Genomic DNA, 57,671 nt, shown 5'->3' on the forward strand with positions numbered 1-57,671 from the left:
AGCCGGAATCGGTCGGTGCCATACAGCCAAGTGGTCGCGTGGTCGGAGGTGCCGCGCAGTACCTGGATACGTTCCTTCTCGTGGTGCACCTGGTCGAGCAGCAGTTGCTCATCGATGGGAAATACCGCGATGTCGTGGCCGCGGGCTCCCATGCACTGGGTGACCGCTTCGTTGACCGCACCGGCCCGCCAACCGTCGAACGGCGGTGAAAGCGGCTGGGATTCACCCACACTCGGGCCGACCTCGGCGACCGGTGCGGGAATGTAGAACAGCAGATGGCTTTCCTTGCGGCCGTAGTTGTCGTGTGCCACTCCCCGCGGAATGCGAGAGAACTCGCCTGGCCGATGTTCGATGACACCCAGTTCGGTCATCAGCGTGCGCTCACCGGCGATCTGATACGAGATTTCGTCGACGTCGCAGTTGCGGTGGTAGAACGGCTGCCGATTGTCCATCGTCTGCCACTCGACCCGGATGTGCTCACTTTCGTAGACTCCGCGCGGCGGCGCGAACGGCTGGGCGCGGAACTGCTGGGGGAAATGCACCACGTTCAGCGGCGGCTGGTCACGCCACAGCTTGATCGGCGCCTTGCTGGGGTGTGGTGACGCGAGCAGTTGCTCCTCGTCGCGTTCGATGCTGCGCAACGGGCTGTCGGTTCCCATGACCACGACGTCCTCGATGACTTTCATGGCCACCTCCTTCTCTGGTGAATGCGGTCAGGCTGTGGGCAGCGCACTGTAGTAGCGCTGCGCCCCGGGATGGAGCGGGATCGGAGCGCGGCCCATGGTGACCGGGTCCAGTGGATAGGTGATCGGGCTGCGATCAGGCGGGATGTGCCGGTACTGCTGCTCGATGATGTGGCGGGTCTCGCCCAGAATCCACGCGATCGCGTAGGCGATGTCTTCGGCCAGTTCGGTGGTGGTGAGCACGAGGAAGTCGGAGAAGTCCAGGGTGCGAAATGCGCTGCGGCCGGGGAAGTAGTGGTCGGCGACGGTCGCAGCGGGCCACCCGAAATCGGTGTCGAGCTGCTCCAGCACCTCGGATTCGACTTCCAGGAAGTGGAAGTCGCCGCCGAACTGCTGCCAGTGCGGCAGCATGACCGCTTCATGAACGATCGCGGTGGCGCGCCCGGCCAGCACATGATCGAACGATTCGAACGGGCGCTCGTCTTCGAGGAATCGCCCACCCCATCGGAGGACGTCGATCCCGGCGCGTTCGAGCAGCGCGTGCGCGGCCAGCCCGACGTGGTTGATCCCGTCATTGATCGATGTCGCCAGTGTGAGTGCGGGTTCGGCCGCGCGCAGCTCAGCGAACGTGGTCACCCCCAGCGCTCGGTGCACCGCCATCACCAGCCGGTCTCGCTGCGGCACTACGCCCAGTGCCCGCAGGTGCGGGAACGACTCGTCCTGGTAGACGCCACGACCGTCGAGTGCGGCGACCGCGAACGCGGCCGGAGTGGTCAGGGCGAGATCGACCTCACCGCGTCCGACGGCACGGACCGCATCGGCGAAGCCGCGGCTGTTCCAGATCGCGACGCGGGTGTCCGGGCCGGCGCGATCGGTGAGTTCTTGGGAGATCCAGCCGCAGACGCGGTGCAGGTTGGCCGTTCCCCAGTCACCGCGCAGGTGCAGGGTGAGGGAGCGGGCGATGGCCGGTGCTTCCGGCCTGGGGGCGTTCATGCGCGACTCTCGGTGGTACGGACGGTGTTTCGGATGGCGCCGACTCCGTCGATTTCGACGCTGATGGTGTCGCCGTCGGTGAGGAACACTTGGGGGTCGCGGCGGTAGCCGACCCCGCCCGGCGTGCCGGTGAGGATGAGGTCGCCGGGCGCCAGTGCGGTGAACGTGGAAATGGTCGCGATCAGACGCGGAATGGAGAAGATCAGCATCGACAGGTCCGACTCCTGGACTTTCGCACCGTTGAGCACCGTCCGGATACCGGCTTCGGCGAGGTCGACGGTGTCGGGCGGGACGAGGTAGGGGCCGACCGGGGTGGAGGCGTCCCAGGCTTTGCCCTGCATCCACTGGTGTGTCTTGTACTGGTAGTCGCGCATCGTGACATCGTTAGCCACGCTATAGCCAAGGACGTGGTCGAGGGCATCTTCCTCGGGAATCCGGCGTCCCGACCGGCCGATGACCACCACGAGTTCGCCTTCGTAGTCGACTTGCGCCGACTCCGGGGGCAGGACGATATCGTCGAAGCCACCCAGCAGACTGTCGGCGAATTTGGGGAACAGCACCGGGTATGTGGGCAGTTCACGGCGGGATTCGGTGACATGTTCGCGGTAGTTGAGGCCGACGCAGAACACTTTGCCGGGACGCGGGACGACGGGCAGAATCCGCGCCTCGGTGACCGATACCGCCGCCGTGGTATCGCGGACAGCCGCACGGAGCAGTTCCGGGGTGGTGCCGGCGCCGAGTTCGGTCATCCCGGCCAGCGGAACCAACGATGATCCGCGCAGTTCGCCGACGTGTCGCCGGCCGTCGTGTTCATAGGTCGCGTAGGTCATCGGTTCATTCCTTCGCTGGTCTTGCGCCAACCGGCGAGCTGGCCGCCCCACAAATTCACGGTGTGCGGTACCGGTTTCCATCGGCGGGGCACGTAGGTGGCGCGGTCGTCGTGGAATTGCTCCATCTCCGCCGACAGTTCGATGTGGTTGCCGGCGGGGTCGTCGAAGAAGACGAACAGGTTGTTGCCCGGGCCGTGCCGGCCGGGCCCCCAGGTGACATCGACGTTGTCGTCGGTGAGCCGGTCACACCACGCCTTGAAGTCCTCCCATCGCGACAGGTCGTAGGAGTAGTGGTCGATATCGCCGCCCCGCTCGATGTCGACCACCGCCAGCGTGTGGTGGTCGCGGTCGCTGCGCAGCCACGCGAATCTGCCGTCGTCCAATTGGTCGGAGATCCGGAACCCGACCTGGTCGACGAAGAAGGCGACCATGGCCTCGACGTTGTCGGTACCGAGTGTGATGTGCTGATATTTGATCGGCCGTCGTCCGGTGTCGGCGGTGGATTCGCCGTGCCGCCGCACCGTGGTGTGGAAATGGATCGGGGTGCCGTGCGGGTCGGCGACCGCGATGCCGTGCGGAGTGCCGACGGCGGCGTCGAGATAGTCCGCGTCGAGGGATTCGACGCTGTGCCCGGCGGCAGTCAGGCGGGTGGCCAGAGCCGCTACCCCGCCGAGGTCCCGGACTTCGAATCCATAGTGGCGCAGCGCCTTCGGTCCTTCGACCAGTTCGATGACATGGTGTCCGCTGCCCCAGCCCAGTCGCACTCTGCCGTCGGAGCGTTCCTCCTGGAGCACAAGTCCCAGGACACGACTGTAGAACTGGACGGTTGCGGCGAGATCGGGAACGGAGAACCCGATGTGCGAGACCGCGGTGCGGGTCAATGTTCCTGCGGCGTCGTGCTCTTCGAGGACGACACGTTGCGGCTTATCCATGGGTCAGGGCCCTTTCTGGAGAGGTGATCGACGCGGTTCCGGCAGGGGTCCAGGAGCGGACCCGCTCGACCAGGTCGGCGGAAGCGCGGGGTGGCCAGGCGGCGGCCACGACACGATCGGGACGGATCAGGGCGAAACGCCCTGTGTAGGGGGCGAATTCACGCAGCAGGCCGCCGTCGACGTCCAGCACGACCCGGTGATCGGTGCGCGGCATGTGCTCGGTGGTCGAGACCTGGATCGAGACAGCGTCGAGTTGTTCGAGCACCGCGGCGACGGCTGTCCAGTCGGTCCGCCCGACGTCGATCCCCAGCAGCGCCCAGCCGTTGCCCAGCACACTGTCGAGCCGACGCAGACGGTGGGTAACGGTGTCGAAGACCAGCGGCTGTCCGATCGGGATCCCGACCAGTTCGGGCCGGTCTCCGGCGGAAAGCAGCCCACTGTCGTATCGGGCGGACGGGCGGTAGCGCATCTCCTCGAGGAACGCGCGCCCTTGCCCGGTGGCGAGGGCGCGTTCGATGTGCTGATCGCGGCGGCGAGCGAACCGCGGTGAAGTCGTCATCACCACACGCCCGAGCCGTTCCGAGAGCCGGACGGTGGCCAGCGCGTGCGGATATCGTTCCCGCTGATATGTGTCCAAAATCGACGGGTCCAGCCGTCCGGCGAGCACATCGGCGATCTTCCAGGCCAGGTTGGACGCGTCACGCAGGCCGGAGTTCAGCCCCTGGCCGGCGAATGGCGGCATCATGTGCGCCGCGTCGCCGAGCAGAAACGATCGCCCGATCATCCATCGGTCGGCGACCACGGCATTGAACCGATAGTTGATCGCGCGTTCGATCTGGCGCGGGCTGATCCGCCGGTACGGCGCCACCAACCGCTCGATCAAGGCGAAATCAGGTTTCTGGTCCGGGGTTCCCTCGCCGTCGAAGAGCCGGAATTCGTAGCGGCAGCGACCGTTCAGACCCGGCACGATCACATGCGGGCGGACGGGGTCGCCGTGATGCATCGCGAAGCGTTGCGTGTGCGGATCCTCGAGGGTGTCGACCACCAGCCAGACATCCGGATAACTGCGGCCGGTCATATCGATGTTCTGCAACAACCGGGTCGCCGAACGGCCACCGTCGCAGCCCAGCACGTACCGCGCGCGAACCACCGATCGACCGGTGGCCGTTACCGCGTGGACAGACACATGCTCGGGATGCTGGTCGAATCCGACGACGCGAGCGCCGAAACGCATTTCGACATTGCCGGTCTCAGCCAGCGCTTCCGCGAGTACGCGTTCGAGATCCGGTTGCGCGAAGGGGTTCTTGAACGGATATCCCAGCCGGAACGGGCGCGGTCCCCGGGCGTGGAACAACTCCTCACCGTGCCGGTCGTAGTAGCGCGTTCCGGTGCCCGGTACCACCACCGGCATAACCCGGTCCACAATGCCCGCGGCCTGGTAGACGCGCAGCGACTCATCGTCGATGCTGATGGCTTTGGGTTCGTCGCTGGTACCGGAATTCTGTTCCAGTACAACGACATCGACGCCTCGCGCCGCGAGCAACGCGGCCGCCGTCAGGCCGACCGGCCCAGCGCCACACACCACGACATCGGCTGTGCTTGTCGGCATCTTCGCCGCCATCGGCCCACCTGCTTCCTGTCTTCGAGCGCGGTAGGCACACGCTAAATCGCGAGTCCTGTATTTCGAAAGCAACGTCCTGATTTACAGGACATGGAGTGATGGATATCGTGAGCCGCATGGCAACCAACGCGGACCCACCCCGTACCTATCGCGAACGCAATTCCACCGCGGACCGCGCCCTGGACATCTTGCTGCTGTTCAGCGCCGACAAACCGGTCTGGTCAGGCATAGAGATATCGGCCCGCTTGGGCGTCGCGCGTTCGACCACCTATCGCTACCTGCAGAGTCTGACCGGGTCGGGATTCATCGAGGAAGCGGCCGGTGGGTTCCGGCTCGGGCCGCGGATCTTCCAGCTGGCCCGGCTGGCCCGTGCCGGCCTGGGCCTGTCCGATGTCGCGCTGCCCGCCATGCGGGCGCTCGCGGCACAGGTGAACGAGACCGTCCTGCTGACCCGGCGGTCGGGTCGCTCGGTGGTGTGCCTGGATCTGGTCGAGGCACAGCACGCCGTGCGCCTGTCCTACGAACGCGGGCACGTGTTGCCGATCAACGCCGGCGCGGCCGCAGAAGTGCTGCTCGCGTGGGCCGATCCGGACGAGGTCACCGCGATCCTCGAACAGGGACCGCTGGAACGCTTCACCGCGAAAACTCTGACCGACCCCGAAGCGCTGCGTACCCGCTTGGCGCACATCAGGAAACGCGGTGCCGCGTTATCGCAGGGAGAATTGGACGACCACATCCTCGGTGTCGCCGCGCCGATTCGCGACGCATCCGGTGCGGTATGCGCGGCGATCAGTATCGCCGCCCTCGCGTCCCGAGTTCCGCGCTCGGAACTGAAGACCGTCGAAGCGCAAGTCAAAGCCGCAGCCGCCACGGTGTCGCGGCAACTCGAACTGCGAGACGCCTGAACTCGATCCCGCGCGGCGATCCGGGTTCGGCACGGTCTGCATCGATCGCCCCGAAAAGGCTGATCAACCGTTTCAGGTCCTGTTATACAGGACAGCACTGTTGCGATCCAGGACACGTTCCTACCATCGCTGTGATCCAGAACTCAGCAGTCACAGAGGGTAGGTTTCAGATGCGGATCGCAAATTCCGACAACCGGGCGACTATGGTCCTCGGCCCACCGGGCGATGAACGCCTGCTCGATATCGCGACCGCTTCCTCCGGGCGATTCGGTCCGGAATTGCCCGCGCTCTATCAGGATTGGGCCGCGTTCACCGCCTGGGCGGCCGAACACGGATCTGATATCGACAGCGCCGCCACCACGGCCCTCGACCGGACCGCGCTCGGCGCCCCCTCCCCCATGCCGCGCCAGGTTTTCGCCGTCGGCCTGAACTACCGGGCCCACGCCGGCGAATCCGGTTTCGAAGCACCCACCGGGCTCCCGCCGGTATTCACCAAATACGTCTCGAGTTTCACCGGTCCGGATACCGAGGTGACACTGCCCGACGGCGGAAACGTCGACTGGGAGATCGAACTCGTGGTCGTCATCGGACAGACCGGCCACCAGATCGACATCGCCAGCGCCTGGACATACGTCGCCGGATTGACCGCAGGGCAGGATATTTCCGAACGCGTCTCCCAGTTACGCGGGCCCGCACCACAATTCGGACTCGGGAAGTCATTTCCAGGATTCTCCCCGCAGGGCCCGTGGCTGGTGACACCGGAGGAGTTCGACAACCCCGACGATCTCGAGCTGGGATGCGGTCTCGACGGTGAAGAGCTACAGAAAGGCCGCACCGGCGAGCTCATCTTCAGCGTGCCCGCCTTGATCGCCGCGCTGTCGCGCACGGTGACCCTCTACCCCGGTGATGTCATCTTCACCGGCACACCCGCCGGAGTCGGCGTCGGGCGGGACCCGCAACGGTTCGTTCAGCCCGGACAGCGATTGGACAGCTGGATCGAAGGCATCGGCGAACTGCACCAGCGGTTCCGGGCCGCGGCGGACAGGAAGTAGGTCAGGTCATGGCACTGCATGGACTCGCTTCGGTCGCGGTGGGCGTCCCGAACGTCACCGAAACCATCGCCTACTACACCGAATTCGGTCTCGAACACCGCGGCGAGGGGTTGTTCGCGACCCGCGATGGTGGCGAGCAACTGCGCATCGCTTACGCGCCGACCCGCCGCTTGCTCGAATTGGCCGTCGCCGCAGCGGATTCCGACGACATCGCCGCCATCGCGGCTCGGCTGGGCGCCCACGACGTCGAACACCATCACACGGCCGATTCGGTACGCGCGATCGAGCCGGTCACCGGCACCCCGGTCGTCGTCACCGTTCGACCGCGAATCACCATCGATCCGCCCGTTCTCGCCACGCCTTACAACGGGCCCGACCGCATCGACCGATGGGGGCGCGCGCCGTTCATCGCTCGCACCGAGCCGGTACGCCCGCGAAAACTCGGCCATGTCGTCATCGGCAGCACAGACCTGGACACCACGCGCCGGTTCTTCACCGACGGACTCGGTTTCAAGATCAGCGACTACATGGGTGCCAAAGCCGCCTTTCTACGCTGCTCCGTCGAACACCACAACGTGCTGGTCATGGCGGCGCCGGTCAACTTCATGCACCACACCAGCTGGCAGGTCGACGACATCGACGACGTCGGTCGCGCAGCACACCGCATGCTCGAAGGCCACCCCGAACGCCACACCTGGGGATTGGGTCGACACTTCGCCGGCGCCAACTTCTTCTGGTACCTCAAAGATCCAGCAGGAAACTTCTCCGAGTACTACTCCGATATGGACACCATCCCCGAGGACGAGCTGTGGTCACCCCAGGTGCTCGAGGGACTGCAGGGTCTCTACGCGTGGGGACCGCCACCGCCACCGTCGTTCCTCGAACCGGACGACTTGGCCGCACTGATGACCGGTGCGCATTCCACCAACCGCTGAACAAGTGAACAAGTTTCCGGGGCGGTCCGGTCCCGGGAAACTCCCGCGCCAGGAGCACCGATGAACAACACGATCAACCACGTCCCCGTCCTGGTCGCCGGAGGCGGTCCCGTGGGACTGGCAACCGCTCTGGAACTCTCGCACCACGGGGTCGCCGTGCTGGTGGTCGAGCCGCGGGAAACCGTCTCGCCCTTGCGTCCACGCGCGAAAACGACCTCCGCGCGAACGATGGAACTGTTTCGCAGGTGGGGTCTGTCCGACCGCATCCGTGCCCGGGCGGCGCTACCGGTCAGCTGGTCGGATGAAGCGATCTTCACCACCAGCCTGCTGGGACGCGAAATCACCCGCTTCTCAGGCTGTTTCGGTCTGGACCTCACCGGTGCCGACATCGCCGCTGAAGCCGGCCAGCAGATACCACAACCTGTCATCGAAGAGGTTCTGCGCGAAGCCGTCGACTCCGCACCACATGCGACACTGCTGACCGGATGGACCGTGACCGGCCTGTCGCAGACCACCGACCAGGTCACCGCGCGGATCGAACACAGCGACGGCACCACCCGATCCGTGTGCGCCGACTTCGTGGTCGGCGCGGACGGCGCCTGGAGTGCGGTGCGCGACAGCATCGGCGCACGCTATGCAGGCAGTGCCGACGAGCGGCCCAACTTCAACATCGTCTTCCGGGCCCCGGGACTCGCCGACAAGGTGCCGCACGGCCCCGCCGTGCACTACTGGGTGCTGCATCCCCGCCGGCCCGGTGTGCTCGGCCGACTCGATCTCGAGGACATGTGGTGGTGCATCGCGCAAGGCGTCACCGAGGAGCACGGCGCCGCGGACACCCTGGGCATCGTGCGCGAACTGGTGGGTGCCGATATCGAGGCCGACATTGTCGCGACCGACCCCTGGAAAGCCAAACTCCTGCTGGCAGATCACTACCGGGCGGGCCGAGTCTTCCTCGCCGGTGACGCCGCGCACCTGAATCCGCCGTGGGGAGGCCACGGATTCAACACCGGAATCGGTGACGCGGTGAACCTGGGCTGGAAGCTCGCCGCGGTAGTCAACGGCTGGGCCCCGGCCGGGTTGCTGGACAGCTACGAGGCCGAACGCAAACCGATTGCCGCGCATACCATCGCCGCGGCGGCCCGCAACATGGCGACTCTCGCACCCGAACTCAGCGACGAACGTCTACTCGGCCCACCCGCGCAGTTCGACGCGGCCCGCCCCGCGGTCGCCCAAGCCGTCCAGCAGGCCAAAGACAGCGAATTCCACAGCCTCGATCTGGTACTGGGCTACACCTACCAGAACTCACCGGTGGTATCGGACCGAGCCGGAGCTCGCCTCACCCACCGCTGGCTCGCCCCCGGCGATTCCCTCTATGACCACCTCGGCCCCGAGTTCACCCTGCTCGGCGACCTGGCGGATCCCCTGGTCGCCGAATTCGCGGACGCCGCACGCGCGCAGGACGTGCCGCTGACCCTCTTCGACGACCCCACCTGTGCCCTGGTTCTGGTGCGGCCCGACCAGCACCTGGCCTGGACCGCCGAAGACCCCGGCAGCCCAGCCGAGATCCTCCGGCGCGCGATCGGACACGACAACTGACGACAGACCAGCCGTACCTGCTCGGTGCTGCCGGACCCACGCCACGTCAAAGGAGACGACCATGGCAATCACCACGACATCCACGACACCAGCGAAGAAGCACCGGGCCGGGATTCTCCTGCTCGGGTGTCTGGTCCTGTTCGTCGACGGCTACGACCTGTTCACCCTGGGCACGATCGGCCCCAGTCTGCTCCACGACCGCTCCTGGGGCGCATCGGTCACCACGCTGGGCACCCTCGGTAGCCTGACGGCTCTGGGTATGCCGCTGGGCTCGATCCTGGCCGGCTGGGCCGCTGACCGCTGGAGCCGCAGAACACCGCTGATCGTTGCCGTGTGCTGGATCTCGGCATCGATGCTGGCCGCGGCGGCCGCACGAGATCTCACCCAACTCGGCGCGGCACGAATCGGCACCGGAATCGGGGTCGGTGCGCTCGCGCCGTTGGTCGCCGCGCTGGTCTCCGACCATGCCCCTCGCAACCGCCGGACCCTGCATCTGGCCATCGCCATGGGCTCCATCGGAATCGGCGGCACCGCCTCAGCCCTGCTCGGGCGAGTCCTCCTGTCCGAGGTGCACTTCCAGACCCTGTTTCTCATCGGCGCGTTCCCGGTGGTCCTGGTGCCGCTGATCCTCTGGATCGTCCCCTCGACCACTGCCCACCCCGGTACCACCGAGAAGGTCCGCTACGTCGCCGAACTGTTCACGCCCGCAACACGTCTCGCTACAGTCCTGTTCTGGATCGCGGCCTTCGCCAGCATGACCCTGGTGTACAGCACCACGGCCTGGCTGCCGACGGTCATGATGCGCAACGGATACAGCCTCAACTCCTCGCTCGAATTCATGATCGCCTTCACCGCGGGGGCCGCCTGCGGCGGAGTGCTGATGGCGATCGTGGCCGACCGTGGTTATCTGAAACTCGTTACCGCCGTGACCTTTTCCCTCGCCGCCGTGGCTCTGCTGGTGCTGAGCACCAATCAGCCACGCCCCCTGCTGCTGGCGATCTCGGCCCTGGCCGGACTCGGATCCCTGGGCTGCCAGAACCTCATCATCGCCTACATCAGCGCCTACTACCCGCCCCGGCTCCGCGCCACCGCACTGGGATTGGGCCTGGGCGTCGGCCGCCTCGGCGCCATCGCCGGCCCGTCCTACCTCTCCGCCGCCACCACGTTCTTCACCTCACCCCGGGCCGGCTTCTTCGCCTTCATGGCCCCCGCCCTGCTCGGCGCCATCACCGTCGCGCTGCTTCCCGCGCCCGACACCGACAGCGGCCCGGACACCACGGCACCGCAGCCGCTGGAAGCCGGTGACAGACTTTCTCGCGAAGGAACCCGGTAGCCCGCCGCCGCATCATCCCGCCAAGGTGTCGAGACATTGCGAACCGCGAGTCCGTGCGGCGGCGCGGCCGCGATGTGACCGGATCAGCAGCGCCGCCCGCAAATGGCACAAACCCGTGAGGTCCGTCGGGTCGAAGCCGGTGATCTCCGCGATCCGTTTCAGTCGGTAGTCGACGGTGTTGGCGTGCACATGCAACCTGCGAGCAGTCCGGTTGCGCTGCATATTCGTCGCCATATGCACTTCGAGGGTCAGTAGCAGATCCGGATGGGCTTCCAGCGAGTCGAGCACCGAACTCAGATAGTCGCGGGCCGGGCCCGGCCGAGTCAGCTGGTACTCGAACGCCAACTCATTCGGGCGATATACCCGGCTTTCGCCGCCGAGGCGATGAACGATATCGACGAGCTCGTGGACCTGCTCGGCCACCTTCGGGATGTCCGCGGGCACGGCGGCCATGGCCACCGCCCGGACCGGCACCTGGGCCGCGGCCGACAGCTGAACGATCAGTTCGTCCAGATCCGAATCGGAGAACCGCGGAGCGGGCAGCAGCAGCGTGCCCCCATCGACGCTCAACAGCGACAACACTTTTCCGCCGCACCGGTTGGCCAGCTCCGCCTGGACTCGCCGAAGCTTGCGCCGGGCCACCACATTCGCATCCAGCCTGGAATCGAACTCGTCCGGATGTCGTGGAAGTTCCAGCCCCACAACGTGATACTGGTCGGCTACCTCGATGCCGCATTCCCGCGCCATCGTCGACGTGCTCTGGCCGCCCAGTAGCGCCGAGGTCAGCGTGTGCACGGCGGTGTGATGCTCACTGATCACCGAACGCAATTCGCGCACATAGGCGACCGATACCGCCGAGGTGATCATGTTCAGGGCCTCCATCAACCGCAGCGCGACCCCCGCGATGGTTGCGTGGTCCCGGGTGGTGCCATGGGCCAGAATGAGGTCGAAGCCGAGTTTGAATCCTTCGTGGATGGCGTGGTGGATCGTATCGATCGGGATTCCCTCGCGCGCCCATCCGGCGGCCGCTGCCTGCACTCGTTCGGTGCGGCCGGGCAGATCCTGTCCGTCGAGCATGCTCCTGGTCAATTCCAGACACACTCGCGTTATGGTCGTTACATCACCGTGCAGTGCTTCGCCGGGCAAGGTCGCGCACGGCACGACGTTCTCGATGAAATGGCCGACCATTTGGCGAGAAAGAGTCCGCACATCCTTCAACGGGCTGGACACCGGCCGGCCCGAGGAGGTCAGGAACGGTTCGGAGGAGGTTGCGACAGACATCGTAATTCCTTTCCTGCACACGACTTTGGGCAGGAACCCAACGTTACCGGCGAGTAGGACTTCGTGGCCCACCTCGCCGGTTGTGACAAAGGCGAACGAACGCGTCGCGCGTTTGGAGATGTTGACAACCCCGGCACCGAACTGATCCACAGCACAGGGACTGGGTGTGCCCCCGTCAGACACACCCAGCCCTGGCACCGATCCGCTTGTCGGCCAGCTTTATTCGACGCCCCGAACTCCGACCGACCGCAGGTCGGCAGGACCCTGAGCCGCCTGAAGACGTCTCCTCAGGCGGTCGGCCGGCGGCCGTTCGGGGCGAGGTCAGCTCGAGACCGAGTGGGCGGCGGTGGACCCATCAGAGCAGAGACTGCCGAGCCATCTCACTACTCGATGCGACTTCCGGCTCACTCACGGCTATTTCCGAGCACATCCGGAGAAGTACACAATTTACTTACCGTGATACCGGCCATAATCTCCTCGGCTTTGCGTATCCGATAGTGAACGGTGTTCTCGGAAGCTCGCTAGCGAAGATCCTGACCCCGGGTAGCGTCTTGTTCCCGGGCCCGGGTCGCGGACAGCGCGCCCAGCAGGGCGAGCGCGTGGGCGCTGGCCGAACCGGGTTCGGCGTGGTAGACGATCAATTCCTGCCCCGGCACCGCTTTCACGTCGAAAGCGTGCATGCTCAACGTCATTCGACCTACTTCAGGATGCGCGAACCGCTTGGTCTCGAGCCGCTTGCCTCGAGCGTCGTGACGCTCCCACAAGTCGGAGAATGCCGCGCTGTGCATCCGTGTGGTGGCCAGGACCTCGTTGATCCGGCGATCCGCTGGAAACATTCCGTGCAGTACACGGAAGCCGGCGACCGTGTTGGCTGCCACGATTTCCCAATCGGGGTAGAAACTCGCCGCGGCCGGATCGAGGAAGACCTTCGTCAACAGGTTCGGCCCGTACTCGAAACCATCGAACAGCGCGTAAGCCAAAGGGTTTCCAGCGAGCACGTCATAGGCCCGGCCCAGGACCAGCGCGGGGTTGTCCGGCCACATCCGCATCAGCCGCAGTAACTGCGCGTCGACGTGTTCGGGCGCTGCGCTCAACTGGTTGCGCGGGCCCAGCCCCGCGATCCGGAACAGATGCAATCGCGCGTCGTCGTCGAGTCGCAGGACTCGGCTGAGGGCCTCGAGAACTTGCGCTGACGGGTTGCGTTCCCGGCCCTGCTCGAGGCGGACGTAATAGTCGGCGCTGAGCCCGCTCATCGTCGCGACTTCTTCGCGCCGAAGCCCCGGCACCCGACGGTTGTTCTGGGCGGGTAGCCCCAACGATCGAGGGCTGACCTGTGCCCGTCGTGCGCGTAGGAAATCCCCCAGCGGATTCTGCGACATGACCCCAGATTAATGGCGGCGGCGTAGGGCAGCCTGGGTGCGGCACTCCCAGGTGGGCCGGTGCCTTCCTCGGGCAGACCGGCCGATCCAGGCTGGAGTCATGACATCAGCAATCTCCTTCGACTCCGCCGCCGCACGCAAAGTTGTGCTGGTCACCGGAGCAAGCAGCGGAATCGGCGCCGCGACGGCGCGAGAATTGGCCGAACAAGGTCACCGGGTCATCTTGACCGCGCGTCGGACCGATCACCTGAAAGCCATCGTGGCCGAGCTCGAGGCAGCGGGGCTCGACGCGCAGGCGCAGGCACTCGACGTGACCGATCGCGCCGCGTTCAGCGCGGTAGTCGACGATATCGTCACCACTCATGGGCGCTTGGACGTCCTCGTCGCCAACGCCGGCGTCATGCTGCTTTCGCGACTCGACTCCCTACTGGTCGACCAGTGGGACCAGATGTTCGAGGTGAATGTCCGCGGTCTGTACAACGGCATCGCCGCGGTGCTGCCGCACTTCACCGCGCGCGAACAGGGACATGTCGTGACGATCGCGTCGATCGGCGCACACGAGGTCGTGTCGACCTCGGCGATCTACTCGGCGACCAAGTACGCCGCCTGGGCCCTCACCGAGGGCCTGCGGCAAGAATCGAGCCCGGGAATCCGGGTGACCACGATTTCGCCCGGTGTCGTCGAATCCGAACTCGCCACCCACATCACCGACCCGTACGCGGCCGACCTCATGGTCGCCTACCGCGCCAACGCGATCTCCCCGGACAGCATCGGGCGCGCCGTGAGCTTCGCCATCGCCCAACCCGCCGATGTCGATATCAACGAAATCATCATCCGCCCGGTCGGGCAGCGATGACGAGCCATCTCGTTCGACCCCGCCCGCCGAGGTTACGCATGGTTCTCATCGCGAAACCTCGAGTCCCGGATCCAGAGCGATCTCCTCGAGCTGAGTCAACGGCAATAGCTCGGCGGGGGCGTCGGCGAAGGAAACCCAGATCCGTGTCCCGGACGGGCGGGTGACGGTGACAGCGCGATCATTTCGCGGCGGGGAGGCCAGCGCCGCGCTCGGCTCTTCGTGGGTTTCGACCACGGTCCCGTCCGGCAGCCGCCGCGTCGCACTGTCGTAGGAGGAGTCCTGCGGGAGGGGCTGCCCGGTTCTGATCGTGATGCTCAATCGCGATTGCCGGCCGGGGGTATTGACTCGAACCACTTGGCACACGCCGCCCCACTGCTCTGGCAGTAGCGCCCCCAGGGGCCGGTCGAGGGTCACACCGTCGAGCGGAATCCGCGCCAGCACCGCATCCCATCGACGCGCCTGAGCCTGGTCGATGGCAGGAGAACGTGCCGCGTAGATACCGCAGGACTCGACCGGTCCCGGCGTGCCGGGCGGAACCGGCGCACTGACACGTAGCCCGGGGTCGGTCACCAACGCGACCAGTTCGTCGATGGCCAAGGTGACGGCTCCGGTACGGCCGTTGACGTCGGCGGCGTCATCGGTGGCATAGGCGTGAACGACGGAACCGTCAGGCAGATAACCGGTCGCGCCGCGCGAGAGAGTGCGCGCCCCATTCATCTCATACCAGGTGTCTTGGATGTCGACGATCGTGCCGTCGGGTAGGTGGCGCCGCTCGTCGAGAGCGCCGGCGACGCACGCTGGAATCGGTGTATCGGACCGGCGCACGGTCACCGCCAGACTGCCCGCTCGGTCACCACGCAGCAGCGTGGCCCGCGCCTCGCTGTACCCGCCGAATTCCTTGTTCTTCGTGGAATCGCCGAGGATCGGCTGGAATACCAGCGAGCGCGATACCGGGGCGAAGGCGATCTCGGCAGCACCGGGGAGCCGAGCGCGCAGCGCCCGCGTCATCGCGGCGGCCTTGGGACCGGAAAACCACGGATAGGAAGGATTGTCGTATTCGTCCGTCACGGAGTACAGCACGCCGGACAATCGCGCTTCCCGCGGCGGTTCCACGACATCACACCCCGGGATCTGTACCGGATAGGCGACCGGCGGAGTGACATACGAATTCTTGGCTCGAGCCGCAGGCTCCGGCTCGAGCACCAGCCAGGCGATCAGGTAGGCGGCCGCGACGACCGCGACGCAGGTCGAACCCACCGCCCAGTTGTTCACAGCTGGGACGGGACGGGGCGCGGCCTTGTCATCACCGTTTTCCATGTCCCGCATTATGTCTGCCGGTACCGACACTCGTCGGCGGACACCATCCCGGTCCGCCCCGCTTCCGCGCGGCTCAATCGACCAAGGCACCACATGTCAGATTGAGGACCGCACCGGTCATGGCGCCGGCTCCCGCCGAAGCGGCGAAGACCGCCGCCTCGGCTACCTCGGCCAACCGGGGAAGACGACCCAGGCGGGTGTCACGGAGCAGTGGCTGAAGTTGCGGATCGTCCTCGCGCAGACCGGGAATGGTCTCCGGTGTGAAGTTGGGGCGGATGCACACCACCCGCACCCCCTCGCGACCGACCTCGCCCGCGAGACTGCGATTGAGGGCTTCGATGCCCGCGCAGGCGATGTTGAAACCTCCCATGCGGTGGCGGGATTCGTCGGCGGCCGAAGCGGAAAGCAACACGATGACGCCGGAGCCCTGTGCCGCCATCCGGCGGGCAGCCGCTGTCGTGGTGATGAAGTGCGAACGCGCCGAATCCAGGATCGGCGTCATGAAGTCTTCCAGCTTCAGATCCACCAGCGGCACATCTTGGACCGCGCTCATGCCCACCGCGTTGAAGGACACGTCCAGGCTGCCGGCCTGCTCGACCACCCGATCCGCATGAGCCTCCACCGCGTCTTGATCGAACACGTCGATCCGAGCGGCCGTAGCGCGGCCGCCCAACTCTGTGATCTCCTCCGCTACCGCTTCGAGCGTCGACTGGGTCCGGCCGACCAGGTGCACATAGGCTCCCTCGCGCGCGAAGGCCCGCGCCACCGCACCACCCATTTTGCCGGCCGCGCCGTACACCACCGCATTCTTACCGTTCAATCGCATACCGGTATCGACGGCCCGAGCCGCCGAAATTCATCGCAACAACACAGGTTTCCGCACGCTCGGAGACGGCGTTCCTCGTCGTCGTGGTGCGTCGGAAGTGGTTGCGCCTAGCTTCTCTAAGATCGTGCGGCCAAGGGCTTTCGGGTGACAGTGAGGAATCGAGTGAGTAGAACGACGCCGTGGACCGTCAGCGACATCCCCGACCTACGGGGACGCACCGCGGTCGTCACCGGCGCCAATGCGGGGCTCGGGCTGGCCACCGCGCGGATGCTCGCCGAGCACGGCGCCCGGGTGGTACTGGCCTGCCGCGACATCGAGAAGGCTACCGCCGCCGCACAACTCATCCACCGGAGCGCACCAGCCGCCGAATTGCCGATCGTGGCATTGGATCTGGCCGCACAGAAATCGGTGCGCACCGCGGCAGCGAAAGTCCGCACCGAATGCGACCACATCGATCTGCTGATCAACAACGCCGGCACCCTGATCCGGCAACGCACCCGCACCGAAGACAGATTCGAAACCACCTTCGCCACCAACCATCTCGGGCCATTCGCCTTCACCGGGCTGCTGCTGGATCTGCTGCTCGCGGCTCCGGCCGGGCGCGTAGTCACCGTCAGCAGCGGCGCAGCGAGGTTCGCATTCCTCGATCTCGACGATCTGCTCTACCAGCGTCGCAAATACCGGCCGCTGCGTGCGTACGGGGCCTCGAAGCTGGCGAACCTGTTGTTCACCTTCGAACTTCAGCGTCGCCTCGACGGCACCGACACCACGCTGCGGTCGATGGCCGCACAACCAGGCATGGCGCGCACCGACTTCGGCTACAACATGGGCGCGGTGCTGCGGTTTCTCAACCAACCCCGCAATCGGTGGATGACCGACTGGACGATGCAATCCCCCGACATGGGCGCCCTGTCCACCTTGCGTGCCGCCGTCGACCCGACCGCACGCGGCGGCGACTTCTACGGCCCTCCCGCCGGCAGACTCCGCGGCCACCCCACCCACAACCAGCCCCCCAGCACCGCCGCCGACCCCGACCTCGCCGCGGCTCTATGGGCGACCTCCCAACAACTGACAGGCGTCACCTACACCTTCGATTGAGCAGCACCGAGATCCGCACTCCTTCAAGCGATCCGCGTGGCCTGGCCGAAGCGAGACAACCTGGTACGCGGCATCGGCGAACGCGCGGGCCGCGGTCGTTCAATCGCTCGTAAGCAGCACTAATCTCGCAGGCGTGAACGAGGACGTGGTGAACTGGCTCCGTCAGCCAGGAGTGGGAAAGTACGCCCAGCTCGAAAGGGAAAGGCGATTCCTGCTTTCCGGGATGCCGGCCCGAGCCACAGCGCCCCGGCTCATCGAGGACCGCTACATCGTCGGGACCCGGCTCCGATTGCGGCGGGTCGAGGTCGACTCGCAGGTCGTCTACAAGCTCTGCCAGAAAGTCCGTCCCGAGGAAAGCGTCCCCTCGACCGTCGCGATCACCAACATCTACCTCGACCAGGCCGAGTACGAACAGCTTGGCCAGTTGCCCGCCGCGACGCTGCGAAAAACGCGCCGCCGATGGCAGATCGGCGATGACACCTTCGTCGTCGACGAGTTTCATGGCGATCTCGCCGGGCTGCTGCTGGCCGAGATCGAGCTGTCCGACCTTTCCCGCGATCTTTCCCTACCGGCACCGATCGGCAAGGAGGTCACCGCAGATGAGCGATTCAGTGGTGGGTACCTGGCCCACGCGTCCGCCGATCAGAAAGCGCGACTGCTCAGTCTGTAACTCTCACCGCTCATCGAGGATGGCTGTGCGTCATCGGCGAGCGTGAGCGCCCGAGGTGGCGGTGAAGGATACACTCACGGCAATGGTCGTCCCTCGGGTAGAAGGACATGACCGCGGCGATCTGCAGGAGAGAGGGGGTGGTGGGCATGACCGGCAGGCCCCGCCGCACCCCAGCAGCCAGCTTGGTACACGCGGTCGCACCCGACCCTGCCCGGCTCGAAGCCGCCACCGGTGCGTTCCGGATGCTCGCAGACCCCACTCGGCTCCACATCCTGTGGATCCTGACCAACGGCGAAGCCGATGTCAGCGCGTTGACCGAGGCGTGTGGAGCGTCGCGCACCGCGGTCAGCCAGCACTTGGCCAAGTTGCGGTTCACCGGGATGGTCGACACCCGCCGCGAGGGCCGGCGCATCGTCTACCGCATCCACGACGGGCACCTGGCCCGGCTCATCCGCGAGGGACTCAATCTCGCTGATCACCTGGTGACCGGCGAACCATCCCACGAATGAGCACGGCTCAGACCGTAGCCGCGACCGCCGACGCGCGGGTGGAAGGTTCGCGGGCCGGCCAAGCTTTCACCGCCAATCCGGTTGCTGCGGTTGCCAATACCGCGAGCAGCAGCGCGGCCGCCCCTTGACCGGCCAGGACCCCGAGCCATCCCGCGAGGGGATAGGTCGCCAGAAAACACGCGTGCGACAGCGAGAACTGCGCGGTGAACACCGCCGTGCGGTTGCCTGGATCGGATTGTCTACGCAGCAGCCGCGCGGAGAGGGTGTTGATCAAGGAAGTCCCCGCTCCTAGTACAATCCAGGTCGATGCCAGCAGCATCCAGCCCACACCCGTCGCCGGTTCGGCCAGCGCTATCACCGCGGCCGAGACCAGACCGAAGGGCAGCACGCCGGCGCCGATGAGCATGAGGCTTCGGTCAGGGACGCAAGTCAGCAGCGCAGGTATCAGCAACGCGACCACCATCGATCCGCCGCCGTAGCAACCCAGCGCCAGCGCTACCGAGGTGTTGGAGCCATCCAGTAAATCTCGCACGTAGACAACGGTATTCACGACCACCAGCGCGGTGGCTGCCGCGACCGCGAGGTTGAGGGCGAGCAGGCCACGAAGGACGGGACGGCCGAGCATCATTCGCGCGCCGGCGGTGATCCGGCGGAGCAACGGCGTCGCTCGGTCGGCGGCGACCAGTCGAGGGAGTGCGGTGGCGCGCACCAGAAGCGCCGAGATGACGAATCCGGCGGCAGTACCGACGAACAGGCTGTGATAGCTGATGGCGGTGAGCAATACGGCGGCCAGGATCGGGCTGGCCAGCGATTCGAGATCGTAGGCCAGCCGCGACAGCGACAGTCCGTGGGTGTAGTCGCGTTCGGCTTCGAGCACCGACGGAATCACCGACTGGAACGCCGGGGTGAACGTCGCCGAGGCGGCTTGCAGGACAAAGATCAGCACATAGATCTGCCACACCTGCCCGACCAGCGGCAACAGCAGCGCGATCGCGACGCGCACGGCGTCGGCGGTAACCAACAGGGTCCGGCGCGGTACATGGTCGGTCAAGGCCGAAACCACAGGCGCCACAGCGACATAGGCCACCATCTTGATCGCCAAGGCGGTACCGAGTATCGCACCGGCAGCGTCACCAGCCAGGTCGTAGGCCAGCAGGCCGAGTGCCACGGTGAGCAACCCGGTGCCCACCAGGGCCACGACCTGGGCGGTGAACAAGCGGCGGAAGCTGCGATTTCGCAGCACTTCGAGCATGACGAACCCATCGATGGAGGACTGGTACTTCACCACGATAAGCCAATAGGTGCGCAGATGCGCACTTGATGCCAGATGCAGAACCGCTGATTCTCCGCGTTATGGACTCGACCGAGGCGTTAGCGAAGTGCGCTCTGGTCGCTTGGGCGAGCCGTCCCACCACTTCGATTACATGCCGGGACAGCGACAAAGGCGCCGGATCTGGCGCTGTTCTATACCGGCGGCCCGATCCCGGCGCACGCCTTCACCTCGGTCGATGACGTCCGCGGGCATCGGCGATCACGAGGCCATGTGTCTGAGCTCAGGCAGTGTGAGGGCGGTGTGGGCTGGGCGACCAGTGGCCGGGGGCGACGTGGTGAGGTCGCGGAGTCTTTGGTTGCGGGCTTGCAAGGCTTCGGCCGTGGTGGGAAAGAGTGCCGCCGCGCCGGTGGCGATCTGCGATTGGTTGAGTTCGATGAATGGGCGGCTGGCGCGTTCGTAGTCGGTGAACGCGGTGGTGTGGTCGTCGTGTGCGGCCAGGGATTCGGCGAGCATGTAGGCGCCGACGAGCGCGAGGCTCGATCCCTGCCCGGTCAGGAACGACGGGGCGTAGGCGGCATCGCCGACGAGGGCCACCCGCCCAGTGGACCATTGCGGCAGGTGGATCTGACCAACGGTGTCGAAGAATGCATCCGGGGAACCGCACGTGGCGTCGACGATTGCCGGCACCTTCCATCCGTCGTCGCCGAAGTGCGTGGATATCAGTGCACGTCGGGTCTCGGTGTCGCGGAAAACTTCGTGCGCTGGTTCGGAGTGAGCGAAGGTCAGGAGGGCGTGTACATCGTCGCTGTCGCCGACGGCGTAGAGAGCGGCGGCTCGTCCGGGGGTGTTCCAGATGACTGCTTCGTGTGCGAGTCCGAATGTATTGGGCATGGTGCAGATCGAGAAGCAGTAGCCGAGATAGCGGAAGTAGTTCTGTTCGGGGCCGAAGGCGAGAGTCCTGGTGTGGGAGTGCAATCCGTCGGCGCCGACCACAAGGTCGAAACTGCGTTGGGCCCCGCTGCGGAAGGTGACGTCCACCCTGTGCTCGTGTTCGGTGAGCGATTCGACGGAATCGTCGAAGACGAACTCCACGTCGTCGCGGACTGCTGTGTAGAGGATGTTTGTCAGCGTCCCTCTCGGGACCTCGAGGTCATGTCCGTCGACTCCCCCGGCCACGACCTGCGGATGCACGACGGCGTCCAGGCTGCCGTCGGCATCGAGGAAAGTGACTCGCCGCGTGTCGATATGGGCTCGCTGTAGCTGCGGCAGAATGCCCATCCGGTGCGCGACTTCGACGGCGGTGCCACGCACGTCGATCGGGTATCCGCCGCCGCGTACTCCGGGAGACTTCTCGACCACCGTCACCTCGAATCCGTACCTGTGCAACCAGAACGCCAACGCGGGACCCGCGATGCTCGCGCCGGAAATCAGCACGGTTCCTCTGGGTTTCATGTCAACTCCTTTGTGTCTGAGGGAAATTCACGCGTGCGTTTCGACAGCCTGGGGCGCGGGCATCTGATGCCGCGGGCGTGTGGTTCGCACCAGAACGACGACCACGACCGCTGCGATCGCGAAGGCCGCGGTGGCAATCGCGATATAGCTGAATACGCCGGTGACCGAGTTCACCGTCTCGCCGTCCGCGACGACGGTGGTCGATGCGAGAACAGCCGCGCCGACGAAGTTGAACACCACGGCCCCGGTCGAGACCATCACCATGACCAGGCTGGACACGATGCCCTGCCGCTGCGCCGACGCCAAGTTGCCCGCCATGTTGAAACCCGACGCACCCAACGCCGCGACCGTGACACCGAGCAGAAACGCGAAGCACAGCGCCGCGATCAGCTGGGACGCACCGAGAAACATTCCGATAGTGGCCGCGGTTCCGAGCATGACCGCCCCGGCCAAGGTCCGCGCGGGCCCGATGCGCGTACCCAACCAGCCGGCCACCGGACCGCCGAGCATGACGCCGACGGCGGGTGCCGCGAGCAGCAGCGCTACCGACCCGTGACCGCCGAGTCCGTAGCCCAGGTCCTGATCCGTCGAGATATCACTGATGAGCGGGATGAGTTGCAGCATGCTCTGGTAGGAACCCGCACCGAGGAAGACGACCAGAAGCGTGAGAAGCAGTGGCTTGCCGAGGTTTCCGACGTCGATCAGCGGGTCGGGCTTTCGGCTCGACACCGTGAACCATCTGACCAACGCCACGACCCCGCCGAGCAGCAGGGCCAGCGGGCCGGCAGCGGACCAACCGAGATCGGGACCCATGCTGATGTAGCCGAGCACACCGAGCAGACCGCCGCCGAGCAGCAGCGCACCCGAGATGTCGAGCCGGCCCGGCGTCCGCACGAGCGATTCGGGAACCGAGAAACGCACGCTGACAGCCATCGCCACCGCCACAGCGGCCGAGATCAGGAACAGAATCTGGAAGCCGAACTCGGTGGCCAGCTTCTCGACGAGGAAACGGGAGGCGACGTTGAGGATCGCGGTGCCGGTGGTCACGATGCCGACGATGATCATGGCCAGGCGTGGGGTGCAGACGGTTCGCACGATCGCGACCGAAAGGAACATGGCCGCCAACGCCGCTCCCTGCAACATGCGCCCGATGACGAATATCCACATCGTCGGGGCCACCGCGCAGATCAGCGCACCCACACAACTGATCAGCAAGGCCAGCACCAGGACTCTGCGTTTTCCGAATATGTCGGCACTCTTTCCGAGCAACGGGGCCCACATCACGCCCGCCAGCATCGCGGTGGCGTTGAGCCACGCCGCCTGGTCGGTGCCGAAATGGTCGAGCATCTCGGGCAGGACGATCAGCGGTGCGCCGATCGCCGAGTCCACCACGAAGTTCACCAGGGCCAGGATCGCTACGAGGCCGAGCAGTCGCCAGCTCCACCTCGTGTGAATACCGGCGCTCGCACCGTCGGTTGTGTTCTGCTGCATAGACTTCGGCTCCTCGTCAGCCTTGACTCCCGACTCGGCGGGGGGTTCGCGCCACGCGAAATGTTCTGAATGCAACCGTTCCACCGGAGCCGTCCGCGGGCATCGTCTCTCGTCACCGATTGCCGCTGGTGCTGTCGCACTAGACGACCGCGCGCTCCTGGTGCATACGAACCGGGTCGAACGCCTCGCGGTTGCGGGACGGCTCGGACGCGTATGTTGGGCGAAGTGTTGGCGACCCAGCAGCGTTCCCCGGTCACCCACCAGGCGGCACCACGACCGGTGTGGTGGCGCGAGGCGATCGTCCTCGCGCCAGCGTTCCTACTGTGCCTGTCCGGCGGAATCCTGCACCCCGACAACACGCTCGGATGGCCGCCGATCGCCACCTATGTCGTCGCGGGTATCTCGTGTGCGGCGCTGTCCGTGCGGCATCGGGCGCCCGTAGTCGTGGTCGCGGTAACCACCGCGTGCGGGATGCTGGTCGCACCGTTGGGTCTGCTGTCGACCCCGTTCATCGTGGTGCCCGTCGCGATCGCCGCCTACGCGCTGGCATTGCACACCGAGCTGAGGGTGACGATCGCGGTCCTGCTACCCGCCGTTGCATTGCTGGTCGCGGTGACTCCCCTGCTCGACGAACTGTCTTGGCAGGACGGCAGCAGGCTGTTGTCGGTGGCGGCGCTCCCGCTGATCGCCGGGGCGCTCGGCAACGCGACGCAGAGCCGGCGAGCCTACCTGGCTGCGATGGAAGAGCGGGCACTGCGCGCCGAGGAAAGCCGGGAGAGCGAGGCGCGGCGCAGCGTCGCCGAGGAACGGGTGCGCATCGCCCGCGAGCTGCACGATGTCGTCGCACACCAGATCACCCTCGCCAACGCCCAAGCCGTTGTGGCCGCGCACGTGTTCGACTCCCAGCCGGAACAGACTCGCTCGAACCTCGACAACATCATCGAGACCACGAGAAACGCCCTCGACGACCTGCGCGCCACGGTCGGACTGCTGCGTCAGGCCGGGGACGCGAACACGTCCGCCGAACCGTCACCCGGCCTGTCACAGCTCCCCCGGCTGCTGGAGTCGTTCGACCGTGCGGGGCTGCGAGTAACGACGGATACCAAGGGCGCGCCCAAACCACTTCCGCCAGGCGTGGATCTCACCGCCTACCGGATCATCCAGGAAGCTCTGACCAACGTGGGCAAACACGCCAGGACCAGCCGCGCTCGAATTCGCCTGTCCTGGAGCCGCGATCGGCTCAGCATCACCGTCGCCGACGACGGACCCGACTCACGGGCAGCGAGCGCATCGAACGAGCCGGGCCGTACGGGGTCGGACCGGCCGTCGGGCTATGGGCTCATCGGTATGCGAGAACGCGCCGAGGCGGTCGGGGGTCGGCTCAGCACCGAAAACAGCCCGGCGGGTGGCTTCATCGTCTCCGCCCACCTGCCGCTCACATCCGCGAACACGACCGGCGACACGGAAAATGGTGGTTCCCCATGACAATTCGAGTGCTCCTCGCCGACGACCAGGCCCTTCTCCGCCAAGCGTTCCGTACGCTCCTCGACACCGCCGACGACATCAGCGTGGTCGGTGAAGCCGCCGACGGCGCACAAGCGGTGCGGCTCACCCGTGAACTGCACCCGGACGTGATCATCATGGACATCCGGATGCCCGAGACCGACGGCATCACCGCCACCACACAGATCTGCGCGGACCCGCACCTGCGCGACAGCCGAGTCCTCATCCTCACCACCTACGAGACCGACGACTATGTCGCACAAGCACTTCGCGCGGGCGCGAGCGGTTTCATCGGAAAGGGCATCGGCGCAGCGGAACTGCTCGCTGCCGTGCGCACCATCGCAGACGGCGAGACCCTCCTCTCCCCCGCGGCGACCCGCACCTTGATCGCCCGCTTTCTCGCGACCCCACCCGACGGCGCGACCACGCACGCCTCCGAGAAACTCGACGCACTCACCCCGCGAGAACGCGAAATGACCCTGCTTGTCGCAAAAGGACTGTCCAACAACGAGATCGCCGAGCAACTGTTCGTCAGCCCGTTCACCGTCCGCGCCCATGTGCAGCGCGCCATGAACAAGCTACACGCCCGCGATCGCGCCCAACTCGTCGTCATCGCCCACCAGACCGGACTGGTCAACCACGCCGACAACGGTACCGGCCTGCCGTGAAAACCGTTTCGCCGGAGCAACTTCCGGGACCTGTCTGCCGATGACAGGGCCGACAATGGTCGACTCGCCGTGGGGACCGTTTCCGGAATGAATCACCGGGCAGTTCCGCGTGCCGGGTCGAAGACGCGCGCCATGGTCAGGGCATTTCGCCGGCGGCTCAGGAGCCGGCTCGCGAGCACGCCGAGTTGGTTGGCGCGGCCGTCGATGACGATGGGGCCCGGGTCGCGCCGGTCGAGATGCTGTAGGGCAGTGGCCACGACGTCGTCGGGCCTGCGTACCTTTCCGGCGGTCAGCACCGCCGCTTCCGGCCCCATACCCGTCGTGAAATCGGTGGCGGTGGCGCCGGGGCACACCGCGAACACGGTGACACCTGTGCCGCGTAGCTCTGTCCATAGTGACTCGGTGAAACTGAGCGCGAAGGCCTTCGTCGCGCTGTACACCGCCATCCGGGGCGAGGGCAGGTAGGCGGAAACGCTGGCGAGATTGATGACGAAGCCGTGACCGGCGTGCACCATCCCGGGCAGGAACGCGGCCGTCAACCGCACCGGTGCCAGGGCGTCGACGGCGATCTCGGCGGAGAGGTGGTCGGGATCCAGTTCGATGAACGGGGCGAACGACCCGAATGCCGCATTGTTGATCAGGCCGGTGATGCGGATGCCCCGCTCGGTGACCGCTTGCTGGAGTTCGCCGGCGACGCCTTCTCGGGCGAGATCCGAGGGGATCACGTCCAGGCGGACATCGGTGGTGCGGCGGAGTTCGTCCGCCAACGCTGTCAGCCGGTCGGCGCGCCGGGCGACGAGCACGAGGTTCGCGCCGCGCGCGGCGAGGGTCCTGGCGAAAGCGGCTCCGATACCGGAACTCGCTCCGGTGAGCAGCACGGTCTGGGCGCGGTAGTCAATGGTCATAGCGGCTAGCAAACCGGCGGCCGACGCCCACGTCCAAGACCCGTTTCGCACCCCGTCATGCACGAGCCGTATCGCGGGTCAGCTCTCGCGGACGAGCAGGTTCGCCGCGGAATTGACGAATTCCGCGACGAGCGGGTTGGTCTCGTCGGCCCGGCTCGCGACGACGACCTGACTCGGCCCGGCCCCATCGACAGCAACAGCGACCACGTCGGGACGCAAAGTGAACCGCCGGTCACCGGCAGGAACGACAGCGATGGCGCTGCCCTCGGCGATGGCTTCGAGCTTGTCGTCGTAAGTGTCTGCCAGGGTGGGTCCCACCGGGGCCGGAGCACCGTTTGCTCGGGGTTCCAGCCGCCAGAAGCCGATCCAGTCCTTGCCCATACCGATACAGCCGACCAGTGGTTCGGGCCAGAGGTCGGTCGCGGCGACGGACTCTTTGCCTGCGAAGCGATGCGCGCTGGACATCAGCGCGACCACGGGCTCGGTGTAGAGCGTCGTCACGGCGAGGTCGTCGGCCGGTATCGGCAGCGGTGCGCGGATGACCAGTGCGTCGACCTGCCGGTTCAACAGCGCACCGGCGTCCTGGGAACTGAGGTGACGGGTGCGAATATGGGCCCCGGGAAACCGGTTTCGCAGGTCGCGGACGGCGGGCGTGATGACGAGATCGTCCGCGTACCCGATGGTGATCGTGCGGACCGGCGCCGCGGCGCGCGCGGTGAGCACCGCTTGCTCAGCGCTGTGCACCAGTTGCTGCGCCCGCGGGAGGAACGCCGCACCGGCGGCGGTGAGCCGGCTGCCCTGGCTGGTGCGTTCCAGCAAGCGCACACCGAGTGCGTTCTCCAGCCGCTGGATCTGGCGGCTCAGGGAGGGCTGGGCGACCCGCAATTCCTCGGCGGCACGAGCGAAGTTCAGCTGGTCGGCAACCACCAGGAAGTACCGGACCAGCCGCAGATCCAGGTCAGGGAGCATGATCGCAGGCTACCTCGCCATGCGGTTACTGCATGGCGAGGTGCGAAAGGGGTCTTGGACGGCCGCCGCTGCCCGATGGTGTCCTTGGGACATGACCATCGCTTTCGTCAACGGCGTCCCGGTAACCCCCGCAGTGTGGGCGCCCCTGATCAACCATTTGCCCGAGGCCCAGCAGCAGGAGGTGGTCCTGCTGTCGCCGCCGGGTTTCGGCTCGCCGCTCCCCCCGGGTTTCGGGGCCACATTCGACGACTACCGGGACTGGCTGATCGACGAGCTGTCGCGGTTCGACTCCCCCGCCCACGTTGTCGGCCACGACTTCGGCGGAGGGTACGCCCTCGAGGTGGCGATGACCCGCCCCGACCTGATCCGCAGCTGGGTCAGCGACACCATCGGCGGCTACGAGCCGGACTTCACCTGGCACGACCTCGCGAAGGTCTGGCAAACACCGGGCGCCGGGGAGCGCAACATCGAGGAGATCTTCTCAGGGGACGCCGACGAACGCGCCGCGCGCATGGCCGAGTGGGGCATCCCGGAGCCGACGGCCAGCGAGGTGGCGCGTGAGCAGGGTCCGGAGATGGGCAAAGCGATTCTCGCGCTGTATCGGTCCGTGCCCCCGGCGGTGCTGATCGAACGCGGCCGTGATCTGCCCGCGGCCGCTGCCACACCCGGCTTGGTTCCCATCGCCACGCAGGACCTCACCGCGGGTAGCTCCGCCCTGCGCCGCCGAGCCGCCGGACGGGCCGGCGCTCGCACTGTCGAACTCGACGGGCTCGGCCACTGGTGGATGCTCGACGATCCGGCTCGAGCAGCCGGCATGCTGATCGAATTCTGGAACAGCTTGTAAACCTCAGCTGGTTCGCTGGTCGCGTGATCATCGGCGCCGGCATTCTCCTCGTGACTTTGCTGCTCGCGGTCCGGTTCGCCGATGCCGACCGAGACCAACCGGCCATCTCCGAAACCGGCCGATACCCGCCGAGAACCGTCCGAATCCGGCCGGAGACCGTGACGACTTGGCATTCGCGGTTCTGTTCTCCCGCCGAGCCTTAAGGATCGGAGGAAACCGATGAGGTCCGGCAGGGCGTCGTAGGGAATGCCCATGTGCGCCTACGCGGACCCGGGTGGCACCGTCAGGCAGAACGGATGTCCCGACGGGTCGAGAAGCACGCGCCAGCGATCGGGTGCGGGCTGGAATTCCGCTCTGACCGCACCGCAATCGATCGCCGCTTTTTCCGCGACGTCGAGGTCGGTGACGAACAGATCCAGGTGCATCTGCTTGGGTATCGCATTGCCGGGCCACTGCGGCGGTATGTGGTCAGGCACCCGTTCGATCGTCAGCGTCACCCCCGATCCGCGAAGAACCACCAAATCGTCGGACTCGTAACGGATTTCGAAATTCAGCAACGCTCGGTAGAACTGTGCAAGACCTCGGGCGTCCCGGCTGTCGAGCGCAATCGCACCGAACCTGGCTATCGCGGCCATCGCTTCTCCCTCCCCGTACTCCGGTCTGCCGAAGGACCGTCTCCTCCATGCCTACCATCGCCGAGTTGCCATCGCTCCACCCTGGCATGATGGTGCGTTCCGCCGACCGCGGCTCAGCTTGTCCGCAGCGGCCCGTTTGGAGCATGTGCGCGCAGCGGAAAGCCTTGCCAGCCAACCAATCCGGTCGGCCGTTCAACGCCCGCGCAGCGGCAAGAGCGAACGGTTGTTACAAGTGCGCTGTTCGCAGCGCCACCGTGGACAACGCCCCGCGCACGAGGTGATTCGCGGGGCGTTGCTCTCTGGCGACCGGTGTTCAGAACTGCAGGTTGGTGTGCCCGTGATGACTCGACCGGCAACGTAGAGGTCGCCTTGGGAGTCGAGCACGGAGATCTCGACGCTCTCCGGCGAACTGCGAGTTCGGGCAAGGGATCCCGGCCCTGTGGCTGCTGGCCTTCCTCCGAGAGTGGCGCATTGTCCGCACGAACTCCTACCGAGGTTGGTTGAGCGCCGTTGACACAGGCATCAGCAACCAATGGTTCGGCTTTCATGACCGGCCGGCTCATCCCTCCGGCAAGCCAGCCGAACGGCAGTCAATTCGACCGCACATCGGCAATTGAGGACGTTCCGGACGCCCGAGATGATGATCTCTGGGCGTTGACCTTCAGCCGCTCCGCGCCGATCATCCGGACCGAACCCCACCCAATGTGGAAGGAACGCCGCTCGCGATGATCAGTCTGGTTCGGCCCTGGACTGGAACCGAAGTCCGCAAACTGCCCGATGCCCAGTGGATGAGTATCCGCGCATTCGCCGCCTACCTAGGCGTCCACGTACGCCTGGTGTCGAAATGGGAAACCGGAGCAGACTTGCATGATCCGGTTAGCAAGGCCGCACGGATCCGTGCGGCCGTTGGTCTGTCGAGCGGCAGGCTCAGCGGAACGAGCCGAAGATCATGCCCATGCCGATCGATTGGGGGCTGGAGCCGCCCTTGATGGCGTCCCACAGCTTCCCCGGTTTGCTGACCATAGAGCCGAACTCCCCGCCCTGTCGCAAGATGGTGCCGTACTCGGGAAGACCGCCGAGTCCGCCGACGAAGTTGAGTACTGCCTCGCCCTCGCTGTGCTTGGCGCCCTCCTTGTAGCCCTCGTAGGCGAAGTACACGTTCACCACGACCGCTACCCTCCCGAGCACTTTCGCACCACCGCCGACTCGGGCCAGCAATCCGGCCTCGCTGGGCCCCGTGGCGGCCAGTGCCTTTGCTTCGGCGGCGACCAATGTCTTCGCCTCCTGTGCACTGGCTCCGGCGGCACCGGTCGCGCCCGATGGTGCCTTCGGCGCGGCGGGCTTCGGTGCGGCCGGTTTCGGCGCAGGTGCGGGTGGCGTGGTCGCGGGCACCTGTGGCGTCCCGTTCGGTCGCGGTGCCGCGGGCAACGTCCAGCCCTTGCCCTCGATATTCTGGAAGCCCAAGTCGCCGATCGCCTTTCGCACCTTGACCGCGGCGTCACTGGTTCCATTCTTGATGATGTCGCGCATGTTGGCGTTGATGGCCGCCTTCAGCTTTGTCGGAGTCAGCTTGTTCGGGTCGGTGACCTTGGCCAGCGCCTCGTCGAATATCTCGCGCATCTCGGAGATCTCACCGAAATTTCGGTCCAGCAAGACGTTCGGATTGCTCGTCACCGAGACCGGGGGTCGGGACTGCATCGGACGCATGTCGGTCCGGACATGTTTGGTCCGGCGGTTGGTGATCGATTCCAGGAACTGCCGATCCTCCACACTGGTCGCCCGGCGGTACGCCTCCTCCTGCGAAATCCCCTTCTCGCCTACCGCTTTCGCCTCGTCGATGTCCATCGTGCCCGGTATCTCCGATACCTTGCCGCGCTGCTCCCACGACGCCTCGCCCTGGCTGAGCGCGTTGTCTATATCGCCGGGATCGAACAACGGCGGGTCACCGTCCTGCGTGCCGGTGGCATCCACCTTTCTGACCGGGTTCGCACCGACGTAGGCGTACAGATTCGGACCGTCGACCAGCCCCGCCGGGTCGCAGGCGGTCCACCGCCCGAGCCAGGGCGCGTAATACCGGGCGCCGTGGTAGTACAGCCCGCTCTCTTCGTCGCGTTCCTTGCCGGTGTAGCGGTAGCGCTTCGGTGCCTCGGTGCCCCTGCGGACCGCCTGATACGTGGTCGTGCCGTACGGTGCGTACTCCTCGTAGGAGATGATCCGCGCCTGATCGTCGAGTTCCAGTGCGCTGGAGCCGAGATGGTTGGCGAGTTGGTAGCGAATAGTGCGTTCTGGTGCCGGATCGGTGCCTGCGGTATCTCGAGTGCGGCTCTCCACCAAGGCAATACGCCGTTTATCGTCGGTGACGTGCAGCGTCGTCCGCTCCAGCGTCGCAGTGTCGGCACCGATCGGACCGGCGTGCCTGCGGAACACCTCGACTCCGCCGAGATAGATCCGTTCTTCGACCCGGCCGGGTGCCTTTTCCCACACCTTGCGCAGTCGCTGACCCGCCGCGTCGTAGACGTAGTACGCCGCCCCGCCGCCACCGAGTTCGACCCGGGTGAGCCGATTGCCGTAGTCCCAGTGCAGATCCGGCTCGATCGAGTCGCCCGTCACCCGGCGTAGGTGAGTCGTATTGCCGTGTGAGTCATAGCTATACGGCTCCAGCTCAGCGACCGGAGTACCCGTTCGCTCAACCGTCGTACTGCTCAGCCGGTTGCTCACAATGAACTCTGCTGTGGCACTGCCCCTATCGAGCGCGCTGCGTTCGGCGTAACGATAGCCGCGGGTCCACCCTGGATGCGCCGGGTTCATACCGCGATGCTGCATGCGCAGGATGTTGCCGACCGCGTCATAGACGTAGCGCTCGAGATAGCCGCCCATCGCATTGCCGTCGCCGGGATGATCCACCGGCACGGTGACGTCATCAACTAGGTATTGGTCGGCCGGTCCGCCGAGTTGTTCCCGGCCGGTGGCCTGGAGCAGCCGATACACCGCGTCGTAGATGTAGTCGTTGCTCGGCTCCACCCGCCGGTTGCGGAAGAAGGTCGACTGCTGCGCCGCATCGTGGACATGGGTGAGATTGCCGGTCGGATCATAGGTGTATCGCAGATCCTGGAGGTCGTCGCCGACAGGACGACCGGTCCGCAGGCGGGTCAGCCGGAAGGTGTCCGGGTCGTAGGAGTAACGGGTGCGCGCACCATTCACGTAGTCGACGAACAGCCGCTGCCCCTTCGCGTCATAGCCGATGTTTGTGACGCCCACCGGATCTGGCGGCTCGGTGGCCGGATCGAGCAAGGCGGTCGGCTCGTCCGGGTGTGCCAGCCACACGCTGACCCGGTCGAGCAATCCTGCCTCGTTGAAAACCGGCTGCAACACGGTGCGCGCCGTGCCTGCCCGGCTGCTGCGCGGGGCGAGCGATTGGATCGGCCGGTTGAGCGCGTCGTAACAGGTACTGGCCTCGAAGCTCTCGTTGTCCAGTTCCGGATCAACCTGCCAGTCCGGCACATTCACGTAGTCGCGGACGAGCCGACGGGTGGTGTGCCGCAGGTTGCCCTTGAAATCGCAGGCCTCCATCGGGTTTCCAGCGGCGTCCAGCCGTGCGTTGGTGAGCACGCCGGCCCCGTCGAACTGCCGATAGACCCTGGTGCGCAGGTTCAGTCGCTGTGCGCGGGCCTCGGATTCGGCGTCCGCGCCGATCGGCGGCTCACCGTATTCGACGGCGGAGACGACCACGTCGCGATCGAGGGTGCGCGGATCGGAGGCGCCGGGACCGTCGGCGACGCTGCCGCGCACCGTGGTTCGCAGCGGCCTGCGCAATTCGTCATAGCTGGTCACGACCCGATGGCCGCGGCTGTCCCAGGCGCGAATCGGCGTGCCGTCGACATCGTCGAGCAACCAGCGCGCGCCTGCTTCCATGCTGTGCACGTGGATACGCGCGCCGACCATGTTGTAGGCGTTGCGCACCACCACTCGGCCGAGCGGATCATCCTGGCGCGCCGAGTCACGAATCGCCAGCTGATTGCCTTCGATGTCGAAGTCGACTCGCCCGCTCAGTGTTTCCGACGTGCCGTCCAGTTCGTGTCCGGCACAGACGATGCGATTGCCGACCTCGGTGAGGACGGTGCGGCCGAGCACGTCGGCATGCGCGGCGGTAGGGGTGTCAGCGTGTTCGGCCGCCCTTTCCGCGGCGACGCGCTCCTGCTCCCCCGCCGAACCGTCGACGCGCTGCGCGTACCAAGTCCGCCAAGCGGCCGGATCATCGAGGCTCGCGAAGTACCGGGCGACGTAGCCGCCGATATCGGGATCCGTTCGGGGATCGCCGGTCTGCGTGCCGCATGGCGCACAGGTGTCGTTGGCGTCGTAGCTGAGCTGACGCCACGGGTCGAAGACGACCTTTTGGTAGGTTTGATTCGGCAGCAGGGTGGCTACCACCCGGCCGATCGGATCGTAGAACAGGACCGGGCTCACGCCTGCCCGCACCCCGAACTCGAATCCTAATGTGCTGCTGAAGAACGGCTCGTACTTTCGGACCGGATTGCCTTTGTTGTCGAAGACCGTCCAGCCGCTGCCGACCCACCGCGGCCTGACGATCGGGCCGTCCGCTGTCACCGGCCCGGGCTCGGCCTGCACCTTGCGCTGGATCTCCCGGCCGAAGCCGTCGGAGTAGCCGAAGCCGATCTGGATTCGGCCGCCGCCCGGCGGCTGTGCATCACTGACGTGGGTTTCCCGCGCGAGGGTGGCCGCGCAGATCGGTTGCCACCGTTGCGGTTCGGCGGGATGTGCCAGCCGAGTGCGCCGGAAACGATCGAGGTCGTAGACGACCCGCATGCTCGCACCATGCAGCAGCACGCGAGCCGCATCCTCAGGGTCTGCCGCGTCGAAGAACGCCGCGAGGTCGGATTCCGCAGGGTCGCTGACGAACTCGTCGAGCGTATCGCCCTCGACCGGTGCTGGCGCCTGCTTGCCCATGGCCGCGGTGCCCGCCACCATGCCCAGCGCGTCGTACACTACCTCCGACCGATTGCCGTTCGGATCGCGAATTGTGCTGGGCTGCAAGGTGCGATAGTCGGCAGCCAGCACGGTGGCGTTGTTGCCGAGCGCATCCACGGTGCGCACCGTCAGCAGATCATCCGCGTCCAAGTCGGCGACGATATCGACGTCGAACGGGTCGCGATATCGGCGTGGCACGAAGAAGTGCGCACGGGCCTGCGCCGCTTCCGCCGCTGCGGTATCGGCGGTGTCGACGCTGAAGAACACTCGCCCCGACGGCAACCACCAGTGGCCTTCGGCATCGTCGGCCGGAAACAGTCCGGCGGCCACCAGCGTTCGGCTGTCCTGATAGCCGCCGCCCGCGCCGCCGCGGCCGCCGAGCACTGCGGCAGGGTCCGGGAGCAGCACTTCCGGCGGCTGTCCGGCCACCGGGCGGCGGTAGACCTGGGCGAGCAGGCCGGGGGTGAACGCGAGCCGGTAGCTCTCGCCGGGCAGCGCGAGTGGCTGCACGGTGCCGAGCGGCAACAAATCGGTCAGATCGTCGCGGCGGTAGAGGGTGCGCTGCCATTCGACGACACGACGGCACGGATTCGCTGTCGCCGCAGCCTCGTACGGCACCTCGTCGATAAAGCGGTGCCGGAGTCGTTGTGGTGCGGCAGGATCCAGCTCGACCAGATCGCTCGGCTGGATGCGGCCGTCGGGCCCGGTCCCCTGGTACCCGGTCAGCTCGAAGGTCTTCGACTCACCGCGCTGCGGCCCGCGATGGGCGTCGACGCTGTCGACCGCGTTGGTGACGCGATGCTCGACGTAGGTGAGCAGCGCCGTTGTCTGCTTACGGCGATCGTCCGGAGACAACTCCGCGAGAGCGGGATTAGGCACCTGACCGACCCGTCCAGCGGCATCTACGGTGCGCAGCAGCGCACGGCGTCCGTAGCCGATCGTGGCGTTCTTCAGGACGAGGCCGAAATCGTCCACCTCGAGGGTGAGCGCATGCTGGACGCGCGGATCGGCGGGGTCGCGCTCGTAGTGCAGCGTTAGCACCTCACGCCCGTGCGTGTGGAACACACCGTGCCGATTGTCGCCGCGACGCTGCAGCATGCGGACCGTAAAGCTGTGTTCCGTCACCGAATACGGCGAGTGCGCGCGTTGTCTGCGCGCGGCACTGTCCTCGGGTCCGGCATCCTCGGCGTAGATCTCCTGCCGCAGCAGGGTGCCGCGCAGCGCCCGATGGGCCTCTCGCTGCTCCTCCGGGCTGAGGCCCGGCGGCAACGTGGTGGCCGCCGGCCGCAACGCTCGCGCCTCGTCGAGGGTCAGCCCTGGCTCCCGGAAGTACTCGCGCTCGAAACGATCCGCGGGACCCGGCGCGCCGGTATCGAACCAGGACTTGGTGAGCACCGGCGGAACGTGCGATTCGATCGCCGCGTTGTCCGCGTCGCCAAAGGCGCCGAACGCCTCGGTATCTCGCTGCTCGACCATGCCGAAGCCACGGAACTCGCGTTCCACCGGATCGAAGTAGCCGTGGTGATAGGCGTACTCGGTGACGAACCGGTTCCGGCTGACGTGGTCGTAGACCGATACCCGCTCGACCACCTGCACCGGGAACGGCAACCTGGTCAGCCATGGCCTGCCATCGCGCTTGTCGCGCAGGAAGAAGCGGGTCGACGGCGCATAGTCGATGTGAGTCTCGGCCCCCATGTTGTTGCTGACCCCGATCAGCAGGTGCGGTTTCCGGCCACCCATCAGATCGACGTAGCGCATCGGCCGTCCTGCTTCGGCCGGCGCGACCGAGGACCAGACGAGGCAGGCGGTGCCATTGCCGAGCAGGTCGGCGGGCACGATGGTGGCCAGTTCGTCGACGCTCGGGTAGATGTCCAGCTTACGCGGTGGGCTCCAGCCGTTGCCGGACTGGTTGAAGTACAACCGGATTCCGTCGCGGTGCAGGTACACCAGATCCGTGGTGCCGCTGCCGTCGATATCGACGAGCCGAATGCGACTGTCCTCGAACTGGTCCGCGTTGTCGAACCAAGGCGCGTCGTCCATCGTCACCTTGGCGCCGAAGCGGCCGTAACCGAGCCCGGGCCAGTAGCAGACCTCCCCATTGCGAATGCGGACCAGATCGGGGAGACCGTCGCCGCTCAGATCGGCCAGCGAGATGGTCTCGGTGCCATCGGTGAAAATGACCCGGGGACCGTGTTCTTCGTCCGTCGCCCACGGCACCCGGTGCGATTCGCCGAAGCCTGCCCCGGCCAGCGCCGGATGCCAGCCGAGCGCATCATCCTCGGGGACAAGCAGATCGGCGAAGCCGTCACCGTCCAGGTCGACGAAGCGCAACCCCGGATCGTCCAGCGCGTGGGTGGGCCGTGCGGCGAACGGACGGAACGGCAGCCAGCCCTCGGCGTCGTCATGCGGATAGACGCCGGTATCGGCGCCGGTGGTCACCACCACGTCGGGTCGGCCGTCGCCGTCCAGATCGAGGAAATGGGCGCCCGGCGGCACATTCGGCGCCAGCGCAACCACTTCGCGCGGTCCGAATCGAGCCGTCGACGAGTCGTCGGCCAGCGGGCTCAGGTTTCGTTTGTAGAACCAGGTACCCGCCTGCTCGGTCAGCACACCGGGCAGGCCCTCACCATGCAGATCGGTCCAACGGTAGGCGCGGCCGTCCACGCCGGCCGGCAGGTTCTCCAGGCTCGCGGCGTCGACCTCCCGCACAGTGTCCTGGACAACCGGCACGCCGTATTCGAAGGCGACCGGCGGCATGCTCCGGCGGTGATAGCCGTCGGCGGTGCGCCGGTAGCCGATTTCGGTCACCTCCCGCAGAAATGTGTACACCGGAACGGCGGGGTCACTGTCCGCCGAATAGGTGAATTCCGTTGCGCGAACCAGACAGTCGCGGCCGACCTCGGCGGCGTCCGGGAAATGATGGAACATCAGCACCCGACGGCAGCGCCGCAGCGTCCTGACCTCGAACCCGGAGCGATAGGACGAGAACGGATCCGGGCGCACACTCCAGCCCGCCGATGACCCTGCATCACTGGGCTTCGGCCTGTCCGGGTGGTATTCGCCGTAGTCGAACGCCACCTCGAACATCCAGTCCGTGTCCGCCATTTGCGCGCTGTCCACTGTGCGGGGACGCTGCCCGTCGGCATCGAGCAGCGGCGTCCGGTTGCCGTATCTGATGCGAGCGGGATACCGGTTGGCGGTGCGGCGTCGGTCGTCGGCCGCACCGCGATTGCGCTCGTGCGCGCGACCGAGATCGACGCCGTGCCCGTTCTCCGCCCGATAGTCGTACACCACGGCATTGCCGATGACATCCCGTGTTTCGCAGGTCAGCCAGGTGAAGATCCGGCGCGGATCGAGCGGGTCGGCGATGCGTGAGCGGTCGTCGTGCCCATACAGGGTGAGCATGTTGTCGATCGAGATCGAGCGCCAATGCACGTCGGCGGGGACGCCGATCCGGCTCCAGCGTTCGATCCTGGCGAACAGGCCCTCCACCCGAGGCCGGTAGCGGCGTACCAGATAGCCGTCGATCTCCACCTCGTCGCGCACCGCGGTGCCGTCGGGACCAGGCCGGTACACCGGCACCAAGTCCTCGGCACCCGACAGCACGAAGTCATCGGACTCCGCCGCATCGTGATACTTCGGCAGTCCTTTGTCGGTCTTGCGGGTGATCGCGGGCAGCGACATGCTCCAGCCGAAGCCGAAAGGACCGTTGCCGGCACCGGAGTCGTAGGACAGCGCCAGCTTCGGACCGAAGTCGCCCCGGCCCGTACTGGTGGCGATGGGCACGCTCAGCGAGCCGGTCCCGGTGGCCGGGTTCGCGGTGAACTTCTCACCGATGCCCCGGATCGCACCGCCGCCTTTCGGCAGCACGATCGCGGGCGGGCGGACGCCGAAATCAGCCGCTGTGGACGGCTTCTCGGCCTTCTTGTCTGTGTTCTCGGTCCACATGATCAGTGCCCCTCGCAGCCGCACCCGGTGCCGCGCCCGCCGCACGGGCACCGGTCACCGTTGCCGCAGGAACGCCACGGCTCAGCGCAATAGCCGACCACCACCTTGGCGTCGCACACCTCGCCGAGCGAGTCCGGGAACTCGATCGTGCCGATCAGCTCCGGCCGATCCGGCGTCAGCGGGCCCAGCCTGGTCCCGGCCAACTCGACGACACCCCAGTACAGCGCCGGGTATTCGCTACTGGCGACACAATGCACGTCGATCCACCCGCACCCGCAGTCCGCCCCGCACCGGTCGTGCCTGACCGGCCGGAACCTGGCCACGATATTCGCGCTCGGGTCGGCACACGGCGCCTCGACGAACAGTTGGATCGCCTGCACCCACCGCACCTGCATGGCGGGCACGAACGGGAACATCGCGCCGGACAGTCGCAGGTCGAGCTTGCGGCTCCACGGCTGCGCCTCCGGCGTCGGCACCGACATGCGCTGCCAGGCGTCGGGCAGGTCGCGCCGAACATCGAACAGTCGCAACCCATCTCCGGGGAGCCGGCCCTGGGCCGACTCGAGCGCCGCGGCACGCAGCTTGTCGCCGCCCTCCCGTGCGGTGTAATTCACGTGCAGTACCACATCGCTGAGCGAGTCGAAATCGAAATAGTTCGTCTCCGGCGGCAATTCGATGCGCCACCGGCCCACTGCGCCGGCGAACTCGAACGGCAGATACCGCTCGTCCCGGAAGTTCAACTCGAACATGCCCGAGTCGTTCTGACCGGTGGACGTCGCGATGGCCTCGGTGGCGGCGTAGGCGCGCAGCACCCGGCCGTCCTCGATGGTGGCGGGGTACCCGTTGTCGACACCGGCGCAGCCGCACTCGAATTCGTGCACCGGGTCGCAGCACCCGACCGGCGGTTTGGCCAGCCGGGGATCGACTCGGGTCTGACTGCTCAGCAGGGTGAGCCGGCAGTGCACGCCGGTATACGGCCCGACCACGCACGGGATGGTCAGCGTGACGTTCTTGATCCTGCGCAGGTAGTGGCCGGGGTAGTCGAGATCGAACATCCATTCCGGCACCTCGATCTCGGCGCGGCCCGTCGCCTGCAGGTGCACGAACGCCAGCGGGAACGCCTGGCGCAGCGAAATATGTTTGGTGAGTTCGTATTCCCGGCAGTTCTCATCCAGGTACGCCTTGTCCATCTCGGCCACCGCGAGCTGCAACCGCTCCCCCGCGAGCAAACCCGCGCGCAGATTGTCGAAATCGGCGTCGCCGACGAACGATCGACTGGTGTAGCCGCGTTCGACATTGAACGCCCGCTCGGCCTGCCGGGCCGCGCAGCGCGCCAGCTCGTACATGCGGAAATACTGAGCCGCCGTCTCCTGCTGTAGATGCAGATACAGCTCGTGGCTGGTGAACTTGTCGCGCAGGAAGTCCTGCACTCGGGCGGCGTTCTCCAGTTGGCGCTGTTGGTTGTTCAGCTCGGTCAACGCCATATCGCGGCGGCGTTCGGCGCCGAGGATCTGCCGCTCGATCTGTTCGAGCTCGATGCTGATGACGTCGACCTGCTGCCGCCACTCGTCGAGCCGGCGATCCCAGCCGCCTTCGGTATTGCTCAAACCCGCACCGCTGGTCGCGATCTCGCTGAGCGAGTTCATGATCCGGGCACCGGTGGAGAAGCCGGAGGCGAGCTTCACGCCGATCGGCAGCTGCTGGAACATCAGCGGCGTGCCCATCACACCGGCTACACCGATCCAGAGATCCGGGGTGCCGCCGATGCCTTGCGCGATCGCCTCGAGCACGTTGCCCGCGATCCGGGAGCCGATGGATACGCCGGTCAACGACTCGTAGCCGATCTCGCCCGCGTTCAAGCCATTGGCGATCAGGTTGCGGTAGTAGCGCAATCGGGCCTGCGCGCCCTCCTTGGTCTTGCCGAGCGCTTGCACCTGCCAGTCGGCGTCGCGCCACTGGTGCTCACGCTGTCGCAGCGTCAGCTCGGTCAGCTGGCGTTCCTGCGTCTGACGTAGTGCGGCAAGGAATTCCGCGTCGGCCTTCTCATGCGCCGCCAGCAGTTGCCCGCCGAGTCCACGCACCTCACCGGCCAGCTCTCGCGCCCGCTGCACCAGCACCGTGAATCGGTAGGCGGCACAGTCCTGTGCGCAGCAGTCGCCGCCGCAGTCACAGCCCGCCAGTTGCCGGCCGTCCCGGCGCGGATCGTCACCGAAGTACGGCATGTCGATAGTGGGCTTACCCGCGCGCAATCGCTTGCTGCTCTGGCATTCGCGGAGGGTGGCCAACCGGTCGGCGGTGCGATCGTAGAGCGCCAGCAATCGCGGATTGAGCGGTGCCCGGCGCGGCCGGAAGTCCGCGATGGTGTCCGGGTCCGGATCATCTTGTGCGAGCACGACATCCGGGCGAACGCCGAGGATGCGGTCGACCTCGCTGAGGATGACCTCGGCGCGACGCACGGACTCCGGGTTGTTGCGGGCCCGCAGGGTGTCCGCCCACACAAGCATGGTCTCCAGGTAGCGGAGCAACATGGCCCGGTCCCGCGCCCGATCGTCGCCGTAGGCGCTGGTCGGGCAGCAGGTCTGGTCACGGCGGCCGCGCCGGACACGCTCGCCACCATGGTTGCCGTCGCCACCGTTATCGCCGTGACCGCCATCGTTGCCCTCGCCGCCATGATCGCCGTCGCCGTCATGGTTGCCCGTACCGACCGGTGGGACGTCGACGCCGCCGTCGGTGGACACACATACCGACCAGGTGTTGTCGGTCGAGCCCGGAATCCGGACCAGCTCATACCATTTCAATGCCGCCTCGAATCGGCAGTCTGCTCGCAGGGTGTTGCCGACGGTCAGCGCCACCGAGAACAACGTCAGCGGTTGCACCGGCGCACCGGGGCACACGTAGGCGAAGAACGGGTAGGCGTCCAATCCGCCGATCTCTTCGCCCGGCGTGACAACCGGCGGTTCGTCGACGAGTGGCACGCGCGTCGCGCTGTCGGTGGCCAGGTCGTACCGGAAACCCGGGGGCGTCGGGTCCTTCTCGTAGCCGGTCGGCCGCTGGCCGCCGATCACCTGGAATCGCAACGAATCTCCGGTACGCCCGGCGAAGGCCAACTTCGCGGACGTCGCCGACCCGACGGTCACCGGTTCGGTGGACCGGCGCGGCGGCTCGAACTTGCCGTCTCGGCGGCGCGACCAGACCAGGTGGACAACCGGTTTCGTCGGCCAGTCCAGCAGCGCGGGCAGCTTGTCCGCCCGATGCCAGTCCGACGTCTCGTCGCCCTCGGTGTGCCCGGTATCGGCGTCCTGCGTGATCGGCTGGTAGCTCTGGCCGTCCTCGAGCCAGAAGTAGTACTCGTCGACCAGCGATTCGTGCACGCCGTCGCAGGTGCAGCAGGTCGAATCATGCTCGCAGACCTGGAATCCAGCGGATGCCAGTGGAGTACCCGCCGCGGCGATCCGCACGAAGCGGGTGCCGAGCCGCACGGCCGACTTGATCCACAGCGGCAGCCGCTCCTGCTCCGATTCCGACAGTTCGCCGGCCAGGACGGCGGGCTGGTTCTCGCCACCGCGACCACCGGCAAGCTCCTTCTTGCCGTCAGCTCCGCGCCGATCGTCGCCGTCGGCCTCCCCGTGGTCATCGTGGTCGACCATGCCGTCATGACCACCATCGCCGTCGTGGCCCCCGTCGCCGTCATGACCGCCATCGCCATTTCCGTTGCCGTTCGGCAACTCCCGCATGATCGGTGCCAGCCAGGACTGGCGGGCATCCGCCGTCGGCTCGCCGAGCAGGTTCAGGCCTTCGTCGAGCGGACGGGCGAAATCTCCGTCCGTCGGATCCGAACGCGGCACCAGCACGCTGATCCTGGACGGCTCGGCGGCTTGCAGCACGGTGAGCCCTGGATGCGCGGGCGGCCGCTGATCCGGCCACCACTCCAGCCCGCCGGGGACCGCGACGGTCAACCTGCGTCGCCGCAGTTCCTCCTCCAGGAAGGTGAACGCCTCGACCCGGCGGGCCTTGGCCAGTTCGTCCCATTCGATCCAATTCTCGCGGTACACCTCGCGTTCGGCGACGCACTGCCAGGTGCGGAAGGTTTCGAAGCGGCTGTCCCACAGCTGGGTGAACGCGGCACTCACCGGCAGGCTCGGTTCCAGGCCGAGCCTGGCCCGCTGCACGAATGCCTGCCCACTGCTGATCGCGTCCTCGATCCGGCTCGCCCGCTCGCAGGTCCCGGTCTCCACGTCCTGCAGCAGCAGGTCGCTGAGATCTCGTGCCCGGGTGGCGTATCGGCCGGGCGCGAACGGCAGCGGCACCCGGTTCATCCCGCACAGCCACGCGACAAGGGCGTCGCGCGCCCGCACCCGCAGTCCGTCGTCGAGCGCCTGTACGTCCAGATACCGTCGAGGCGCGCCGTTTTCGAAGCAGCCGTCCCGCACGAACCGGGTCAGGTTGGTGTTGCCCGCATCCGGCGCCAGCTCGGGCCGATCGGCCGCCCAGCGAGCCGGTTTCGCGTCCTCGATGTGCAGCACCCGGAAGCAGCGGTCCAGCCGGTCCAGCCACATCTCGCCGTGCCAGACGCGGATCGCCCACGCCTCGGCCTCCAGATCCGGTGTGGCGACGTGATAGTCGCCGGTGGCATCGAAGTAGGTCAGCACCAGGGGTGCGTGCCGGACGTCGACACCGAGGTGCCGGACCAACTGGGCGGGGTCGTCGGGCTGCCGTTCCGCGGCCTCCAAGAACACCCGCCAGGCGGGCTTTTCCCGGGCCGACTTGGTTTCGGCCCGCAGCTCGGTGTAGTCGTACAGCCGCTCCCACCAGTCGAACAGGGCCGCCTGGCGACGCGGGCTCATCTCGGCCCGCTGGTCGTTCGACGGCGACCGGTACGGGTCGGTGACCGGCAGCAGATCGAGGTCGAACCAGGCGCGATGGGTACCGAACTCGGCGGGGCCGGTGCGCGGATGGGTCTGGCCGGCAAAGCCTTCCGCGTGGTCGAGCAGGTAGCCCAGCTCGGATTGCGGCTCCCTGGGCAGGGTCGCGGCGGACAGCCGCAGCCGGTGCGCGACCAGCACGGACTTGAACGCCCGCTGATAGGTGCGCCGGATGTCCCGCAGGCTAGAGGTGTAGCGGTCGCGCAGGTAGTGCAGTGCGGCCCCGTCGATATGCCCAAGGCACGTATCCAGCGGCGCGTCCACCGTGTTCCGGTACAGCCGCCGATGCGGCACCGCGATCAGGTTGCCGTCGGTGTCCGGACCGGTGTATTTGACCTGGAATCCGGTGTGCCGCGGCCGGACCTCTTCCGCCTCGTCGAAACGCGGTTCCGGCTGGTCGAATTCGACGACGATCTCGTACGCGCCGCGACGTAGTTCGAGCGGTGCCGAATGGCAGTCGGGCGCGTCCTCTCCGGGCCAGTTGTGGTTCACCAGAATCCACGAGCGCTGGCCGCGGCGCAGGGTGATCCGCCACCGTAGGTCGTCGCAGTGCTCGCAGTCGGGGGCTTGGCTCTCAGGTGTCGGTGTGCCCGCGGCGAACTCGTACCGCCCGGCGTGCTCCACCAGCAGCGTGCCCGACAGGGTGACCGTGAAAGGCTGCGCGCCGAAGAGTGGTTCGCCGTCCTCGTCGCGTAGCGCGAACCCGTTACGCACGGCGACCAGCCGCAATTGCTCGGTGGTCAGGGTCAGGTCCATGGCGGGAATGACGGTGGGCACCGGAGCATTCCAGGCGTCACGGCCCGGTCCGAACATCGTCAGCGGTCCGCTCAGCTCGCGCCACGCCGGATCGGTGCCGTCGACGGCGAATCGGCCGACCAGACCGGTGCCGACCAGACCGAGCAGCGCGGCGAACGCGCCGCCGGTGGGTGCGGTCGGCCAAGTCAGCGCCGGTGGCTTGCCGGAATCGTCTTCCCAGTCGGTCATTCCGGCGTTCTCGTCACCGTGCAGCGAGCGCAGCAGCCGGGCCACTTCGCGCGCGCCCACCGTGGGTGCGGACTGTCGCGCAGCGTCGCGTACATGGTCGGCCAGATGGACCGAGATGATCCGGCAGCGCGCGTGAAACAGCGCGAATTGCTCACGCACAAAGGCGAATCGGGCCGCCTCGTCCGGCTCGTGCACCAGCCGGTGCACCGCGGCCTCGAACGATTCGAACAGCAACGCGAACGGCACCAGAGCCGCGCGTGGCCCGAAGTACAACTCCGACACCGCCCGTCGCTCGTCCGGGCCGAGTGGGCGCAGCGTGCTGAGCCGCTCGGCTACCCCGGCGTCGTCCAGCGGGAGCCCGGTCCACAGCGTTTGCGTCCCGGTGTCGTAATGCAGCGGTCCGTCCGGCTCGGCGTTCCACATGGCGGGCGTGGTGTCGGCCGCGCCCAGCGGCACGGTGAAGCGCCGCCGGTCCGCGGCCACGGTGGTGCCCTCGCGTTCGAGCACCGACGGGAAGAACCGCTCGCCGATGGTCCGCAGCGCGTCGAGGGGAACGGTAGGCAGGTAACCGAATCCGTCGGTCAGTGCCGCAGTGATCCGAGACCAGGTCCAGCTTTCGGGGTCCGCGGCGGTGGCGGCGAGCAAGCTGTCCCGCAGCGTCCACAGCCCGTGTTCGTCGCTGTCGTCGGGCAGTTGAAGCGGGTCGGCGAGGGATTCGTTCAGCGGCTGCAACGGGTACGGGTCGTCGCCGTCGAGATGCAGATCGGCGAACAGGAACAGCACCTCGCCGACGGTGAACTCGGACAGGTAGATCTTCAGCAGCACCTCAGCGAACCGGACGGTGCTGGTCGGCTGGAAGTACCAGGTGTCGGTCTCGGTATCCGGGACGAATCCGGCCAGCCGGGACAGCGGCGTCAGGTTCTGCGCCATCATCTTGGCCAGCTCGGGCTGGGCGGCGAGCTCGGGACGAGCCCGTTCCGCGGTGTCCGCGACGCTGTCGATCAGCGTGCGCACGGCCCAATCCCAGTGCGCCGCATCCGGTCCCACCCACAGCGCGAGCAGGTGGGTGCGGTCGGCGCCGGTCGCGTCGTAGGTCGGCTCGGCGGGTGCGTGCGGATCGGTCAGTGGCAGGCACAACAGGTCGCGCAGCACGAACAGGGCGCACAGCTGGCGTAGGAAGTCGGGGTTGACTGTCGAGCCGTCGAACAAACGCAGCACGGTGCAGATATCGGCCAGCTGGTCGAAGGAGACCGCGGTGCCATGGTTTTCGTTCAGCCGCCGCCACAGCCGGATGAAGACGGCCAGCCTGCGCAGCGAAGCTGCTGTGCCGTGATCGCCGAAATCGATGATCAGGTCGTCCGGGCAGCACGGTTGGCAGTCCGGGTACTCGGGATACTCGCCCTCGCCCTCGGATTCGCCTCCTGGCCCGAACGGGACGTAATCGGAGCGCCACAGCGCGAGGAACTCGCAATAGTCGAGTCCGGTGCGCCGCAGGAACTCCGGCACCCGGGTGACTACCTCGAGCCAATCGCAGTCGTAGTCCTCTTCGCCCTCTCCGCACTCGGGGAAGCCATAGACCTCACGCAGTACCAGCCGGCCCTCAGTCGGTTCCTCGGCAATGTCGTTGCGGTAGAGCAGCTCTGATTCCTCCGGCGAGATCCGCAGGTACTCGAGCGCGATCGGCAACCGCAACGGCAACCGCCACTGATGCCGCCGGAAGGTGTCCGGCTCGTGCTCGGCGTCGATCGCCCACTCGGTGATGTCCTTGCGGAAATGCCGCATGATCGCGTACCTGCTCGACCCCATCGCCTGCAGGTGGCTGCGGTTGACGTCGAGGGCCTGCGGGTACGGCAGCTGCGGATGGGTGAAGTCGGACCGCAGGATGTCGTATGCGCCAGGCACCGCGACGGGGGCCGCGGGCGAAGAATGCTCGGGCAGCGCCGCGAACAAGGTGTCCGGGTCGTGCGCCCACGGGTCGCCCCCGACCTTGCCGTCGGTGGCCAGGCGGTGACCGGCCAATTCGTCACCGGCCGTGTCGTATACCGCGCCCGCGGTGTGGCCCGGCGTGGTCGTCACGAGCGACTCGAGACTCTCGTTGACCAGGTCGATCACCGGAAGCTGAGTCGTCAGATCGGCTTTCGTCGCATGCAGCTCGCCGACCGGACCGCGGCGGTCGGCGACCAGCGCCTCGAGGCTGTCCTCGTCGTAAGGCTTCAACGGATCGGCACAGGTCGACGCGGCCGACACCTGGAGCAGCTGGTGCAGATACGCCACCGGACCGAGCGGCGAAAGATGCTCGGGCGGAAGACAATCCACCAGCGCACCGTCCGGGTTCACCGGCATGAAGGGGCCGGGCTGCTCCGGTGGATACGGCTCGTACTCGGTCGCTTTCGCATAGATCGCCGCGGCGGACTCGTAGGCGACCGAACCGGTCAGCGCGAACCGGAAGTCCGCGGTGGACAGTCGCGCGATCTGTGCGGCGGCGGTGAAGCCGCGCGCGTACAGCGCCTCGATCAAGGAGAACCGCAGCTCGCCCGCGCCGATATCGGTGACCACCCACAGTTCCCGAATCGCGTTGAGCGCGAAGACAAGCCACCGTTGGCCGGTGGCATCGCCAGGCAGCACGTCCGCGCTGGCCGCAGCCAGCGCGGTCAGGTCCGGATCGGCCGCGAAGGTGAAGTCGGTGCCCGCGTGGAAGGCGTACGCGGCGGCGAAGTCCTCGAAGACATCAGCCTCGGACCGGGTGAGAGCCGGTGGCCCTCCGACATTCGGCGTCGAGCCGCCGCCCGGCCCGGCCTCGACGGCGAAGAAACGGCGCAGGTGTCGGATGAACGCCTCGGTGCGTTCGGCGGGCGTACCCGGCGCGGTGAACGGCGGCAGCAAGGCGCTCTTGGCCGGGTCGGCGAAGAACTGCCGCCACCGCTGATGGGTGACCGCGACCAGCTGCTCGACCGTTCCGACACTGAGCGGCGGCGCCTTGATCGCCGCAATGAGCGGCGCCTCGTTGGCGGTGATGGCCTCCAGCAGCAACTCCAGGTACTCCGCCGGATGCGCGATCACCTCCGGCCGCCAGAAGTCGACGTCGATGCTCACGGTCTTCCCGGTGTGCGCGAGCCAGTCCTTGACCAGGACCTCGACGGACCCGGTCAGCGGCACCGCGGTCAGCGTGCCCGCCGCGGTCCCCAGCGCGTGCAGCCGCCGAGCCACCTGATTCGGGGTGAGCTTGACCGCGCCCGGCACGGTATACGGCGCGGCGGGCACCACGATGAGGCCGCCGTCGACGGCGGCCTCGAGGGCGGTGAGCAGTTGGGGTTCCAGCGCGTAGCGGGCCATGTCGTAGCGCTGCTGCGGGTTCACCTGCGGGGGCATCTGCGCGGCCAGCGCATAGAAGTAGGCCGCCGGGACCACGAAATTCGGTACCAGACCGCCGGTCTCGGTCAGCACGACCCCGGAGGTCGGTGTCGTCGTCGGGGTGCCTGCCCCGGTGATCAACGGGAAGTCGAGCCGGGCGCGGGCCGCCGCGATGCTCTGTCGTTCCTCATCGACGGCTGCGGCCGCCGAAAAGACGAACCCGGCGAGCCGCAACGTATCCGACTCACGAGTGCCGTAATAGCCGTTGAGCTCGGCTTCGAAACGGTCCCTTGCCTTGTCGACATCGTCCTGGCTGAACTCCGGCAGGATCGGCGCGGGCACATCGACCGGCGGTTTGGTGTACAGCGCGCCGAACGGGTCCTGCCCGAGCCCCTGATCCGGCAGCGGTGTCGGGAATGCCGTTCGGTTCCAGACGATTTCGGCGGCGACCTGACGGCTCTGGGCGGGCGTCAGCGGGGCCATGCCGAGCACCGTGCCGTTCGCGCCACCCGGGTCCTTCGCCAACACCAGATCGATCGCCTTCACCAGCTGCGCGAAAGCGGGCGGTTGCCCATTCTCCGGCAGGTCGACGAACGCCAGGTTCGGGTCCAGGCCGGCATTCGATGCGGGCAGCGTGACGTATGCGCTGGTCGGCATCTCGAAATATTTCTTCTGGCTGCTCGACAGACTCGGCGGGGAGCTGATCTCGACGTTGTAGTGCAACCGGCGATGACTGATCACCACATCGGTGCGGCTGAGCTCGAGCCGCAGGTCGAACGAGGTCGCGTTGGGGTATTCCGGATGGCCGGCGGGCAACCCGCTCACCACGATCACCGCGGTCGCCACCGATTCCAGGTGTCTGGTGGTGGTCGACGAGCCGAGCGGCGGCTGCTTCGTGACGTCGATGTAGTGCTGCAGTATCTGCGTGTTGTTGATGTTGACGTTGTTGTTCGTCGTGCTCGGCAAATGCGGGTCCGCAAGTCCCGACGCGGCGCCGAGCGGTTCGCCCTCGGTGCTGTCGGCGAAGCCGAGGTCCCATGCCTTTACCGTCAAGTCGGTCAGCAACGTCCGGAACGCATTCGGGTCCATCGGCTTCGACGGCGCGAGCCGCAGAATAATCAAGTCAGGCATGTGGTTCTCCCCTGCCTAGAGCCGTACGGCTCGGATCGTGTAGTCGCACAACAGTTCTCGTGTGTTACCCCGACAATCGCAGGGTCGGTGCGCGGGTGGATTCCGCGCGGCCCGACTCCGAACTACCCAACCGGCTCGCACAAACGCCGACTGTTCGGCCAGCGTAGGTAGCTCCCCGGGATGCCTACACGAGTAGCCGACTACCTGATTGTGCGCAGACGATGCCAAGAAGCTATGAGTGTCGACGAGGCCGTATTGCCGCAAGCCAGGCAAAGGGCGGGAACGCCACGCGAGAACCTTCCGGTTCGCTGACAGAAAGGCACCTGAAGTGCAACGTTTCGGTCTCTTCCCGCGTTCACAGGACATTGCCAGCAGCCGCCCAGGGCCCTCATCGCTGTACCGGTCATGCTCCAGCGGTGACCACGCTCAGCGCCGACCAGGCCCTGCTCGACACCTCCGCCGTCCCCGAGCCGGTCGGCCTGCCGCCCGCGCGCCGCAGCTGGGAGCGGGCCGGACTGATCGCGCTGCTGATCGCCCCATGCTCGGCCGGCGTCGACTTTCGCAATCCCGAGCACCACCCTCGCGCTGGCGGCCCAGTTGTCACCGCGTTTCGTCCATGCCAGCGATTCACCCGTCATCGAACCGGCACCGGTCCCCTCGGGCGAGGGCGCGGTGGAACTCGAAGTGCGTGGGCGGCCAGCGGTGAGATCAACCTCGCCAATGGCCGGCAGAGGGTCAGTTTGCACGCCTGCGTCGGGCGCGTGGTGACCGTTTGGGCCAACCCACGCAGCCTCCACATCAGCCTCGGCGGGCACCTGATCCGCACCGTCGCGTCGCGGCTGCTGCCCGAGCACCTGCAACTACTTCGAATGCGCGGCGGCCACCCTACCAAACGCTCAGCCGCATTACAGTGCGTCGGTGTGACCGTTTGCGGACCGCGCCCAGCGGGTCTCGCGGTCTTGTTGCTTTGCGGACGCCGAACTGGCTCTATCCAGCAAACGCTCAGCGGGAGTAGCGCGTGTTGGAAGCCTCTGGCTCAACCGGTTTGGACAGCCGACCAATGCGCGCAACGCGGCATTACAGGATGTTGCCCGGCGGCATCAGCCTTGCCTTGCAAACGCGATGGCCGCAGGTCTCAGCTGGCCGGTCGCGCAGAGCGCGGATGGAGAACATGAACAAGACCCGCTTAGTTCTAGTTCTAAGAGGGATCTTGCGGTGGAAGCAGTCTCCGACTGACGGGACCCGCCATTGGGTCCCTTCTGTCAGACTTGGATGCCGGCCAACCCGAAGGAGAGCAGCCCAAGCAGCAAAACGCGGTCAGTAGCGTCCATCTCCGCAGCCTCCTCGATGGTCACCCATCGCAGAGCGTCTGACTCTGGAGATACCCTGGCCTCAAGACTCGTCGTCGTTGCAGCGAAGCAAACATCTATGTGCTTGTTCGAACAACCTAGAGGACATTCGGCATCGTGAATGTCCACGTCGATTGGCGTCGGAAAAAATTTTAGATCACTAAGGCCGGATTCCTCTAAAGCCTCTCGGTGAGCGGTCAAAATTGGCGCCTGCTCACCATCTGGATGGCCTCCGAATTGCTGCCATGTATGATACTTATGATGCAGCGTTAACAGCATTTTACGTGCAGTTGGATTTATTATCATGGCGGAACAAGTGGCATGATACCAAGGCCGGCGGTCGAATAGAGATTCTCCAGCTCTGTCATGAGCCACCCGAGCGTCCGTTACTACAGTTGACCTGCCCCACATGGACTCGTAGTCCCGCATTGTCGCCGAAAATCCACGACCGCTGGCAACATTTCCGCTCCCGAGTGTTTCCCCATCAAGCCATTGAACTACATTCAGAGCATTCATAAGATCTCTAGGCACGCTATTCGCGCGGGCGTGGGCAAGCTTGCGTGTTCGGCGGATCTTTAGGTAAGCAGAGTTATTCATTAGGCAACTCGCCAGTATACATTAAGATTTTGATTCAACCTCTGCCTCCTGTAGATTCACCCAGGAAACAAGTGACGGTCTATATCTATTTGCTAGGTACGCAACGAGTGCTGACGCAAATATCATTAGGAAGCTCGCGCCAAAGCTTGCGCCGAATTTGCTATCGAGAAACTGGCTGATCAATTTCCAGCTTGCCCAGCCTAGAAGACCCAGGAGTCCGATCAATATCAGAACAACCCCTACGGTGAAAAACTTGCGCCGCCGACGCATTGACTTAAGGATGACTTCCTGTCGCAGTTCCGTCTGCGCCAATCTTTCCGCAAACGACCATAGGGTAAGAGTGCCGTTCTGCGCAGTTAGGGCAGTCGAGTTGGTACCGGCGACCAAGTAATCGCTCTGGTTATTGGCATTCCTTAGATCAGAATTCACGCCAAGATATCCGGACGTACCAGTCTCACCCAGGCGAGTAATCTCAAGTCTGCCGATTGGCTCACCGACAGGGATAGTCAGCGTGTGTGGCCCCAGGTTAATGAATATGATTCGAAGATGCCCTCGAAACGAAAAGTCAACATGGGTAGCCGACGACCACAATCCCAACGCAAGGAGTCGTCCACGGGGAAAGATTGTCGCACACAGATCTCCTGGGAAAGCTAGGCATTCAAGTGTTACTAGGGACACGATGTCCCCCGAGTTGATGGTGATTTTCCCGTCGGTCGTAACATGCCGTCGCTCAACTGGTGACCGAGTTCCAAACCAAGCGATCTCGCTAGCGTGAAGCTCGACCGTCGTCTGACGAGTGATTACCGGAGTGTTGTTTGACCGGGTAATTAAGTTGGTATCGCACAACTTCTTGACTTCTCGTTCGGGGAGAATGCCCGGGTGCGCACTGCGCTGTTCACCCCTGCTGTTCGTTGCCATCAGACCTCCATGTTTCCATCCACGCACAGACTCCGTACCGTGAAAGGAGCTCATCATAGTATTCGTACAGTTTGCGATGCATTCCAAGCAGCTTTAACTCGTCGACACTTGCTTCGCGGACGAAATTAGACCATTCGGGCTCATGTCCGACGCGTAGCCCGGGATAGTAAGTGACCCAAGTTGCTTGGATATCCTTGATCGCCAACTTGAGGGATCGCCTGGTTATATGGATACCTACCAACTCTGTTGCCCGGTGAAATACGTCGCCTGCAAAGGCGAGGACGCTGCCCGCAGGACCTACTGCCAATACCTCGTTATCGTAGAGAGCAGGAGCCTCGTCGCAGCTAAAACGTGCCGGCTCAAGTGGATAGCGGCTTGAAATCTCGCGAGACACGAGAGCCGTCGGGCCATTAGCTTGGCATACGTCCTCAAGAAAGACGAACATGCCGACAAACTCGCAGCGACCGTCCGCCAATCGTGGCCCGAATGCCGTATTCTTTGCATAATCCCGGTGGTGCGTCTGTTCATACCTCGCGACGCCTGAGTATTTGGCCCAAATCTGCGCTTGATATAGTTGCACCGCGGTCGTCTCTAGCAGTTGTGAGGCAACGGACATAATTGCAGGATCAGTGGCTAAATGGCAGAGTTCTAACCCTTTGAATGGAAAGGTGGCCATACCTGAAAACTCGCCCGAAACTTTCTCTCGCAAATGATCATTCGAGGCAATCTGGGATGGAGATGGCAGCTCTAGCCAAATTTCTTCGGCGGCGCACGCTATCCTCGATAGAGGAAACAAATTTTCGATTATTATCCAGCCCTGACTTTTCCATGTTTCGAGCTGAGATATTGACAGCTGTGAAGGTACGTCCGCTTTGGAGGTTATGTCTTTGTCCATTGGCAGTTGACTCCGTGATCTAAGCTGGGACCTCCGAACGAGCAGTGCGCAGCCTCAGCGACCAAACTCAGCTACCAATAGTTCACTCGCACCGCGCAGATGAACGCACCAGCCACTCCGTTTCCCATGACCGTGCGAGCAGGGTGATTGACAGCTCGTCAAAATTAGCATCTCGTCCGTCAAGATATTGCATCAATTACTCTAGCGTCCGAACGCTCTCTCGGATACCGCTGGTCAGGGGACTGGACATATCGCCGCAACCGCGTGATCATGCCCTGCTCGGCGATGGCGTGAATCATTTGGGGACCGAGTCGTCGTGCTGAGGCGCAACTCTGCCGATAAGGTTGAGCTCGTGCCGGAGCCGCCGAGTCCTCCGCCATCGTGTGCCCAACGAGCCCGAAGTCCGTGATCGCCGCGGGGCCGGACTCTCACACCGGGTATCAGGTTGGCTCGGCGGGAGCCGAGCCATACCCCCGGAAAAGATGCCGCTGTCGTGGCGCATCGACTGCGAACGATACTGCACGGCAGCAGTATCTTGCGTGTCGGAAACGCCCTCAACTCGGCAGAAGCGGGCGTTTGCGGTCGCCCGCGCAGCGGCATTACCGCTTACTCGCCGGCGCTCAAGTCAGCTAGTACCGATGTGATGCAGAACGTCTTACGTTTGATGTGCGGGCGTTCACCGCGGCGCCGGACTGAGCCACGGAGGCGCTCAGCGGGCTGTTGGTCGACAAACCCGCTGGTCGACAGGTCCGGTCGGGTTCGGGCCTTGACGAAAAACTACAGAAGGACCGGTTCGTCCTGGTCTGTAGCCAAACGCACACGGGTTATTTCGACCGCGAGCACGCGTTCGTCCACTGGCTCGATCGAGAAGGAGAACTCGGCGACCACGTTTAGGTAGCCAGCGACCTCCATCATGTGTTTGTTCCAGTCGGGATCCTGGACTGCCACCTGATCCAATTCATCGTCACTCAGCGCGTAGAAGTCGGACTTGTACAGAAATCCTTCGTAGCCGAGCATGAGCTCAGCGGTGCGGCCCGTCCCGATGAGAGCACTGCCGTTGTAACCGTCTCGTGTTGACTGGAACAGTGTTTCGGGAATTTCGATCGAGGACACTGTCGGTGACTCGATGCCCGGGATCAGTCGCGCACCCTCGATCAACTCCTCGTACCCACCGTCAGGCGTTGCGCTCTCAAGCGCGGTCCCGAGAAGGTTCATCAATGCGTCCTCCATCGGCTGTTGAAGCAGCGCAAGCACTTGACTCATGGGCAGCTCTGCGGCCGCGGCTTCAGCCTGGGTACCGCGCTGAGCGATTGTGAGAGCTTCATCGATCTGGCGCGCGAATCGAGCAGCCGTCAGGCCAAGCTGATGCAGGTGTTCCGCCAATTCTGGCTTCGGAGTTGACTCGCCCTTCGTGAGACAGTCGTTGTCGTTGCTCACAAACACCACGCACCGCCCACGGTCGGCCTTCGCGATCTCGATGAAGGTCCACCAGATCAGAGCATCTCGATACCCCTTATCGGTGTCATCGAACGGGGGGTGCGAGCGCAACGACCATTCAACGATCAGCTCATGAGGTGGTGCTGGTATCGGTGAAGTACCAAAACCCATGCTGGCCAACCGCTCCCGAAACTGCTGGCGCGCGCGATCTTGATTGAGCCCCTCGGAGTTGCGCAACTCGCGGATCCTCGGGAGCTTCGATAGAACGGGCCAGTCATCAGCGAGGTCCGAGTCCTCCAAGTTCTGTTCGATCAGTTTGATTGCCGTCTCCAGCTCCTTGCGGGCGTCCTTGGCAGCGATGTACATGTGCCGTGCCGTTTCCCGCACTACAACCTCCGGGAAGGCGACCTCAACTTCCCCCGCCGCAACCGCGAGGGCTAAGGCCTTCCAGGGTGGCGACTGCAGTGTCCGATCGGTAAATACCATATTGGTATCAATCACCAACAAGGGCCGTTGTACTGCCGCCGACGACCTCACCCCTTCATCCATGTACGACACGATCGCACACATGCCGATCTACTCTGCAGTGACTATGCGGATCCAAGCTGACGGTGGGATTCCCGATCACGAAGTCTGCCAGCACAACCGGCGACCGATCCAGTTCGGACGAGAGGTATTTGAAACGGCGGTCCGCGCTGTCCGCGGTACCATCCGCAACTCGGCAAGAGCGGATGTGCTGAGTCGCAGTTGGTGTCTGGCCGCGCAGAATCCCCGCCACGCGGCAGGAGCGGACGTTCAACGGATCCCAGATCAACACGACTGGTTGACCATCGGCCGCCTCGAGCCGTTCGATCAATCCTGTACACGGACGAATTCGATGCTGGACGTCTCGTTGTCACGTTCGATGAGGAATCGATCAAGCAGATCGAACAGGACCTCGAGGATGTGTGCTTCTTGCTCGGGCGTCAGATCGGTGAGTAAATCCCAGCTTGGGAGCGCGATCTGCTCGATCTGGGCCCACCAGATGAGGTTCACCCCTACCTGGTGGTTGCTCATCAGCCACTCGCGGAAGCCGCTCAAGCCCGCTCCACCGTATCGGTGTGCGGCGTAGTGATAACCGTCGAGGAAGCTGGTCACGCCCCGCAGCGTGGTCCGGCCGATGTACATTCCCGGTCTCTTGGCGAACAGCCAAAGGTATTGGCGTTCAGTAAGTTCGCCGTGGTCGGTGACAACCTCTCCGTCCACGGTCAACTGTAGTTTGGCCGAGTAGGACACGGGGCCGGTGTTGCTCTTCGCCACGGACCCACTCCATCACGGCGACCGCACTTCTGCCATCCCGGACCTGTGATGCCGCGGTCGACCAACTCGGAGACATGCCCGCTGCGTAGTCGAGCGGTCCTGAAGACTCGACCATCGGCATTACAGCGCGGCGGCAAGCCTTGCCAGCCAATCAATTTGAACGGCTGACCAACGCGCGACCAGCGGCATTATCGGATGTGCCTCATAGGGCTCTCACATCCCATACGTGCCGCGACAGCAGCAGTTCGGGAGTGTCATGATCGGGCGGTGGATGAGTACTTATGGCCTGAGGACGACGGGTTGGGACAAAGAGCACGCCGTGCGTGGCCGACCACGGTGGAATTACTGCCAGTCGGCAGCTCCGTGACGGGCACGGTGATCGGGCGACAGCCTTTTGGTGTCTTCATCGACCTTGATCAAGCGCCGAATGCTGTAGGCCTTCTGCGAATCACAGCCCTGCCCCAGGGCGCCCCGCTCCCCGCCCGAGGTGAGCATGTCGACGGCCAAGTGCTCTGGCATGAAGCTTCCAACTGCCAGGTGATCGTGTCGCCTCCGGCAAGTGATGGACCTGCCGACCAGTCAGGCATCAGCGTGCACCACCCAGCCCTGCCTCGCCGCGCCGAACAGCCTTGTAAGCGGCATTACCGGACATCTGAGTCATGGCAATGCGCCCATGCCCGGCTCCCTGGCGCGGCACAATGACGCGGGTGCGAGCGCTCATCTCGATATAGCTTTCCGCCGCTATCTCAAGAGCGACGCCCGCGCCCTTGGTGATTTCGACGCCGCCGTCATCGACTCCACGACCGAGCCAAAGCCGTTGAATGCAAGCTGCGTCCTACCAGGACCGATCGCCGCACACGACCGCGTCGGCACCGCCGTCGATGAAGATGATTTGGGCGGTGACGTGGGTGTTCTCCGGGGAGGTCAGCCAGGACAACAGCGGTGCGACCTGCTGGGGAGTGGCGTGACCGTTCAATGGCATCGGGACGCTGCTATCGATCTGGGCTTGCCCTTCGGGGGTATCGAGCATGGCTTGAATGAACGGAGTGACGGTCGTGCCGGGTGCGATGGCGTTGAGAGCTATGCCGGCGCCGGCCCATTGCTCGGTGATCGCTTGTCTGCGAACCCAGCAATTGAGTGCGTACTTCGCCGAGGAGTAGGGGTTGAACGATGAGTCGCCCTGTGCGATGGCTTCTTCGATGATTTTGATTGCCGTGCTCTCGTCACCCGCGAGAGCGGCTTCGACGAGCTGCGGGTCGGAGGGCAGGAGCGCGGCGAATGAGGAGACCACGGCCGCGCGTGGGTCGGTGCCCGCGGCCAGCAGTGGCCGCAACCCTTCCAGAGTCGCGACGGCGCCGAAGTAGTTGACCTTCATCGTGACTGGATCCAGCAGGCCCACACCGGCGCAGGCGATGACTGCGTCAAGTTTCCCGTGGGTGAGGTCGCGGGTTCGGGCGACCAATTCCGCCCGGCCTTCGTTGGTAGCGAGGTCGACGGCGATGTCGGCCTTATGTCGGTCGACACCGATCACGTGGGCTCCTCGAGCACGGAGGTAATCGACTGTCGCGGCGCCGATTCCAGAGGCGCTGCCGGTGACGAGGTAGGTGCGGGTCATTAGCTTCCTTTCATAGGGACTGCGGGGCAAAGGCTTTCGCCGAGCAGGTCGATCTGGAATGGGGCATGCGCTGTGTCTGCGACATTGCGACGAATGTCGAGAGCTCCCCTCGCTGATCTCGTCATCGTCGTCGCGCGCCGCGATCTCGTTCGAACTGAGAACCTGACCAATCACTGGCTCATCGGAGCAGATGTCTGACTCGAAGTCCGTTGTCGAGGCGACCACCGACAGGGGCATGCGACGCCTGCTGCCGTACCCCGGCCAACGTCAAGTTTCGGCGCTCGACAACGAGATCGGATCATTGACCGAGCGCGGCCAGTACGCTGCTCGCTTGGTGATCGGCGCCGAGTTGGTTGGGGTGAAACGGCACTGCCGGTCCCGGCGGGTTCTGCGACATCGGGATCAATCCTTCGACCCAGCGAGTCCCGGGCGGCTGACACACGTCGTGCCCGCCGCTGGTGGAGTAGGTGTCCACCAGTTCGACACCGGTGGCCGCGGCGGCGCGCGCGAGCATCGCGTTGAGTTCGATCTTCTTGCGACCGATCCATGCGGCATCGGTGTCGGAGATCGGGATACTGGCGAAACATCCACGCTCGCCGACAGATTTGAGGTAGTCCAGCAACAGGATGCGGGCGTGTGGTGCGCGGGCTTTGATTCCGTTGAGCACGGCGATCACCGCCGGTTCGGCGGCACGAATATTGGCCGACATGGCGTCGACTCCGCCGGGCACCCAGGAGGTTTGACACGGCGACGCCGTCGGATCCATCGTGAGGCAGGAGGTAATGGCCTCGGCCAGGCCCGCGTCGTTTCCACCGATCCCTACGGTGACGAGGTCGGTGGTGGGCGTGAGCCGCTCGAATTGCGGCGCATTGGTCGAGCCCGGCAGTCGCTGCGGTGTAGTCATATGCACTGTGGTGGCCGCGCCACAGGTCGCGTCTCGAAAGACCGCCACTGAGAGCGCGGCCGCGACCTGCTTGGGATAGTTGCCGGCGCTCTGGCCGCACCCCAGGGGCACGTGCTGGGTCGAGATGTTCGACAACGTCGAGTCCGCGGACCAGGAATCCCCGAGGGCGACGTATTCGTGATAGGCCGGGGCCGCAGAGGCGCTGGGTGCGAGCAGAATTGCCCCTGCCAGGCTCACGCAGGCACCGGCGAGGGTTCGATTTAGGGTTGGCATGACTTCTCCACAAAGTGTCTATCTGGACGTGTATGCAGCAGAGCCGCTGCCTTTTCCGGACTCGCGCGGCACACGGGCTGGCTCAATTGATGCCTGGGAAGAGGAACCCCTGCGGTATGCACGGCACCGGGGTGGCGCGCTCGGGGTCCAAGGCATTGAGGACGAACCGCCAGGGGCGTTCGTTGAAGTTGATACTGATGTGATCGCTGTAGTCGTCTGGGCAGCTGTCTTGGAGCACGATGTTGGAGACGTCGGGCCCGTTGAGGAATTGGTTGGTGTAGGGCGTGACGACCTCGTCGTATCGGCTGACCAGGTTGGTGTAGGTGACGCCGGGGCGTGTATCGCCTTGCCCAAAAGTCTGCTTGATCAGATCCGACCCGATCATCTGCTGGGTCAGCACGGGCAGGAGCGCTTCGAGCACGCCGTAGACGGCGCCCCCGAGCGGGGGAAAAGACTTGCGCAGGAAGACCTGACCGTTGGCGGTGGTGCCATGGTTGCTGGGTGCG

38 protein-coding genes (2 of these 38 running past the window's edge) are annotated in these 57,671 nt (G+C 65.6%); 12 read left to right on the forward strand and 26 right to left on the reverse strand.

Annotation, left to right across the window (positions count from 1 at the left end):
• The 5 genes in view from BJ987_RS26595 to BJ987_RS26615 are tightly spaced (at most 27 nt apart) and all read right to left on the reverse strand, a layout consistent with a single transcriptional unit that may run on beyond the window.
• Nucleotides 1-686 carry the 5' portion of a hypothetical protein gene (locus BJ987_RS26595; RefSeq protein WP_209895289.1) on the reverse strand. It extends 310 nt beyond the left edge of the window, so the window shows 686 of its 996 coding nt (coding positions 1-686); its start codon is at nt 684-686; its stop codon lies beyond the left edge, outside the window.
• Nucleotides 687-713: 27 nt separating this feature from the next.
• Nucleotides 714-1,676: a TAXI family TRAP transporter solute-binding subunit gene (locus BJ987_RS26600; RefSeq protein WP_209895291.1), complete on the reverse strand. Its 963-nt coding sequence runs from the start codon at nt 1,674-1,676 to the stop codon at nt 714-716.
• Nucleotides 1,673-2,506, reverse strand: coding sequence for a fumarylacetoacetate hydrolase family protein (locus tag BJ987_RS26605; RefSeq protein WP_209895293.1), 834 nt, complete (start codon nt 2,504-2,506; stop codon nt 1,673-1,675). Before BJ987_RS26605 ends, BJ987_RS26600 begins: the two co-directional genes overlap by 4 nt.
• Entirely contained in the window at nt 2,503-3,438 is a 936-nt protein-coding gene (locus BJ987_RS26610; protein ID WP_209895294.1) for a VOC family protein, read from the reverse strand. Before BJ987_RS26610 ends, BJ987_RS26605 begins: the two co-directional genes overlap by 4 nt.
• Nucleotides 3,431-5,059 carry a bifunctional 3-(3-hydroxy-phenyl)propionate/3-hydroxycinnamic acid hydroxylase gene (locus BJ987_RS26615; protein ID WP_372446892.1) on the reverse strand — a complete coding sequence of 543 codons (1,629 nt, stop codon included), beginning with the start codon at nt 5,057-5,059 and terminating at the stop codon, nt 3,431-3,433. Before BJ987_RS26615 ends, BJ987_RS26610 begins: the two co-directional genes overlap by 8 nt.
• Nucleotides 5,060-5,175: 116 nt before the next feature.
• Here BJ987_RS26615 and BJ987_RS26620 point away from each other — a divergent pair, with 116 nt between their 5' ends.
• From BJ987_RS26620 to BJ987_RS26640, 5 genes are all read left to right on the forward strand, one after another.
• A complete protein-coding gene (locus BJ987_RS26620) occupies nt 5,176-5,964 on the forward strand; it encodes an IclR family transcriptional regulator (RefSeq protein ID WP_209895299.1) in 789 nt (262 codons plus the stop codon).
• Nucleotides 5,965-6,134: 170 nt separating this feature from the next.
• Entirely contained in the window at nt 6,135-7,016 is an 882-nt protein-coding gene (locus BJ987_RS26625; RefSeq protein WP_209895301.1) for a fumarylacetoacetate hydrolase family protein, read from the forward strand.
• Nucleotides 7,017-7,024: 8 nt separating this feature from the next.
• Complete coding sequence (locus BJ987_RS26630) at nt 7,025-7,951, forward strand: VOC family protein (protein ID WP_209895302.1); 927 nt, start codon at nt 7,025-7,027, stop codon at nt 7,949-7,951.
• A gap of 60 nt (nt 7,952-8,011) precedes the next feature.
• The gene (locus BJ987_RS26635; RefSeq protein WP_209895303.1) at nt 8,012-9,547 is read left to right on the forward strand and encodes an FAD-dependent monooxygenase; all 1,536 of its coding nucleotides are present in this window, start codon (nt 8,012-8,014) and stop codon (nt 9,545-9,547) included.
• 61 nt (nt 9,548-9,608) lie between these two features.
• Entirely contained in the window at nt 9,609-10,880 is a 1,272-nt protein-coding gene (locus BJ987_RS26640) for an MFS transporter (RefSeq protein WP_209895304.1), read from the forward strand.
• A 12-nt stretch (nt 10,881-10,892) separates the two neighbouring features.
• Here the strand turns inward: BJ987_RS26640 and BJ987_RS26645 are convergent, their stop codons facing one another.
• Together BJ987_RS26645 and BJ987_RS26650 are read right to left on the reverse strand one after the other, a co-directional pair.
• Nucleotides 10,893-12,161: a PucR family transcriptional regulator gene (locus BJ987_RS26645; protein ID WP_209895305.1), complete on the reverse strand. Its 1,269-nt coding sequence runs from the start codon at nt 12,159-12,161 to the stop codon at nt 10,893-10,895.
• 521 nt (nt 12,162-12,682) lie between these two features.
• Nucleotides 12,683-13,540 carry a helix-turn-helix transcriptional regulator gene (locus BJ987_RS26650; RefSeq protein WP_209895306.1) on the reverse strand — a complete coding sequence of 286 codons (858 nt, stop codon included), beginning with the start codon at nt 13,538-13,540 and terminating at the stop codon, nt 12,683-12,685.
• A 100-nt stretch (nt 13,541-13,640) separates the two neighbouring features.
• Between BJ987_RS26650 and BJ987_RS26655 the strand changes: the two genes are divergently transcribed.
• Complete coding sequence (locus tag BJ987_RS26655) at nt 13,641-14,396, forward strand: SDR family oxidoreductase (RefSeq protein WP_209895308.1); 756 nt, start codon at nt 13,641-13,643, stop codon at nt 14,394-14,396.
• A 45-nt stretch (nt 14,397-14,441) separates the two neighbouring features.
• On the opposite strand, the gene BJ987_RS26660 is transcribed toward BJ987_RS26655, so the two are convergent.
• Nucleotides 14,442-15,713 (reverse strand): hypothetical protein, encoded by a 1,272-nt coding sequence (locus BJ987_RS26660; RefSeq protein WP_245366137.1) that lies wholly within the window; start codon nt 15,711-15,713, stop codon nt 14,442-14,444.
• Nucleotides 15,714-15,786: 73 nt separating this feature from the next.
• Nucleotides 15,787-16,539 carry an SDR family NAD(P)-dependent oxidoreductase gene (locus BJ987_RS26665; RefSeq protein WP_209895310.1) on the reverse strand — a complete coding sequence of 251 codons (753 nt, stop codon included), beginning with the start codon at nt 16,537-16,539 and terminating at the stop codon, nt 15,787-15,789.
• 162 nt (nt 16,540-16,701) lie between these two features.
• Between BJ987_RS26665 and BJ987_RS26670 the strand changes: the two genes are divergently transcribed.
• From BJ987_RS26670 to BJ987_RS26680, 3 genes are all read left to right on the forward strand, one after another.
• Entirely contained in the window at nt 16,702-17,637 is a 936-nt protein-coding gene (locus BJ987_RS26670) for an oxidoreductase (RefSeq protein ID WP_209895312.1), read from the forward strand.
• 133 nt (nt 17,638-17,770) lie between these two features.
• Entirely contained in the window at nt 17,771-18,307 is a 537-nt protein-coding gene (locus BJ987_RS26675) for a CYTH domain-containing protein (protein ID WP_209895314.1), read from the forward strand.
• Between the two features lie 146 nt (nt 18,308-18,453).
• A complete protein-coding gene (locus BJ987_RS26680) occupies nt 18,454-18,816 on the forward strand; it encodes an ArsR/SmtB family transcription factor (RefSeq protein WP_209895316.1) in 363 nt (120 codons plus the stop codon).
• Between the two features lie 7 nt (nt 18,817-18,823).
• Here BJ987_RS26680 and BJ987_RS26685 read toward each other — a convergent pair whose 3' ends face one another.
• The 3 genes from BJ987_RS26685 to BJ987_RS26695 all read right to left on the reverse strand — a co-directional run bounded on the left by BJ987_RS26685 (nt 18,824) and on the right by BJ987_RS26695 (nt 23,032).
• On the reverse strand, nt 18,824-20,068 hold the full coding sequence (locus tag BJ987_RS26685; protein WP_209899140.1) for an MFS transporter: 1,245 nt from the start codon (nt 20,066-20,068) through the stop codon (nt 18,824-18,826).
• A gap of 279 nt (nt 20,069-20,347) precedes the next feature.
• Nucleotides 20,348-21,541, reverse strand: a complete 1,194-nt coding sequence (locus BJ987_RS26690) for an FAD-dependent monooxygenase (RefSeq protein ID WP_209895317.1) — start codon at nt 21,539-21,541, stop codon at nt 20,348-20,350.
• Between the two features lie 27 nt (nt 21,542-21,568).
• On the reverse strand, nt 21,569-23,032 hold the full coding sequence (locus tag BJ987_RS26695) for an MFS transporter (RefSeq protein ID WP_209895319.1): 1,464 nt from the start codon (nt 23,030-23,032) through the stop codon (nt 21,569-21,571).
• Nucleotides 23,033-23,257: 225 nt separating this feature from the next.
• Here BJ987_RS26695 and BJ987_RS26700 point away from each other — a divergent pair, with 225 nt between their 5' ends.
• Nucleotides 23,258-24,517 (forward strand): sensor histidine kinase, encoded by a 1,260-nt coding sequence (locus BJ987_RS26700; protein ID WP_209895321.1) that lies wholly within the window; start codon nt 23,258-23,260, stop codon nt 24,515-24,517.
• Complete coding sequence (locus BJ987_RS26705) at nt 24,514-25,203, forward strand: response regulator transcription factor (protein WP_209895323.1); 690 nt, start codon at nt 24,514-24,516, stop codon at nt 25,201-25,203. The genes BJ987_RS26700 and BJ987_RS26705 overlap by 4 nt, the downstream gene beginning before the upstream one ends.
• Nucleotides 25,204-25,295: 92 nt before the next feature.
• On the opposite strand, the gene BJ987_RS26710 is transcribed toward BJ987_RS26705, so the two are convergent.
• Together BJ987_RS26710 and BJ987_RS26715 are read right to left on the reverse strand one after the other, a co-directional pair.
• Entirely contained in the window at nt 25,296-26,108 is an 813-nt protein-coding gene (locus BJ987_RS26710; protein WP_209895325.1) for an SDR family NAD(P)-dependent oxidoreductase, read from the reverse strand.
• A 78-nt stretch (nt 26,109-26,186) separates the two neighbouring features.
• Nucleotides 26,187-27,077 carry a LysR family transcriptional regulator gene (locus tag BJ987_RS26715; RefSeq protein ID WP_209895328.1) on the reverse strand — a complete coding sequence of 297 codons (891 nt, stop codon included), beginning with the start codon at nt 27,075-27,077 and terminating at the stop codon, nt 26,187-26,189.
• A 91-nt stretch (nt 27,078-27,168) separates the two neighbouring features.
• On the opposite strand from BJ987_RS26715, the gene BJ987_RS26720 reads away from it, so the two are divergent.
• Complete coding sequence (locus tag BJ987_RS26720; RefSeq protein WP_209895330.1) at nt 27,169-27,921, forward strand: alpha/beta fold hydrolase; 753 nt, start codon at nt 27,169-27,171, stop codon at nt 27,919-27,921.
• A gap of 260 nt (nt 27,922-28,181) precedes the next feature.
• On the opposite strand, the gene BJ987_RS26725 is transcribed toward BJ987_RS26720, so the two are convergent.
• From BJ987_RS26725 to BJ987_RS26780, 12 genes are all read right to left on the reverse strand, one after another.
• Nucleotides 28,182-28,556: a VOC family protein gene (locus BJ987_RS26725; RefSeq protein ID WP_209895332.1), complete on the reverse strand. Its 375-nt coding sequence runs from the start codon at nt 28,554-28,556 to the stop codon at nt 28,182-28,184.
• A gap of 927 nt (nt 28,557-29,483) precedes the next feature.
• Nucleotides 29,484-37,490, reverse strand: a complete 8,007-nt coding sequence (locus BJ987_RS26730; RefSeq protein WP_209895334.1) for a SpvB/TcaC N-terminal domain-containing protein — start codon at nt 37,488-37,490, stop codon at nt 29,484-29,486.
• 2 nt (nt 37,491-37,492) lie between these two features.
• Complete coding sequence (locus BJ987_RS26735) at nt 37,493-47,878, reverse strand: Tc toxin subunit A-related protein (protein WP_209895336.1); 10,386 nt, start codon at nt 47,876-47,878, stop codon at nt 37,493-37,495.
• Between the two features lie 1,262 nt (nt 47,879-49,140).
• Entirely contained in the window at nt 49,141-49,824 is a 684-nt protein-coding gene (locus BJ987_RS38265) for an NUDIX hydrolase (RefSeq protein WP_372446893.1), read from the reverse strand.
• Nucleotides 49,825-49,845: 21 nt separating this feature from the next.
• Nucleotides 49,846-50,799, reverse strand: a complete 954-nt coding sequence (locus BJ987_RS38270; protein WP_372446894.1) for a dCTP deaminase domain-containing protein — start codon at nt 50,797-50,799, stop codon at nt 49,846-49,848.
• Nucleotides 50,720-51,637 carry a phytanoyl-CoA dioxygenase family protein gene (locus BJ987_RS26750; protein ID WP_209895342.1) on the reverse strand — a complete coding sequence of 306 codons (918 nt, stop codon included), beginning with the start codon at nt 51,635-51,637 and terminating at the stop codon, nt 50,720-50,722. The genes BJ987_RS38270 and BJ987_RS26750 overlap by 80 nt, the downstream gene beginning before the upstream one ends.
• Before the next feature lie 777 nt (nt 51,638-52,414).
• The gene (locus tag BJ987_RS26755) at nt 52,415-53,623 is read right to left on the reverse strand and encodes a PIN domain-containing protein (protein WP_209895344.1); all 1,209 of its coding nucleotides are present in this window, start codon (nt 53,621-53,623) and stop codon (nt 52,415-52,417) included.
• Nucleotides 53,624-53,926: 303 nt separating this feature from the next.
• Nucleotides 53,927-54,373, reverse strand: a complete 447-nt coding sequence (locus BJ987_RS26760) for a hypothetical protein (protein WP_209895347.1) — start codon at nt 54,371-54,373, stop codon at nt 53,927-53,929.
• A 342-nt stretch (nt 54,374-54,715) separates the two neighbouring features.
• Entirely contained in the window at nt 54,716-54,892 is a 177-nt protein-coding gene (locus BJ987_RS26765; RefSeq protein WP_209895349.1) for a hypothetical protein, read from the reverse strand.
• A gap of 316 nt (nt 54,893-55,208) precedes the next feature.
• Complete coding sequence (locus BJ987_RS26770) at nt 55,209-56,225, reverse strand: SDR family oxidoreductase (protein WP_245366138.1); 1,017 nt, start codon at nt 56,223-56,225, stop codon at nt 55,209-55,211.
• A gap of 61 nt (nt 56,226-56,286) precedes the next feature.
• Nucleotides 56,287-57,165 (reverse strand): SGNH/GDSL hydrolase family protein, encoded by an 879-nt coding sequence (locus BJ987_RS26775; protein WP_209895351.1) that lies wholly within the window; start codon nt 57,163-57,165, stop codon nt 56,287-56,289.
• 82 nt (nt 57,166-57,247) lie between these two features.
• On the reverse strand, nt 57,248-57,671 hold the 3' portion of the coding sequence (locus BJ987_RS26780; protein WP_307869769.1) for an esterase/lipase family protein. It continues 551 nt past the right edge of the window; only the last 424 of its 975 coding nucleotides appear in the window; the start codon falls outside the window, past its right edge — the gene reads right to left on this strand; its stop codon occupies nt 57,248-57,250.

Source organism: Nocardia goodfellowii, assembly GCF_017875645.1.
Taxonomy (GTDB): Bacteria; Actinomycetota; Actinomycetes; order Mycobacteriales; family Mycobacteriaceae; genus Nocardia; species Nocardia goodfellowii.

Excerpts from the sequence above, each read along its gene's own strand:
- BJ987_RS26600 (WP_209895291.1), bottom strand. The coding sequence starts at position 1,676 with ATGAACGCCCCCAGGCCGGAAGCACCGGCCATCGCCCGCTCCCTCACC.
- BJ987_RS26605 (WP_209895293.1), bottom strand. The coding sequence starts at position 2,506 with ATGACCTACGCGACCTATGAACACGACGGCCGGCGACACGTCGGCGAA.
- BJ987_RS26610 (WP_209895294.1), bottom strand. The coding sequence starts at position 3,438 with ATGGATAAGCCGCAACGTGTCGTCCTCGAAGAGCACGACGCCGCAGGA.
- BJ987_RS26615 (WP_372446892.1), bottom strand. The coding sequence starts at position 5,059 with ATGGCGGCGAAGATGCCGACAAGCACAGCCGATGTCGTGGTGTGTGGC.
- BJ987_RS26620 (WP_209895299.1), top strand. The coding sequence starts at position 5,176 with ATGGCAACCAACGCGGACCCACCCCGTACCTATCGCGAACGCAATTCC.
- BJ987_RS26625 (WP_209895301.1), top strand. The coding sequence starts at position 6,135 with ATGCGGATCGCAAATTCCGACAACCGGGCGACTATGGTCCTCGGCCCA.
- BJ987_RS26630 (WP_209895302.1), top strand. The coding sequence starts at position 7,025 with ATGGCACTGCATGGACTCGCTTCGGTCGCGGTGGGCGTCCCGAACGTC.
- BJ987_RS26635 (WP_209895303.1), top strand. The coding sequence starts at position 8,012 with ATGAACAACACGATCAACCACGTCCCCGTCCTGGTCGCCGGAGGCGGT.
- BJ987_RS26640 (WP_209895304.1), top strand. The coding sequence starts at position 9,609 with ATGGCAATCACCACGACATCCACGACACCAGCGAAGAAGCACCGGGCC.
- BJ987_RS26645 (WP_209895305.1), bottom strand. The coding sequence starts at position 12,161 with ATGTCTGTCGCAACCTCCTCCGAACCGTTCCTGACCTCCTCGGGCCGG.
- BJ987_RS26650 (WP_209895306.1), bottom strand. The coding sequence starts at position 13,540 with ATGTCGCAGAATCCGCTGGGGGATTTCCTACGCGCACGACGGGCACAG.
- BJ987_RS26655 (WP_209895308.1), top strand. The coding sequence starts at position 13,641 with ATGACATCAGCAATCTCCTTCGACTCCGCCGCCGCACGCAAAGTTGTG.
- BJ987_RS26660 (WP_245366137.1), bottom strand. The coding sequence starts at position 15,713 with ATGGAAAACGGTGATGACAAGGCCGCGCCCCGTCCCGTCCCAGCTGTG.
- BJ987_RS26665 (WP_209895310.1), bottom strand. The coding sequence starts at position 16,539 with ATGCGATTGAACGGTAAGAATGCGGTGGTGTACGGCGCGGCCGGCAAA.
- BJ987_RS26680 (WP_209895316.1), top strand. The coding sequence starts at position 18,454 with ATGACCGGCAGGCCCCGCCGCACCCCAGCAGCCAGCTTGGTACACGCG.
- BJ987_RS26685 (WP_209899140.1), bottom strand. The coding sequence starts at position 20,068 with ATGCTCGAAGTGCTGCGAAATCGCAGCTTCCGCCGCTTGTTCACCGCC.
- BJ987_RS26690 (WP_209895317.1), bottom strand. The coding sequence starts at position 21,541 with ATGAAACCCAGAGGAACCGTGCTGATTTCCGGCGCGAGCATCGCGGGT.
- BJ987_RS26695 (WP_209895319.1), bottom strand. The coding sequence starts at position 23,032 with ATGCAGCAGAACACAACCGACGGTGCGAGCGCCGGTATTCACACGAGG.
- BJ987_RS26705 (WP_209895323.1), top strand. The coding sequence starts at position 24,514 with ATGACAATTCGAGTGCTCCTCGCCGACGACCAGGCCCTTCTCCGCCAA.
- BJ987_RS26710 (WP_209895325.1), bottom strand. The coding sequence starts at position 26,108 with ATGACCATTGACTACCGCGCCCAGACCGTGCTGCTCACCGGAGCGAGT.
- BJ987_RS26715 (WP_209895328.1), bottom strand. The coding sequence starts at position 27,077 with ATGCTCCCTGACCTGGATCTGCGGCTGGTCCGGTACTTCCTGGTGGTT.
- BJ987_RS26720 (WP_209895330.1), top strand. The coding sequence starts at position 27,169 with ATGACCATCGCTTTCGTCAACGGCGTCCCGGTAACCCCCGCAGTGTGG.
- BJ987_RS26725 (WP_209895332.1), bottom strand. The coding sequence starts at position 28,556 with ATGGCCGCGATAGCCAGGTTCGGTGCGATTGCGCTCGACAGCCGGGAC.
- BJ987_RS26730 (WP_209895334.1), bottom strand. The coding sequence starts at position 37,490 with ATGTGGACCGAGAACACAGACAAGAAGGCCGAGAAGCCGTCCACAGCG.
- BJ987_RS26735 (WP_209895336.1), bottom strand. The coding sequence starts at position 47,878 with ATGCCTGACTTGATTATTCTGCGGCTCGCGCCGTCGAAGCCGATGGAC.
- BJ987_RS38265 (WP_372446893.1), bottom strand. The coding sequence starts at position 49,824 with ATGAATAACTCTGCTTACCTAAAGATCCGCCGAACACGCAAGCTTGCC.
- BJ987_RS38270 (WP_372446894.1), bottom strand. The coding sequence starts at position 50,799 with ATGATGAGCTCCTTTCACGGTACGGAGTCTGTGCGTGGATGGAAACAT.
- BJ987_RS26750 (WP_209895342.1), bottom strand. The coding sequence starts at position 51,637 with ATGGACAAAGACATAACCTCCAAAGCGGACGTACCTTCACAGCTGTCA.
- BJ987_RS26755 (WP_209895344.1), bottom strand. The coding sequence starts at position 53,623 with ATGGATGAAGGGGTGAGGTCGTCGGCGGCAGTACAACGGCCCTTGTTG.
- BJ987_RS26765 (WP_209895349.1), bottom strand. The coding sequence starts at position 54,892 with ATGCCAGAGCACTTGGCCGTCGACATGCTCACCTCGGGCGGGGAGCGG.
- BJ987_RS26770 (WP_245366138.1), bottom strand. The coding sequence starts at position 56,225 with ATGCCCCTGTCGGTGGTCGCCTCGACAACGGACTTCGAGTCAGACATC.
- BJ987_RS26775 (WP_209895351.1), bottom strand. The coding sequence starts at position 57,165 with ATGCCAACCCTAAATCGAACCCTCGCCGGTGCCTGCGTGAGCCTGGCA.